General features: G+C 50.6%; 49 protein-coding genes and 1 tRNA gene (2 of these 50 cut by a window edge). 29 read left to right on the top strand and 21 right to left on the bottom strand.

Features of this window, described 5'->3' with window-relative positions; genetic code table 11:
- Together GS398_RS17120 and GS398_RS17115 are read right to left on the bottom strand one after the other, a co-directional pair.
- On the bottom strand, positions 1-2 hold a 2-nt sliver of the coding sequence (locus tag GS398_RS17120; protein ID WP_160908037.1) for a cupin domain-containing protein. 328 nt of this gene lie to the left of the window's left edge; only 2 of the gene's 330 nt are visible here; the start codon is cut by the window's left edge — 2 of its three bases fall inside, at positions 1-2; its stop codon lies off the left edge, out of view.
- Between the two features lie 203 nt (positions 3-205).
- Complete coding sequence (locus tag GS398_RS17115) at positions 206-1,213, bottom strand: glutamine synthetase beta-grasp domain-containing protein (protein ID WP_160908036.1); 1,008 nt, start codon at positions 1,211-1,213, stop codon at positions 206-208.
- A 265-nt stretch (positions 1,214-1,478) separates the two neighbouring features.
- On the opposite strand from GS398_RS17115, the gene GS398_RS17110 reads away from it, so the two are divergent.
- Positions 1,479-1,880 carry a gamma-glutamylcyclotransferase family protein gene (locus tag GS398_RS17110; protein WP_160908035.1) on the top strand — a complete coding sequence of 134 codons (402 nt, stop codon included), beginning with the start codon at positions 1,479-1,481 and terminating at the stop codon, positions 1,878-1,880.
- A gap of 132 nt (positions 1,881-2,012) precedes the next feature.
- Here GS398_RS17110 and araA read toward each other — a convergent pair whose 3' ends face one another.
- The 5 genes from araA to GS398_RS17085 form a co-directional block, all read right to left on the bottom strand.
- Positions 2,013-3,506 (bottom strand): L-arabinose isomerase, encoded by a 1,494-nt coding sequence (gene araA / locus GS398_RS17105; protein WP_160908034.1) that lies wholly within the window; start codon positions 3,504-3,506, stop codon positions 2,013-2,015.
- Positions 3,507-3,663: 157 nt separating this feature from the next.
- Positions 3,664-4,362 carry an L-ribulose-5-phosphate 4-epimerase gene (locus GS398_RS17100; protein ID WP_160908033.1) on the bottom strand — a complete coding sequence of 233 codons (699 nt, stop codon included), beginning with the start codon at positions 4,360-4,362 and terminating at the stop codon, positions 3,664-3,666.
- A complete protein-coding gene (locus GS398_RS17095; protein WP_160908032.1) occupies positions 4,359-6,032 on the bottom strand; it encodes a ribulokinase in 1,674 nt (557 codons plus the stop codon). Before GS398_RS17095 ends, GS398_RS17100 begins: the two co-directional genes overlap by 4 nt.
- A 59-nt stretch (positions 6,033-6,091) precedes the next feature.
- A complete protein-coding gene (locus GS398_RS17090) occupies positions 6,092-6,799 on the bottom strand; it encodes an NUDIX hydrolase (protein ID WP_160908031.1) in 708 nt (235 codons plus the stop codon).
- A 106-nt stretch (positions 6,800-6,905) separates the two neighbouring features.
- Positions 6,906-7,565, bottom strand: coding sequence for a hypothetical protein (locus tag GS398_RS17085; protein ID WP_160908030.1), 660 nt, complete (start codon positions 7,563-7,565; stop codon positions 6,906-6,908).
- 229 nt (positions 7,566-7,794) lie between these two features.
- On the opposite strand from GS398_RS17085, the gene GS398_RS17080 reads away from it, so the two are divergent.
- From GS398_RS17080 to GS398_RS17040, 9 genes are all read left to right on the top strand, one after another.
- Positions 7,795-10,962, top strand: coding sequence for a SusC/RagA family TonB-linked outer membrane protein (locus tag GS398_RS17080; RefSeq protein ID WP_160908029.1), 3,168 nt, complete (start codon positions 7,795-7,797; stop codon positions 10,960-10,962).
- Between the two features lie 12 nt (positions 10,963-10,974).
- The gene (locus tag GS398_RS17075) at positions 10,975-12,855 is read left to right on the top strand and encodes a RagB/SusD family nutrient uptake outer membrane protein (protein WP_160908028.1); all 1,881 of its coding nucleotides are present in this window, start codon (positions 10,975-10,977) and stop codon (positions 12,853-12,855) included.
- Positions 12,856-12,863: 8 nt separating this feature from the next.
- Positions 12,864-13,589: a DUF3823 domain-containing protein gene (locus GS398_RS17070; protein WP_160908027.1), complete on the top strand. Its 726-nt coding sequence runs from the start codon at positions 12,864-12,866 to the stop codon at positions 13,587-13,589.
- Positions 13,590-13,729: 140 nt separating this feature from the next.
- Complete coding sequence (locus GS398_RS17065; protein ID WP_160908026.1) at positions 13,730-15,718, top strand: alpha-L-arabinofuranosidase family protein; 1,989 nt, start codon at positions 13,730-13,732, stop codon at positions 15,716-15,718.
- A 9-nt stretch (positions 15,719-15,727) separates the two neighbouring features.
- Positions 15,728-16,783: an arabinan endo-1,5-alpha-L-arabinosidase gene (locus tag GS398_RS17060; protein WP_160908025.1), complete on the top strand. Its 1,056-nt coding sequence runs from the start codon at positions 15,728-15,730 to the stop codon at positions 16,781-16,783.
- Positions 16,784-16,795: 12 nt separating this feature from the next.
- Positions 16,796-18,799: a glycoside hydrolase family 127 protein gene (locus tag GS398_RS17055; protein ID WP_160908024.1), complete on the top strand. Its 2,004-nt coding sequence runs from the start codon at positions 16,796-16,798 to the stop codon at positions 18,797-18,799.
- Positions 18,800-18,851: 52 nt separating this feature from the next.
- Positions 18,852-20,012 carry an aldose epimerase family protein gene (locus GS398_RS17050; protein WP_160908023.1) on the top strand — a complete coding sequence of 387 codons (1,161 nt, stop codon included), beginning with the start codon at positions 18,852-18,854 and terminating at the stop codon, positions 20,010-20,012.
- Positions 20,013-20,031: 19 nt separating this feature from the next.
- A complete protein-coding gene (locus tag GS398_RS17045; RefSeq protein WP_160908022.1) occupies positions 20,032-21,576 on the top strand; it encodes an alpha-N-arabinofuranosidase in 1,545 nt (514 codons plus the stop codon).
- A 27-nt stretch (positions 21,577-21,603) separates the two neighbouring features.
- Positions 21,604-22,803 carry a glycoside hydrolase family 88 protein gene (locus tag GS398_RS17040; protein ID WP_160908021.1) on the top strand — a complete coding sequence of 400 codons (1,200 nt, stop codon included), beginning with the start codon at positions 21,604-21,606 and terminating at the stop codon, positions 22,801-22,803.
- 148 nt (positions 22,804-22,951) lie between these two features.
- Here GS398_RS17040 and GS398_RS17035 read toward each other — a convergent pair whose 3' ends face one another.
- A complete protein-coding gene (locus tag GS398_RS17035; RefSeq protein WP_202406113.1) occupies positions 22,952-24,295 on the bottom strand; it encodes a deoxyguanosinetriphosphate triphosphohydrolase in 1,344 nt (447 codons plus the stop codon).
- A 94-nt stretch (positions 24,296-24,389) separates the two neighbouring features.
- Here GS398_RS17035 and GS398_RS17030 point away from each other — a divergent pair, with 94 nt between their 5' ends.
- Both GS398_RS17030 and GS398_RS17025 read left to right on the top strand, forming a co-directional pair.
- Entirely contained in the window at positions 24,390-25,877 is a 1,488-nt protein-coding gene (locus GS398_RS17030; RefSeq protein ID WP_160908020.1) for an aldehyde dehydrogenase (NADP(+)), read from the top strand.
- A 10-nt stretch (positions 25,878-25,887) separates the two neighbouring features.
- The gene (locus GS398_RS17025; protein WP_160908019.1) at positions 25,888-26,814 is read left to right on the top strand and encodes a cobalamin-binding protein; all 927 of its coding nucleotides are present in this window, start codon (positions 25,888-25,890) and stop codon (positions 26,812-26,814) included.
- On the opposite strand, the gene GS398_RS17020 is transcribed toward GS398_RS17025, so the two are convergent.
- Positions 26,811-27,332: an NADPH-dependent FMN reductase gene (locus tag GS398_RS17020; protein ID WP_160908018.1), complete on the bottom strand. Its 522-nt coding sequence runs from the start codon at positions 27,330-27,332 to the stop codon at positions 26,811-26,813. The two genes, GS398_RS17025 and GS398_RS17020, sit on opposite strands and share 4 nt — an antisense overlap.
- 172 nt (positions 27,333-27,504) lie before the next feature.
- Between GS398_RS17020 and GS398_RS17015 the strand changes: the two genes are divergently transcribed.
- From GS398_RS17015 to lepB, 5 genes are all read left to right on the top strand, one after another.
- The gene (locus tag GS398_RS17015; RefSeq protein WP_160908017.1) at positions 27,505-28,308 is read left to right on the top strand and encodes a ParA family protein; all 804 of its coding nucleotides are present in this window, start codon (positions 27,505-27,507) and stop codon (positions 28,306-28,308) included.
- Positions 28,309-28,311: 3 nt separating this feature from the next.
- The gene (locus GS398_RS17010) at positions 28,312-29,214 is read left to right on the top strand and encodes a ParB/RepB/Spo0J family partition protein (RefSeq protein ID WP_160908016.1); all 903 of its coding nucleotides are present in this window, start codon (positions 28,312-28,314) and stop codon (positions 29,212-29,214) included.
- A gap of 68 nt (positions 29,215-29,282) precedes the next feature.
- The gene (locus GS398_RS17005; protein WP_160908015.1) at positions 29,283-29,921 is read left to right on the top strand and encodes a DUF5683 domain-containing protein; all 639 of its coding nucleotides are present in this window, start codon (positions 29,283-29,285) and stop codon (positions 29,919-29,921) included.
- Positions 29,922-30,055: 134 nt separating this feature from the next.
- Positions 30,056-30,799, top strand: coding sequence for a 4-hydroxy-tetrahydrodipicolinate reductase (gene dapB / locus GS398_RS17000; protein ID WP_160908014.1), 744 nt, complete (start codon positions 30,056-30,058; stop codon positions 30,797-30,799).
- A 141-nt stretch (positions 30,800-30,940) separates the two neighbouring features.
- Positions 30,941-32,137 carry a signal peptidase I gene (gene lepB, locus GS398_RS16995; RefSeq protein WP_160908013.1) on the top strand — a complete coding sequence of 399 codons (1,197 nt, stop codon included), beginning with the start codon at positions 30,941-30,943 and terminating at the stop codon, positions 32,135-32,137.
- Positions 32,138-32,164: 27 nt separating this feature from the next.
- Here lepB and GS398_RS16990 read toward each other — a convergent pair whose 3' ends face one another.
- The 7 genes from GS398_RS16990 to rpmB all read right to left on the bottom strand — a co-directional run bounded on the left by GS398_RS16990 (position 32,165) and on the right by rpmB (position 37,998).
- The gene (locus tag GS398_RS16990) at positions 32,165-33,259 is read right to left on the bottom strand and encodes an Ldh family oxidoreductase (RefSeq protein WP_160908012.1); all 1,095 of its coding nucleotides are present in this window, start codon (positions 33,257-33,259) and stop codon (positions 32,165-32,167) included.
- A gap of 3 nt (positions 33,260-33,262) precedes the next feature.
- Positions 33,263-34,861, bottom strand: coding sequence for a bacillithiol biosynthesis cysteine-adding enzyme BshC (gene bshC / locus GS398_RS16985; protein WP_160908011.1), 1,599 nt, complete (start codon positions 34,859-34,861; stop codon positions 33,263-33,265).
- Between the two features lie 48 nt (positions 34,862-34,909).
- Complete coding sequence (gene rimO, locus GS398_RS16980; RefSeq protein ID WP_160908010.1) at positions 34,910-36,241, bottom strand: 30S ribosomal protein S12 methylthiotransferase RimO; 1,332 nt, start codon at positions 36,239-36,241, stop codon at positions 34,910-34,912.
- A 6-nt stretch (positions 36,242-36,247) separates the two neighbouring features.
- Positions 36,248-37,210, bottom strand: coding sequence for a signal recognition particle-docking protein FtsY (gene ftsY, locus GS398_RS16975; RefSeq protein ID WP_160908009.1), 963 nt, complete (start codon positions 37,208-37,210; stop codon positions 36,248-36,250).
- A 79-nt stretch (positions 37,211-37,289) separates the two neighbouring features.
- On the bottom strand, positions 37,290-37,448 hold the full coding sequence (locus GS398_RS16970; protein ID WP_160908008.1) for a DUF4295 domain-containing protein: 159 nt from the start codon (positions 37,446-37,448) through the stop codon (positions 37,290-37,292).
- Between the two features lie 40 nt (positions 37,449-37,488).
- Entirely contained in the window at positions 37,489-37,671 is a 183-nt protein-coding gene (rpmG, locus tag GS398_RS16965) for a 50S ribosomal protein L33 (protein WP_160908007.1), read from the bottom strand.
- Between the two features lie 93 nt (positions 37,672-37,764).
- Positions 37,765-37,998, bottom strand: coding sequence for a 50S ribosomal protein L28 (gene rpmB / locus GS398_RS16960; RefSeq protein WP_160908006.1), 234 nt, complete (start codon positions 37,996-37,998; stop codon positions 37,765-37,767).
- 253 nt (positions 37,999-38,251) lie between these two features.
- Between rpmB and GS398_RS16955 the strand changes: the two genes are divergently transcribed.
- From GS398_RS16955 to GS398_RS16905, 11 genes are all read left to right on the top strand, one after another.
- The gene (locus GS398_RS16955; protein WP_160908005.1) at positions 38,252-38,536 is read left to right on the top strand and encodes a DUF485 domain-containing protein; all 285 of its coding nucleotides are present in this window, start codon (positions 38,252-38,254) and stop codon (positions 38,534-38,536) included.
- Entirely contained in the window at positions 38,533-40,446 is a 1,914-nt protein-coding gene (locus GS398_RS16950) for a solute symporter family protein (RefSeq protein WP_160908004.1), read from the top strand. The genes GS398_RS16955 and GS398_RS16950 overlap by 4 nt, the downstream gene beginning before the upstream one ends.
- 37 nt (positions 40,447-40,483) lie before the next feature.
- Complete coding sequence (gene acs / locus GS398_RS16945) at positions 40,484-42,409, top strand: acetate--CoA ligase (protein ID WP_160908003.1); 1,926 nt, start codon at positions 40,484-40,486, stop codon at positions 42,407-42,409.
- A gap of 219 nt (positions 42,410-42,628) precedes the next feature.
- The gene (locus tag GS398_RS16940) at positions 42,629-45,202 is read left to right on the top strand and encodes a zinc-dependent metalloprotease (RefSeq protein WP_160908002.1); all 2,574 of its coding nucleotides are present in this window, start codon (positions 42,629-42,631) and stop codon (positions 45,200-45,202) included.
- A gap of 53 nt (positions 45,203-45,255) precedes the next feature.
- Positions 45,256-45,441, top strand: a complete 186-nt coding sequence (locus GS398_RS16935; RefSeq protein WP_160908001.1) for a CsbD family protein — start codon at positions 45,256-45,258, stop codon at positions 45,439-45,441.
- A gap of 123 nt (positions 45,442-45,564) precedes the next feature.
- Entirely contained in the window at positions 45,565-46,335 is a 771-nt protein-coding gene (surE, locus tag GS398_RS16930; RefSeq protein ID WP_160908000.1) for a 5'/3'-nucleotidase SurE, read from the top strand.
- 2 nt (positions 46,336-46,337) lie between these two features.
- Positions 46,338-47,447 (top strand): lipid-A-disaccharide synthase, encoded by a 1,110-nt coding sequence (gene lpxB, locus GS398_RS16925; RefSeq protein ID WP_160907999.1) that lies wholly within the window; start codon positions 46,338-46,340, stop codon positions 47,445-47,447.
- A 297-nt stretch (positions 47,448-47,744) separates the two neighbouring features.
- On the top strand, positions 47,745-47,972 hold the full coding sequence (locus GS398_RS16920) for a hypothetical protein (RefSeq protein WP_160907998.1): 228 nt from the start codon (positions 47,745-47,747) through the stop codon (positions 47,970-47,972).
- Positions 47,973-48,270: 298 nt separating this feature from the next.
- Positions 48,271-48,344 (top strand) — tRNA-Ala (locus GS398_RS16915).
- Positions 48,345-48,865: 521 nt separating this feature from the next.
- Positions 48,866-49,870 carry an aldo/keto reductase gene (locus GS398_RS16910; protein WP_160907997.1) on the top strand — a complete coding sequence of 335 codons (1,005 nt, stop codon included), beginning with the start codon at positions 48,866-48,868 and terminating at the stop codon, positions 49,868-49,870.
- A gap of 62 nt (positions 49,871-49,932) precedes the next feature.
- Positions 49,933-50,829 (top strand): helix-turn-helix domain-containing protein, encoded by an 897-nt coding sequence (locus tag GS398_RS16905; protein ID WP_160907996.1) that lies wholly within the window; start codon positions 49,933-49,935, stop codon positions 50,827-50,829.
- Positions 50,830-50,877: 48 nt separating this feature from the next.
- Here GS398_RS16905 and GS398_RS16900 read toward each other — a convergent pair whose 3' ends face one another.
- Together GS398_RS16900 and GS398_RS16895 are read right to left on the bottom strand one after the other, a co-directional pair.
- A complete protein-coding gene (locus tag GS398_RS16900; protein WP_160907995.1) occupies positions 50,878-51,648 on the bottom strand; it encodes an SDR family oxidoreductase in 771 nt (256 codons plus the stop codon).
- A gap of 31 nt (positions 51,649-51,679) precedes the next feature.
- Complete coding sequence (locus GS398_RS16895; protein ID WP_160907994.1) at positions 51,680-52,435, bottom strand: SDR family NAD(P)-dependent oxidoreductase; 756 nt, start codon at positions 52,433-52,435, stop codon at positions 51,680-51,682.
- Between the two features lie 128 nt (positions 52,436-52,563).
- On the opposite strand from GS398_RS16895, the gene GS398_RS16890 reads away from it, so the two are divergent.
- A complete protein-coding gene (locus GS398_RS16890; RefSeq protein ID WP_237488235.1) occupies positions 52,564-52,896 on the top strand; it encodes a winged helix-turn-helix transcriptional regulator in 333 nt (110 codons plus the stop codon).
- A gap of 44 nt (positions 52,897-52,940) precedes the next feature.
- Here the strand turns inward: GS398_RS16890 and GS398_RS16885 are convergent, their stop codons facing one another.
- The 3 genes from GS398_RS16885 to GS398_RS16875 all read right to left on the bottom strand — a co-directional run.
- Complete coding sequence (locus tag GS398_RS16885; RefSeq protein ID WP_160907992.1) at positions 52,941-53,315, bottom strand: response regulator; 375 nt, start codon at positions 53,313-53,315, stop codon at positions 52,941-52,943.
- A gap of 24 nt (positions 53,316-53,339) precedes the next feature.
- Positions 53,340-55,493 carry an ATP-binding protein gene (locus GS398_RS22535; protein ID WP_237488234.1) on the bottom strand — a complete coding sequence of 718 codons (2,154 nt, stop codon included), beginning with the start codon at positions 55,491-55,493 and terminating at the stop codon, positions 53,340-53,342.
- Positions 55,494-55,576: 83 nt separating this feature from the next.
- Positions 55,577-57,671 carry the 3' portion of a sensor histidine kinase gene (locus GS398_RS16875; RefSeq protein WP_160907991.1) on the bottom strand. The gene runs 1,463 nt beyond the window's last position, so 2,095 of the gene's 3,558 nt are visible here — the last part of the coding sequence; its start codon lies off the right edge, out of view — the gene reads right to left on this strand; it ends in the stop codon at positions 55,577-55,579.

Below are 57,671 nucleotides of genomic sequence, written 5' to 3'. Positions count from 1 at the left end.
ATGTACAAGTATACGAAAAAGGCTGGTGGCTATAGGGTCGGAAACCATCTTAAATTACAGGTTACAAGCTATCGGTTATCGGCAGCTATCAGTCATCAGTCATCAGCTATCAGCTATCAGCTATTAGCTATCAGCCATCAGCTCCCTACAACAGGAAGAGGCCGTCTTTTTAGGACGACCTCTTGTATTTGACAGCTTTCGTTAATTAAAGCGCGGCGGATTTAACGGTTTTGATGATACGTGCGGCAACTTTGTACGGATCTGCGGCCGAGTTCGGACGACGATCTTCCAGGTAACCTTTCCAGCCCCATTTAGGAACCTGAACGGGGATACGGATCGAAGCGCCACGGTCAGAAACACCGAAGCTAAAGTCGTGGATACTTGCAGTTTCGTGCTTACCGGTTAAGCGCAGGTGGTTGTCTGCACCATAAACTTCAATGTGCTCTTTTACTACCGGGCGGAAAGATTCGCAGATCTTATCGAAGATCTCTTTGCTTCCCGCGGTGCGCAGGGTAGTGTTAGAGAAGTTGGCGTGCATGCCTGAACCGTTCCAGTCGAGCGCTCCAAGCGGTTTGCAATGCCAGTTGATGGATACGCCGTATTTTTCACCGATTCTTTCGAGCAGGTAGCGGGCAACCCAGATCTGGTCGCCGCAATCCGCAGCACCTTTTGAGAAGATCTGGAACTCCCACTGACCGGCGGCAACTTCGGCGTTGATGCCTTCTACGTTCAGGCCTGCCTCTAAACAAACATCGAGGTGTTCTTCAACGATCTCTCTGCCGTAAGCATTTTGTGCACCTACAGAACAGTAGTAAGGGCCTTGCGGACCGGGATAGCCTCCTGCGGGGAACCCAAGAGGTTTATTGGTGGCAGGATCCCACAGGAAGTACTCTTGCTCGAAACCAAACCAGAAGTCGTTATCGTCATCCTCTATCTCGGCACGACCATTCGATTCGTGCGGGGTCCCGTCTGCCGACAATACTTCACACATCACCAGGTAGCCATCTTTACGTTGCGGGTCAGGGCAAACAAACACTGGTTTTAACAAGCAGTCCGACGATCCGCCAGGTGCCTGCTCGGTAGAAGAACCGTCGAAACTCCACATCGGAAGGTCCTCTAATTTGCCGCTAAAATCTTTTTCAATTTTAGTTTTACTACGTAGGCTCTGGGTGGGTTTGTATCCATCGAGCCAGATGTACTCAAGTTTTGCCATTGTTTGATTGATTTATAAATTTTGGGGTGTAGGTTTGCAGTTCTGTTATTAAAACACCTATTTTAACGGCTAATGTACATTATTTTGATAAAAACAATGCGATTTTTTAAAGATTTTACATTTTTTTTTGTGAAAACATCATCGGCCGGATTTATTGCCTTTCAACCGCCGGATTTCGTTGTAAAATATAATTTTTGGTAAAAAAGATTATGAAGAATCGGTGAAGAACGCGATATTATGATACCATACACTTCATTAATCCCCGATGGCCAAGAATCTGTTATTTATTTATGGAACATTGCTGCAAACCGGGAATAAATATGCAGAATATTTGAAAGAGCGGAGTGTCCGGATAGGATCAGGCTGTTTTAAAGGGTATTTGTACGACATCGGGAACTATCCCGGCGCGGTACATGACCCGGCTGCCGAAAGCGTGGTTTGTGGCACCGTGGTAGCTATCAGCGACCCGGAGGTATGGCCGGTGCTGGATCAATATGAAATGATAAGCGAAATTCCCGATCCGTCCGACGAATACGTCCGCAAAATAGTGAACATCTGCACCGCCACCGGTGATATGGAATGCTGGGTTTACCTGTATAACTGGCCGGTGGACAAGCATGTGTTTATTTCGGATGGCGATTACTTAAGTTATAAGGCCTCGAATTAACTGCCTGGCTGCCGGGGTTTCCCGTCTCGCGGGTTCTGCCGCGTCTGCTGGCTGCTTGTAATACGAAGAACGCCGGAAGGTGACGTGATTTTGTCAGCTCCCGGCGTTTTGATCGGTTTATCGTGCGAAATGTTATTTACTCCAGTACGCTTCACTCCACCTGAGCTCGTTCCTCAGCTGGTCGAGCTTCGTGTCCTTATCGATCCTCACGCACTCGATCCCGGCGATAGCCGCGAAATCCGCCATCTGCCCGGCGTCCAGGTTTTGGCTGTAAGCGGTGTGATGCGCTCCACCGGCGTAGATCCAGGCGGCGCAGCCGGTTTTCATATCCGGTAACGGTTTCCAGAGCACGCGGGCTACGGGTAATTTAGGAAGATCGTGGAGCGGTTCGATGGCTTCCACCTCGTTTACGAGCATCCGGAAGCGGTTGCCCATATCGACGATAGAGGCGTTGATGGCCGGCCCGCCTGCTACGTTAAATACGAGGCGCGCCGGGTCGCTTTTGCCGCCGATGCCGAGCGGGTGTACCTCCAGCGACGCCCTGCCCCTGGCGATGGACTCGTCGATCTCCAGCATATGCGAACCTAGCACCAGCTGATTGGCGGGGTCGAAGTGATAGGTGTAGTCTTCCATAAAGGCGTTGCCTCCCGGGAGGCCTGTACCCATCACTTTACAGGCGCGAACAAGGGCTGCGGTTTTCCAGTCGCCCTCTCCGGCGAAGCCGTACCCTTCGTTCATTAAGCGCTGTGCCGCGATACCGGGCAACTGGAGCATGCCGTGGAGGTCTTCGAAAGTGTCGGTGAACCCTTTAAAACCGCCTTGCTGTAAGAAGGCACGCAGGCCGATCTCGATCCGGGCCGCCTCTCTCACGGACGTATGGCGGTCGCCGCCTTTGCGGAGATCGGCCGACATGGTGTAACGGTCTTCATATTCGGTGATGAGGTGGTCGAGCGACTGGTCGCTTACTTCGCCTACCAGTTTCACGAGGTCGCCGATGCCGTAGGAATTTACGGAGTAACCGAATTTCAGCTCGGCTTCCACCTTATCGCCGTCGGTAACGGCTACGTAACGCATATTATCGCCAAAGCGGGCGAATTTAGCGCCCTGCCAGTCGTACCAGCCGGCGGCTACGCGGGTCCAGCCGCCAATCTGTGCGAGCGCTTCAGGGTCTTGCCAATGCCCAACCACCACCTTCCGTTCCAGGCGCATGCGCGATACCATAAAGCCGAACTCCCGGTCGCCATGGGCGCTCTGCGTGAGGTTCATGAAGTCCATGTCGATGGTGCTCCATGGCAGGTCGCGGTTATACTGGGTATGCAGGTGCAGCAGGGGCTTCTTTAAAATGCCCAGGCCGCGGATCCACATTTTCGCGGGAGAGAAAGTGTGCATCCACGCAATCAGGCCGATACAGTTTTCGGCTACGTTGGCTTGCTGGATCACCTGGTAAATTTCTTCCGTCGATTTAACCGTCGGCTTAAATACCACCCTCACCGGGATCTGTGATGCCGCATCGAGCCCCAGGGCAATTTCCCGTGAGTGTTCGGCTACCTGTTTGAGTGTTTCCTCACCATATAAGTCCTGGCTACCGGTGATGAACCAGACTTCGAAACTTTTGAGATCTATCATTTGGGTTTGACGTTAGGTGTTATGCGTTTGACGTTCCGGCGTAATGCCTGTAGTGAAGACAAACGAAAACGAGGTGTTGATTTAATTGCTTTTTATTAATCCGTTTATAGTGATCTTCCGGAACGTCGAACGTCCCACGTTAAACTTCCAGCCATTGCTACTGGCCGTAGTACGAGTCGGGGCCGTGTTTCCGTTCGTAGTGTTTTTTAATCAATGAGTCTTGTAAGCGCGGCGTATCTTTTCTTACCTGCTCTGTGAGCAGCGCCATTTTGGCTACCGTTTCGAGCACCGCGCTGTTGTAAACGGCTTTTTCGGGAGTTTTCCCCCAGGTAAACGGGGCATGGTTTCCTACCAGTACCATTTCAACTTCCTGGTAGTCCAGGCCTTTTTCTGTAAAGTGGTCCATGATCTGGAAACCGGTCTGGTATTCATAGTCACCCACGATCATCGCATCGCTCATCGGCGGAGCACAGGGAATATCCACGGTGTTATGATCTGCGTGGGTGGTGCCAAATATCGGGATATCGCGTTGCGCCTGCGCCCATGCCGTAGCATAGGTGGAATGCGTGTGTACGATGCCGTTAATTTGTTCCCAGTGTTTGTAGAGCACGGCGTGTGTTTTGGTGTCGGAAGAGGGGCGTAGATCGCCCTGTACGGTTTTTCCGTCGAAGTCTACGATCACCATCATGTCCGGTGTCAGGTTTTCGTAGGGCACGCCGCTCGGCTTAATGGCGAATACACCCAGTGAGCGGTCGGCGGCGCTTACGTTTCCAAAAGTAAATAATACGAGACCGAGCTTCGGGAGCTCCATGTTGGCGTCGTAGGCCGATTGTTTGATATGCTGATAGATACTCATCGGGTAATTGTTTCAACGAGATTTCCTGCGGTGGTATATTGTTCGTAGCGTTTTGCGTAAATGGCCGCCTTTTCAGCGTCCGGCTCATAAATGGCATCGAAACCCTGGCCCATGGCTTCCATGGCGTCTTCTACACGGGGATAGATACCGGCTGCCGTCGCGGCGAACATGGCGGCACCGATGGCGCAGGTTTGTTCTGAACGGTGGATCTTAATGGGCATATTCATCACATCGGCCATCATCTGCATAATGTACGGCGACTTCCGGGCTACGCCGCCCAGGCCGATCAGCCCTTTTACGGGGATGCCCTGTTCGATGAAGCGGTCTACGATCTTGCGGGCGCCGAAACAGGTCGCTTCCGCCAGTGCGCGGAATAATTTGACGGCATCGCTGCCCAGGCCTAAGCCTAAAAACGCACCTTTTAGCGCCTGGTTGGCATCCGGCGTGCGCCGTCCGTTCATCCAGTCGATCGCCAGCTCTCCATATTCCTCTACGGGAAGCTGTTCTGCGAGCCTGCTCAGCTCGGGAATGATCCGCGCTTCGACGTCGTTAACGAGTACCTGTGCCAGTTCAGCGGTAAGCACGCTGCTTTCGGTAACGAGGTGCTTCAGCGGCCACATGAGCAGGTTCCTGAACCAGGCATAGGCATCGCCGAAGGCAGACTGGCCCGCCTCCATGCCGATCATGCCGGGAATGATGGATCCGGGCACCTGGCCGCAGATCCCTTTTACGAGGGTATCGTTCACTTCCGTTGCGGGAGCTACCAACATGTCGCAGGTAGACGTTCCCATTACCTTACTCAGGAAGTAGGGCTCTATCTGGCCGCCCACGGCGCCCATGTGCGCATCGAATGCGCCGATGCCGATGATCACCGCCGTGGAAAGTCCCAGGCGGGCGGCCCATTCTTCGCCCAGGGTGCCTGCCGCCTGGTCGGCCGTGTAAGTTTCGGTAAACAGCCTTGACGTATAGCCGGCCAGCAACGGATCGAGCGAGCTGAAAAATTCTTCGGGCGGGAGCCCTCCAAATTCTGCCGCCCAGAGCGATTTATGCCCCGCGGAACATACGCCCCTGCGGATATCTGCCGACCGTTTGCCGCCTGCCAGCAGGAACGGGATCCAGTCGCAATGTTCTACCCAGGAGTAACAGGCGTTCCTGACGTCCTCGTCTGTGCGGAGAATATGGAGCAGTTTTGACCAGAACCACTCTGAAGAGTAGATACCGCCCACGAACTGCAGGTAATTTACCGGGAACCGGGTGGCGTGCTCGTTGATCTCTGCGGCTTCATTTACGGAAGTATGGTCCTTCCAAAGCACAAACATGGCATTGGGGTTGTGTTCAAACCCGGGAAGCAGGGCCAGGGGTATACCGCTGTGATCGACGGCCACGGGAGTAGATCCGGTGGTGTCTACGGAGATCGCTTTTACCTGCGCGGCTACTGCCGGCCCGGCCTGTTCGAGGCATGATTTAATGGTAAATTCAAGACCCTCGACGTAGTCTAGCGGGTGCTGCCTGAATTGGTTCCGAGAGGGATCACAATACAATCCTTTTTTCCAACGTGGATAATAATATATAGCAGAGGCGATTTCCTGGCCGGATTGCGTGTTAACAAGCACCGAACGGACGGAATCCGTGCCATAGTCTACGCCGATTACAAAGCTTTCAGTAGTCATCAGTTTATTTCGTGTCTAAGTAACACTTATTTTTTTGTTTTAAAAAAAATATTTAGGAATCACGCGATCAGCGCGTGCGGATTGGGTATGAAGTTGAGGAAGGCATCGAACTTGTCGTTATACTCCAGTTCGTGCAGGCTATAGTAAAAGGCGCCCTTTTTAGAACTGCGTTTGTCTTTATCGGGTTGTTTAACGAGCAGGCCGGTAGAGAGGATCTTCCTGCTGAAGTTGCGTTTGTCGAATTCCGTTTCGTAGATCGCCTCATAAAGCATCTGCAATTGGGGCAGTGTAAATTTGGGTGGCAGGAGCTCGAAAAGGATTGGATGCAGGGCTGCTTTGTACCGTAGTTTCTTTTTAGCGAGCTCGACTATTTTTTGGTGATCGAATATGAGGCTGGGCATATCTTTTAGCAGGAACCATTCGGCCCGGTATTGGTCGCTGATCTGTTTTTCGTATTTATGGATGTCGATCAATGCGAAGTAGGCCACGCAAACGGTGCGCTCGATGGGGTCGCGTTTGGGATCGCCCATGGCATGGAACTGCTCGAGATAAACGCCTTCGAGGCCGGTAAGCTCTTTAAGGATGCGGTTTGCGGCCTGGTCCAGGTCTTCTTCGGTACCGATAAAGCCCCCCATGAGGCTCCATTGTTCCTTTTCAGGCTCAAACCCGCGGTGTATAAGTAACAGCTTCAGGTGTTCGCCGTCGAACCCGAAGATTATGCAGTCCACTGCTACCAGAATGCGTGTTTGCCCTGAATACCTGATCATTTGGAGCGAAAATATTAATAATAATTTCAAGTTGCATCCTGCCCTGTTGCGTGCACGGATGACAAAACCCCGGCAAAGTGCCGGAGCGCTAAATTAATGATTATTCTCAGGAGGCCCTGTTGCAAAAATCGACCAGCTTCACGAGATCGGCAGGGTCCTTAAAGTTGGGGTCATTTTGTTTAACATAAGCCTTAATCGCGTCCGACTTCGCCGGAAAGGCGGTGATAAACTGTTTGACGCCCGTGATCTTCACATAGTCTTTGCCCTTTTTTAGCAGGAACTCGGTTTCGGGGATCAGTTTATAGTCGGCAGGAAGCTGGAGTTTGTAAAACAGGTTGGAGGAGATGCCGGAAAGCGTAGTAATACCGGAAGCCTGGGAAGTGGACCCATAGCCTGCCGGTTTGCCGGGCGGGATCACCGTACATTTATGACGGATGAGTAAGGGGGTGGCGCCTGTGGTAGCGACTTCGAAAAAGGCTTTCTCCGTGGGAATAAATTTCCGGCCCTGTATATATATGGTGTCGATGTTCTCTGTCTGGTCCAGCGCCAGCGGGGTGTCTTTATCCAGGAAGAGCATTTCCTGTGTGAGGGAATTGTAATTGAGCTGTGCCTCTTGCTGTGTAGCGTTTTTGAATTTAACGGTACCCTTAACAAAGCCGGGGAACAGGTAATGTGAAAGCGTTACGACTTGTGCTTGTACCGGCAGGTTGCCGGTAAACAGGAGCAATGCGATAAACACGCGGATAGTCCGGGTGGTATTTTTCATTGTACGATTGATTAGTTAATGCAAGGTAAGTACTGGTTTTTATTTTAAAAAATCACATATAAAAATTATTTGCTTGATAATCAATCAGTTGATTTTTAAAGTGTAATGTTGACAGTTTTTTTAAAGTGTTATATTGACAGTTAATTATTCTATCATTACCTTAGCGCAGGATAACCAATTATCACCACGGACCACATCCGTGGCCAACTAACTAACTAAAACCAATTTCATGAAAAGAATCAGACAAAAACTGCTGAGGGGTAGCGTCGTTGCCCTGTTTTTATTGGTCTCCGGGCTGCACCTGGCCGTTGCGCAAAGTGTGCAGGTAAAGGGGACCGTAAAAGATTCTAAAGGCGAGCCTTTGATCGGCACTACTATCAAGCTAAAGGGTACCACGGTTGGTGCCAGTACCAACGCAGATGGGGCATTTGTGCTGACGGTGCCTTCTTCCGGCGGTACGCTGGTGTTTTCGGCCCTTGGTTATCTTACGAAGGAGATTGCCATCCCTGCCGATCGTACCGTAAACGTCGTGCTTGAAAACGACACTAAGGCGCTGGAAGAAGTAGTAGTGGTAGGATACGGCACACAGCAGAAAGCCAGCGTTACCGGTGCAATCAGCCAGATCAATTCGGTTGATATTGTGCGTTCGCCGGCGGTCGCGGCTACCAACGCGCTGGTGGGGAAAATCCCCGGGATCACTTCCCGCTCGCAGGACTCGCGACCCGGTAACGGCACCAACCTGCAGATCAGGAACCTGGGTACTCCGTTGTACGTGATCGACGGCGTGCCTTACAGTACGAACGACAGCCAGTCGGCGTTTGGCTTTAACAGCAATAACTCCGGCGCTAACGTGTTTAATAACCTTGGGCTTGAAGATATCGAAAGCGTTACGATCCTGAAAGATGCTTCGGCCGCGGTTTACGGATTACGGGCATCGAACGGGGTGGTATTGGTAACCACCAAGAAAGGTAAACGGGAAACATCGATGATCAATGTTACCAGTTATTACGGGATGCAAAACTTTACCCGGTACCCTCACCCTGCCAATGCGGGCCAGTTCGTCAGGGCCCAATTGGAAGCCGAACAGAACAAATCGCTTGCTGCGGGGAATCCTTCGTTGCTTTTCACCCCCGATGTATTGGCGAAATGGGAGGCAGGAACTGAAAAAGGCTATAAAAGCTACGATTATTTCGACGCGGTGACACGTCCGAACGTACCCCAGTACTACCTGAGTGCAAACGCATCCGGAGGATCGCAACGGTCCAATTATTACTTCTCTGTAAGCCATATTAACCAGGACGCGCTGATCAAGGATTTTACTTATGGAAGGACTAACCTTCAGGCGAACCTGGATGCCAGTCTTGCCAAAGGATTGAAGATCGGCACCCAGATCAGCGGCCGGTTGCAAAAAGCGCATAACGTGGGCGTACCCGGACTCGACGATTACTTTAACCCGCTTTTGAGTATTTCGAGCATGTGGCCAACGGAGCCGATGTACGCCAATGATAACCCGGCCTACATTAACCAGGGCCACAGTGTGAATGTTAACCCGGCTACTTACAAAAACGACGTAACCGGATATATCGACGAGATCTACCGGAACGTAAACGTAAACCTGAATGTATCTTATGATTTCCCCTTTGGTTTAGTGGCGAAGGGAACCTATTCCCATAATTATACCAACGAGGATTTCGACGGGTTTGAATTTACCTACGACGCCTATAATTATAACGCAGCAACAGATACTTATACGCTTGCCAGCGGAAACCAGAATCCCTGGAGAGAAAAACACAAACGTAACATATTTTCCAATTTTGCCCAGTTTCAGTTGAACTACCAAAAATCGTTCGGTTTTCACTCGCTTTCCGCGGTAGCGGCTTACGAACGGTCTGAGCAGGAAAACGATTACCTGGCTATTCACTCGGTTCCCCCAAATAACTATATCCCGATCATGCAGTTCGCCAACCAGGATTTTCTGGCAGATGCATGGGAAGTAGAAGCGAGGGCTGGGTACACCGGCAGGATCAACTACAGCTACAAGCAAAAATACCTGCTGGAAGTGTTAGGCCGGTATGACGGTTCATACCTCTATGCGGCCGATAAGCGCTGGGGTTTCTTCCCGGGGATGTCTGTGGGCTGGAGGCTTTCCGAAGAACCGTTTATCAAGAATAAGATCGGTGGCGTTGTTAACGATTTAAAGATCAGGGCATCGTATGGCGAGACCGGCAGCGAATCGGGAATTAACCGTTTTGACTACCTCGCCGGGTATAATTTTAACAGCGGAAGCGCGGTGCTCGACGGAAACTACGTGATCGGTTTGAGACCCAGGGGCTTACCTATTACCAATCTGTCGTGGGTTAACAACAAGCTGCTGAATCTCGGGCTCGATTTTGGTATGCTGAACGGCCTTACCGGCCAGTTCGACATTTTTAAACGTAAAAGATCGGGCTTGCCGGCTTCTAAGTACGACGTGTTGCTGCCGAGCGAAGCAGGTTACACCCTGCCGAACGAGAACCTGAATTCTGATGAGACCCGGGGCGTGGAAGGTTTACTAAGCTTTGATAAACGGTTGGGAAAGATAGACTTCTCGATCTCCGCCAACGGAACGATCGGCAGGAGCCGGAATATTGCGCAATACAAACCCCGCCGGGGCAACTCCTGGGATTATTACCGGAACTCTGCTATAGATCGCTGGACCGGCATCAACTTCGGTTATGAGATTGTGGGCCGTTTCCAGTCGCAACAGGAAATCGATAACTATAAAGTTAATAACGACGGGCAGGGTAACCGCACCCAGCTCCCAGGCGATTTTATGTACAAGGATTCTAATGGCGATGGAATTATCACCACGGAAGACCAGCGCCCCATCGGCTATGCCACAGGTGCCACACCGTATATGAGCTATGGATCGAGCCTGAGTGTAGGCTTCAAAGGAATAAACCTGGCTGCTGATTTCTCGGGAGCGACCATGCAAAGCTTCTCCAGGGATGTGGAATTGAAATTCCCTTTCCAGAATAATGGTAACTCGCCAAAATATATGTTCACGGACCGCTGGCACCGCGAAAACCCCTACGACCTGAACAGCGCCTGGATCCCCGGAACTTACCCGGCGCTGCGGAGAAATGAAACAGGCCATGCAAACTTCCGCCAAAACCAGTTCTGGCTAACCAATGTAAGCTATTTCAGGCTGAGGAATCTCGAGGTGGGTTATACTTTTCCGCAAAAGCTGATGAAAAGGGTGGGTGTGTCCAAACTTCGCGTTTATGCGAACGGATCTAACCTGTTCTCTTTCGACTCCGTGAAGGATTTCGAGATCGACCCGGAGATCAGCTCTTCCGGCGGACTGATCTACCCGCAGCAACGCCTGTATAATTTTGGTTTCAACTTAACCTTGTAATTGATTTTGAATATGAAAACACTATATAAAGGGTTGATCCTGGGAATATTTATCATGACGGGCTCGTCCTGTAAAGAAGATTTCCTGGAACGAACTCCCAAAACGATCATACTTGAAGAACAGGTATGGAATGACAGCAAACAGATCCTTGGGTTATTGGCCAATTATTACGACCGGCTGCCGAGCGAGCAAAGCATGGATAACTGGACCAACATGGCAAATTATGACGATGCGATGTGGTCTGGATATACCGGTGAGGACGGCAGGAACAACATCACCAGTTATGGCAGCGGCAGCTGGTATTTATGGGATTATGGCCTGATCAGGGACATCAACCTGGCCCTCGAAAGTATCGACCTGTACAGTACTAAACTTTCTGCCGCGCAAAAGGCGCAATTTAAAGGCGAGCTGCGCTTTATCCGCGCCTTCGATTATTTCGAAATGGTAAAACGTATGGGAGGCGTACCGCTGGTAACCAAGCAGTTGATCTATGATTACAGCGGCGATCCTTCGCCCCTGCAAACGGCCCGTGCCAAAGAAGCGGAAGTGTATGATTTCATCGCTTCCGAGCTCGATGCCATCAAAAATGACCTGGGTAACGTAACCGGCTCAACCGCAAGCAATACCAAGGCCACCAAATACACCGCAATGGCCTTAAAAAGCAGGGCAATGCTGTATGCCGGTTCTATTGCCAAATACAATGCCCAGCTGGCTTCGCCGATCACCCTCCCCGGGGGAGAGGTGGGGATTCCATTAGCAAGAGCGAATGAATACTTCCAAAAGTCTCTCGATGCTTCGAAAGAAATTATCAACAGCGGCCTGTTTACGCTTTATAAAGGCAACCCGGGTAACCTGGGTGAAAACTTTTACGAAGCAGTGGTAAAGAAGATCGGTAATAAAGAGGCCATTTTTGTGAAAGATTACCTGAGTGCAAAAAGCAAGAAACACGGGTTCTCCTATAACAACATCCCGTTAGGGATCCGGGAGGATAACCTGGGATCTTCGGCAATCACGCCCTCTCTTAACCTGGTAGAAAGTTACGAATATCTCGACGGCTCCAATGGCGCCCTTAAGATCCGTAATGCCGCCAATACAGACTACATCTATTACGATAATCCACAGGACATTTTCGCCAACAAGGATGCCCGCTTATATGGAACGGTTATTTACCCGGGAAGCAGTTTTAAAGGGCTGCCGGTGCAAATGCAGGCTGGTGTGCTGGTATGGAACGCAGCTACGAGTACTTATAGTACGGTGGAAGGAAGCTCCCTCGGTGCCAGTTACACGGATGGTAAATTATTAACAGGAACATCCGGCCCGCATCGCACTATCCAGGAGGTTTCTAACAGCGGGTTTTATATCCGGAAATTCCTCGACGCCGGCGCAGGCACAAGCACCAGGGGTATTGGTACCGATGTTTGGTGGGTATGGTTCCGCCTCGGCGAAATGTACTTAAATGCAAGCGAAGCCGCTTTCGAGCTGGGCCAGACTACGGACGCGTTGACTTATGTAAACGCGATCAGGGAGCGTGCAGGCTTCCCGGCCAACAGCCTGAATGCCACTACGCTTACCATGGACAAGATCAGGAACGAACGCAAAGTGGAGCTGGCTTTTGAGGATCACCGCCTTTGGGACATGAAACGCTGGCGGATCGCCCACATCGTGTGGAACGGCAATCCGAATAATGCGGATGCAATGCTGTACGCGCTTTATCCGTACCGGGTGATCCGTCCCGGCGATGCTTCGAAAGACGGCAAATACGTGTTCGTGAAAATGATCGCTCCCCGTTTTAAAGCGCCGCGCAATTTCCAGCTGTTTAATTATTACACGTTCATAAACCAATCTGTAATTGACAATAGCGGCGGTAAAGTAATACGTAACCCATTCCAATAATAACTATTATGAAACTCAAGATCTCATTATACACCCTGTTTGCCCTGTCTGTCTTTTTATTGACGAACTGTGCGAAAGATAACTATGAACCCCCAAAATCGATGCTTTCGGGTAAGGTAACTTATAACGGTACGCCGGTTCCCGTTCGAACCAATGGCGTGCAGCTCGAATTATGGCAGCATGGTTACCAGTTGTTTACCAAGATCCCCGTTTACGTAGCACAGGACGGCAGCTATTCCGCTGCCCTGTTCGATGGCGATTACAAACTGGTCCGCCTAAGAGGTAATGGCCCATGGGCAGACGTTACCGACTCCATCGATGTGAAAGTAAAAGGAAATACCGTAGTGGACGTCCCCGTAACACCTTACTTCAATATCACGGCAGCTACTTTTACGTATGCTGCCGCGGATAAATCTGTTACCGCTACGTTTACTGTGAACCAGGTCGTTACCGGCAAGACGGTGGAGTTGTCGACATTGATGATCGGCGCCACCGAATTTGTAGATAACACTAACCTGATCATTTCTACGGAAGCTGCTAAAACGGTCGGATCGGCGGTTACCGTGAAAATCAGCCTCGACCCGGCAAATTATACGGCCGCAGGACAAGCCTTCGTAAAACAAACACTCGAAGGCATTCAATTTAAGAAATACGCTTTTGCGAGGATCGGGGTGAAAACCACCGGTACCGCAGAACGTATCTTCACCCAGGTACAGAAAATAACCATCCCCTAACCTTTAACCAGTAAAAGCCGGCCTTAAATGGCCGGCTTTTTTTAATTGTATCTTTGACGTTTATAAATCTTTCCTAATTTAGCTCATCTTTCTTTTCGATCATTCACCGGGTATTGGCTTGCCTGGAATTAAAAAGTAATATGTATAAGAGAAAATTTCTGAGCGCCGTCTTTGCAGCTTCATTAAGTTTAGCCGGCGCGAACGGGCAACCCGTTCGGAATATATTTACTATTCACGCCAACCAGGTGAAAGCAGAAGTAAAGCCAACCATGTGGGGCGTTTTTTTTGAAGATATAAACATGGGCGCCGACGGAGGCATCTATGCCGAGCTGGTGAAAAACCGTTCTTTCGAGTTCTATAAGCCGCTGATGGGTTGGACGGTGGTGCCGCGTCAGGTGCCGGAAGGCACGGTGGTGGTGCAAAACCGGCGGGAATCTAACGCCGCAAACCCGCGGTACCTGCATATTTCGCTGGTGAATGCTGCCCGGGGAAGCGTGGGGATCACCAATGAAGGGTTCCGCGGCATGGGTATTAAAAAGGGGATGAAATATGATTTTTCGGTAATGTACCGTGTTCCCGGAACGGACGTAAAATTGCATGCCGAGCTGGTAAATCCCAAAGGTGAGAAGATCGGCTCCGCTACCCTCAACCTCCCCGGCAACACCGGGACATGGAAGAAACAACGCATCAGCTTTGAAGCTACCACAACGGAACAGAAGGCTAAACTGAGCATTTGGTTTGAAGGTAACGGAGGCGTCGACCTGGACATGGTGTCCCTTTTCCCGCAGGATACCTGGAAGAACCGTCCCGGTGGTATGCGTGCGGATATGGTTCAGCTGCTTGCAGATATGAAGCCTGGTTTTATCCGTTTCCCGGGAGGATGTATCGTAGAGGGGCACGACCTTGCGACACGTTATCAATGGAAAAAAACGGTCGGGCCTGTTGAAGACCGCCAGCTGATAGTTAACCGCTGGAATACGGAGTTTGCGCATAAGCCGGCGCCGGATTATTTCCAGTCGTTCGGGTTGGGTTTTTTTGAATATTTCCAGATCGCGGAAGACATCGGCGCCGAACCGCTGCCGATCCTCAACTGCGGCATGGCCTGCCAGTTTAATACCGCCGAAGTAGTGCCGATGGACGAGCTTCAGCCGTATGTACAGGATGCGCTCGATCTCGTTGAATTCGCCAACGGCGATGTAAAAACCAAATGGGGAAAGATCCGCGCCGATATGGGGCACCCCGCGCCGTTTAACCTGAAGATGATGGGCATCGGCAACGAGAACTGGGGACCGCAATACGTGGAACGCCTTAAGATATTTACAAAAGCGATCAAGGATAAATACCCTTTCATGCAGCTGGTAAACAGCTCGGGCACGGATCCTAACGGCGACCGGTTCGACTACCTGAACGGTGAGCTTAGGAAAATGAATGCCGATATTATTGACGAGCATTATTACCGCCGCCCGGAATGGTTCCTGCAAAATGCGTCGCGCTACGATAATTACCCGAGAACCGGCTCGAAGATTTTCGCCGGAGAGTATGCTGCGCAAAGCGATAGAACCGTAAGCGTGAACAATAAGAACAACTGGCAGACCGCACTTTCTGAGGCCGCCTTTATGACCGGCCTCGAGCGGAATGCCGATGTGGTGGCCATGGCTTCGTATGCACCCTTGTTCGCACATGCGGAAGGTTGGCAATGGACGCCCGACCTGATTTGGGTAGATAACCTCCGCTCGTACGGTACACCGGATTACCAGGTGCAAAAACTCTTCTCTTTGTACAAGGGGACGGACGTGATCGCCATGCTGCAAAATAACGAAGTGGTCGCCGGAAAGGACGGGCTGTACGGCTCGGCGGTGATCGACAAAAAAACCAAAGAGATCATAGTTAAGATCGTGAACAGCTCTGACAAGCCGCAGGAAGCCAGTTTCGCGTTCGAGGGGGTTAGCAAATTGGCGCCCAAGGCCACCGTAACCACCATCGCCAGCAGGGACCTGGAGCAGCTGAACTCGTTCGATAACCCTTTGGCGGTAAGCCCTTCGGATAAGCAGGCGGAGGTGAAAAATAAGAAGATCGGTCTTGTTATCAGTCCTTATTCATTCAGCGTGGTGCGTGTGAAAATGCTTTAATTAACGTTTATGAGAATCAAGCTTATTTTCCTGGCGGGCTTAGCGGTGCTGCTTACCGCCGGAACCGCCTCGGGACAGCAACCCGCGCCGGCGTATGGGGTGCTGCGTACCAATATTTCGGTGCATGACCCGGTGATGATCCGCCAGGATAGCCTGTTTTACATTTTCTGTACAGGTAACGGGGTTTCGATGTTTTCGTCGAAGGACATGATAAACTGGAAACAGGAGAAGCCGGTGTTTGCCGAAGCGCCGCAATGGGCAAGGGATTTTATCAAAACATTTAGGGGCAACAGTTTGTGGGCGCCGGATATTTCGTACCACAACGGGTTGTATTATCTCTATTATTCGGCATCGGCTTTTGGCAAAAACACCTCGTGTATCGGGGTAGCCACCAATAAAACGCTTCATACGGACGACCCGGCTTACGCGTGGACGGATCACGGCAAGGTCGTTCAGTCGATCCCCGGTAAAACCAATTGGAATGCCATCGACCCTAACCTGGTTACTGATATAAAAGGACGCCCGTACCTCGCTTTCGGCTCGTTCTGGAACGGGCTGCAGCTGGCAAAACTTACCGGCGACCGCCTTCACCTCGCCCAGCCGGTAGAAAGCATCGTGACAATCGCCAGCCGCAAAAAGGACCCGGGAGTGAAAGAGAACCTTCCTTCGGTCGACAATAACCCGGTTGATGCCGGCGGAAATGCGATCGAAGCGCCGTTCATTTTTAAAAGGGGCAAGTATTATTACCTTTTCGCATCCATCGATTATTGCTGCAAAGGGATTAATAGCACCTACAAGATGATCGTTGGCCGTTCCAAAGAGATCAGCGGGCCTTACCTGGACAAAACCGGCGTTTCCATGGCCAAAGGCGGTGGCACCCTGGTGCTCGAAGGCGACAAAAACTGGTATGGGGTAGGACATAACGGCGTAAGCAGTTTCGATAAAACGGATTACCTGGTATTCCATGGCTACAGTGCCGCTGACAATGGGCGCTCAAAGCTTCGCATCGAAAAAATTACCTGGGAAAAAGGCTGGCCGGCGGTACAGCCACGCACGGCAAACTAGTATATTCATTCTATGAAACGCATATTGTTATTTCTGATGTTTTCGGGCGCCGCCGCAACGGCGCAGGTAAAGGATTACCCTTACCGGCCGGTGGCTTTTACGAGTGTCAAGCTTTCGGATAATTTCTGGACACCCCGGATCGAAACCAACCGTACCGTTACCATCCCGGCATCGTTTGAGCGTTGCGAAAATACCGGCCGTGTGAAGAACTTCCAGATGGCCGCGCAACATAGCGGCAAGTTTGGTACCACCTTCCCGTTTGACGATACCGACATTTATAAAACGATCGAAGGCGCCTCTTTTTCGCTGGCGGTACACCCGGATAAGAAACTCGATGCGTATGTGGATTCCATGATCGTGATCATCGCCGGCGCACAGGAACCAGATGGGTACCTGTATACTGCCAGGACCATCGATCCGGCACATCCGCATGCCTGGTCGGGTACCAGGCGCTGGGAAAATGAGCACGATAACAGCCACGAACTTTATAATTCCGGGCATTTGTTCGAAGCGGCAAGCGCACATTTTCTCGCCACCGGCAAGCGGAACCTGTTGAATATTGCCCTTAAAAATGCCGACCTCCTGGTAAATACCTTTGGCCCGGATAAAATGCATGTGGCGCCGGGGCACGAAGTGGTGGAAATGGGACTGGTAAGATTGTACCGCATCACTTCGAAAAAAGAATACCTCGACCTGGCAAAGTTCTTCCTCGATGAGCGCGGCAAGCGGCAATATAATAAACGAAGCAAAAATCCTTTCCAGAACGGGGAATACTGGCAAAATGCCAAACCTGTTATAGACCAGGATGAGGCGGTAGGGCATGCCGTGCGCGCCATGTACCTGTATTCGGCAATGGCCGATGTAGCGGCACTTACCGGCGACCGGCAATACCTGAATGCCATAGACCACATATGGGACAACATGGTAGGCAAAAAGTTATATGTACAGGGCGGCATCGGGGCGGTGCCGGATGGCGAGCGCTTCGGCGATAATTACGACCTTCCCAATGGCACCGCTTACAACGAAACTTGCGCCGCAATTGGCAACGTGATGTGGAACCAGCGCATGTTCCAATTACATGGCGAGGCGAAATACGTCGACGTGCTGGAGAAAACACTTTACAACGGGCTGATCTCCGGCGTGGGAATGGATGGCAAATCGTTCTTTTATACCAACGCAATGCAGATCAAACACATCTTCGCACACAAGGATATGGAGGGAGGCCGGTCGGGGTGGTTTGAATGCTCCTGCTGCCCAACCAATATCGTGCGGCTCATTCCATCCATCCCGGGTTATGTATATGCCCAGAATGGCGATGCTGTTTTCGTCAACCTGTTCATTCCCGGCACGGCCGATATCGTGGTTAACAACAAACCTGTACAGCTTATCCAGCAGAATAATTATCCATGGGACGGCAGGCTGCAGTTCACGCTGTCGCCAAAGTCGCCATTGACGTTTACCATGAAACTGCGGATCCCGGGATGGGCGCAAAACAAAGCCGTTCCATCAGACCTGTACACCTTTTCGCAGGCGGCCGATACACCGGTAACCATCAGGGTGAATGGCGAGCCGGTAAATTACGCGGTAGAGAACGGGTACGCCGTACTAAAAAGAACGTGGAAAAAGAACGACCGTATTGAAATGAACCTGCCGATGGAAGTGAGATCGGTGGTTGCCAATCCCCTCGTCCGCGAAGACCTGGGTAAGGTAGCCCTGCAGCGCGGTCCGATCATCTACTGTGCGGAGTGGGCCGATAACGACGGTTCGACCAGTAACTTCCTGATGCCCAAAACGGCATCGCTTTCAGCGGAGTTCGATAAAGGCCTGTTTAACGGTGTGACCGTACTGCGGGGAAGTGTTCCTAAGGTAATGGTAGACGCGTCGGGCGAGAAGATCGATACCGGCAGCAAGCCGTTTACTGCCATCCCTTACTACGCCTGGGCTCATCGCGGGAAGGGTGAAATGACGGTATGGTTCCCTCAAAAAGTAACGAACGTAGACCTGATATCGAAGTAGAATCTTACCTTAGCCATTTCAATAATCCTGCTAACCAACCATACTAATGATCATGAAAAAACAGTTTATCTTGCTGGCCTGCTGTGGAATACTTTCCGTCGCGGCCTGTAATAATCCCCAAAAAATGAACTCGAGCAATGCAGATTCGGTTTCTACCGCAGCGTACGATACCGCAGATTTTCACAAAGATGTTGATGGCAAGCCTGTTAACCTGTATACGTTAAAGAACAAAAACGGCTTAGAGGCCGTGATCACCAATTATGGCGGCAGGATCGTGAGCCTGATGGTGCCCGACAAAGCCGGGAAATTGACCGATGTAGTGTTAGGTTACCAGAAACTTTCCGGTTACCAGAAAGATAACGATCCTTATTTCGGCGCATTGATCGGCCGCTACGGGAACCGCATCGCGAAAGGCAAGTTCAAGCTCGACGGGAAAGAGTATTCCCTGGCGATAAATAATGGCCTGAATTCGCTTCACGGCGGCCCGACCGGTTTTCACAAACGGGTTTGGGAGGTGGTGTCTTCCTCCGCTGATAAGCTGGAACTGAAATATGTATCCGCCGACGGCGAAGAAGGCTACCCCGGTAACCTTACCGTGAAAGTGACCTACACCTTAACCGATGAGAACGGCCTGCGGATAGATTACGCGGTAACAACTGATGCGCCTACCGTTCAAAATATTACCAACCACGCTTACTTCAACCTGAATGGCGAGGGCAGTGGTACCATTAACGATCACCTGATGATGATCAATGCCGATAAATTCACCCCGGTAGATACTACCCTTATCCCGACAGGAGAATTGAAAGACGTAACCGGCACGCCGTTCGATTTCAGGAAACCGACCGCTATCGGCTCGCGTGTGGATGCAGATGACGCGCAGATCAAAGCCGGCCTGGGTTACGACCACAACTTTGTGCTTAACAAAAAGGATAATTCGCTAACGCTGGCAGCTTCCGTAACCGGCCCCGCGACGGGCATTACCATGGATGTGTTGACCACCGAGCCAGGCATACAGTTTTACGGAGGTAATTTCCTTGACGGGAAAGACAGTGATGGCAAGAGCGCGAAGCCTTACCCGCACCGTACCGCGTTCTGCCTGGAAACACAGCATTTTCCTGATTCTCCCAACCAGCCGGCGTTCCCGTCGACAGTGCTCAAGCCAAGTGTAACATACACTTCTACAACAGTTTATAAATTCTCTGCCAAATAGCAGAACAAACAGGTAAACCATGAAACGGACCTTGTCTTTAATGATCGCTTTGGCGATCACAGGCGTAGCCCTTGCCCAGTCTGACGCGAAAATCACCATCAAGCCTAATGTTAATAACCAGGTGATCAGCAGGCATATTTACGGTCATTTTGCCGAGCATCTCGGGCGCTGTATTTACGACGGCTTTTGGGTGAGCGAAGGGTCGAAAGTGCCCAATAAAGGCAGGATCCGTCTCGATATTGTGGAGGCGCTTAAAAAGATCAGGATCCCGAACCTGCGCTGGCCGGGTGGTTGTTTCGCAGATGAGTATCACTGGCGTGACGGCGTTGGGCCTAGGAACCTCCGGCCCAAAATGGTGAACACCAACTGGGGTGGAGTTACCGAGGACAACAGTTTCGGCACACACGAATTCATGGAGCTCTGCTCGATGCTGAACACGGAGCCGTACATCGCGGGGAATGTCGGCAGCGGAACGGTAGAAGAGATGGCCAAATGGGTGGAATATTTTAATTTCGATGGCGAAAGCCCGATGGCCAACCTACGTAAACAGAATGGCCATGCCGCTCCCTGGAAGGTCTCATTCTGGGGAGTAGGCAACGAGAGCTGGGGCTGCGGCGGCAATATGACCGCGCAGTTTTACTCTGATCAATACAAACGGTACGCCACCTACGCACGTAATTACCCGGGCGCGCCACTCAAAAAGATCGCCAGCGGCTCTAACGGCGAGGATTATAACTGGACGGAGACCTGCATGAAGAACATAGGTACCCAGATGTGGGGCCTTACGCTGCATTATTATACGCTGCCTTCCGGGAGTTGGCGGGGCAGCAAAGGCTCGGCCACCAATTTTGACGAAAAGGAATACTTTAACACCATCAGGAACACCCTGAAAATGGATGAGATCGTGTCGAAACATTCCGCCATTATGGATAAATATGATCCGCGGAAACGCGTGGCGCTGGTGGTGGATGAATGGGGGATCTGGACCGATGTGGAACCCGGTACAAACCCGGGCTTCCTGTACCAGCAGAATAGCATGCGCGACGCGCTGATCGCCGGTATTAACCTGAATATCTTTAATAACCACAGCGACCGGGTAAAAATGGCTAACCTGGCGCAAACCGTTAACGTGCTCCAGGCACTGGTATTAACCGAAAAAGATAAAATGATCCTGACACCTACCTACCATGTCTTCGACCTGTACAAGGTGCATCACGATGCAAAATACCTGCCGATGGAACTGAATACTCCCGACTATGTAAGCGGCGATAGCAAGATTCCCGCGGTAAATGCCTCCGCTTCACAGGATTCTACGGGCACTATCCATATTTCGCTGGTGAATGTAGACCTGTCGAAAACGATCAACCTGACCACGTCGCTGCCCGGCGTTAACTGGAAGACAGTGACCGGCCAAATTATTTCTTCCGGGAAGATCACAGATATCAACACCTTTACCGAGCCTGATAAAATCCACATCAGGCCGTTTACCGGCGCCAAAAAAATGAATAATGACCTGGTTGTCGCGCTTCCCCCGCAATCTGTAGTGATTTTGAAGGTGCAGTAATAAGAGATTTTTTGGTAATATCGTGCCATGAATAAGTACTTTATCCTGGCTTGCATGGCGATGCTGTGCATGTCGTGCGCCGTCCGGCGGACCGCAAAATTTGCCCCCCGCAAGAACCTACTAACTACCATTGACAAGAACTTTGCCGACGCTGCCGCGCAGTACAAGGTGATGATGAAGAACCTGCCGGAGAACCGTTTTCCAAAATCGTTTGATGCGGCAGCCAATAAATTGGTAACCAGCGATTCCCAATGGTGGTGCAGCGGTTTTTACCCCGGAACGATGTTGTACCTTTACGAGCAAACGAAAGATCCTGCGCTGTATGCTGAAACAAACAGGATCCTGAAAGTGCTGGAAAAGGAAAAGCTGAATACCAGCACACACGATCTTGGCTTCATGATGTTTTGCAGCTTTGGCAACGCGAACAGGATCGCGCCAAGCGAGGCGTATAAAGATATCCTGGTAACGAGCGCCAGGTCCCTGTCGACACGGTTTAGCCCGAAAGTAAACGCAATTAAATCGTGGGACTCTAAAATTGAGTCTGATTTCCTGGTGATCATCGATAACATGATGAACCTGGAGCTGTTGTTCTGGGCCACTAAAGTGACCGGCGATTCGTCTTATTACAAGATCGCGGTTACCCATGCCAATACCACGATCAAAAACCATTTCCGTCCCGATTACAGCTCCTACCATGTTATTAACTACAATAAGAACGACGGCTCGGTAAAAGAGAAGAAAACGGCACAAGGCTATGCAAACGAATCTGCCTGGGCGCGCGGGCAGGCCTGGGGGCTTTACGGGTTCACCGTGATGTACCGGGAGACCAAAGATAAGAAGTATCTTGACCAGGCACAGCATATCGCCGAATATATACTCAATCACCCGAATCTTCCGTCGGATAAGGTACCGTATTGGGATTTTAACGCGCCGGGTATGCCGAATGTGCTTCGCGATGCTTCCGCAGCTTCCGTTGCAGCTTCCGCGTTGCTCGAGTTGTGTAAATACACGGGCGGCGAAGCCGGTCAGAAGTACTTTACCGCTGCCGAAACCATGATCACGTCGCTCTCCTCCGATACCTATAAGGCCGCCGCAGGAACCAACGGCGGATTTATTTTAAAGCACGGCGTTGGCCACCTCCCCGCAAAATCAGAAGTAGATGTACCGCTAACATACGGCGATTACTACTTTGTGGAAGCGATGGAAAGGTATAAGGCATTTAAATAAGCCATTAATTTATTCATTTCATAGCGTTTCCAGATCAAGCTGAATTTTTGGGGAGTATATTGGCTGTTTACTATCAGCATTCAACCTGTAAAGTAGTATGCCTGGTAGATAGGTAATTTGATGTTGATCTATACCAAAAAGAGGTCCGCTACCCGATCGAAGGGAATGAGATCCCTTTGATCTTCCTGAAAAGTTCCACCGCGTACAAGTCTGTCATTCCCGATACGAAATCCAATACCGATTGGATCTTTGAATAAGTATCGGTGTTTTTAGTGAGGAACTGTTTAGGAATCAGTGCAATGAGCTTTTCGTGGTATTTCGATTCATTGTTGAGGTAGGCCGGAACGAACTCTTCCAATATTCCGCCCATTACTTTATAACCTGCAATTTCGATCTGTACCACCGATGAATAGTTATAAATTTTCTTCACGGAAACCTCCGCGATCTTTTTCATCGCTGCCTGGTAAGGTTCGTCGATGCCATCGATCAGGCTGCGGTTCATTTCGCCGGCAAGGATGGCTTCCTGTTCGTTAAAAAACAGCACCGAGCATAGCTGAATCAGCGTGTTGATCGATCGTGCACGAAGGAGGCTGATGCGTGCGTCATCGTCGTCGATATCCGCCAGCCGCGATTTAATCTTAGCATCGCCGCAAAGCGGGAGCAGCAGCTCTTCTACTTCCTGGTAAGAGAGGATCTTGAGCCGGTGAGCGTCCTCGAGGTCGATGATGTTGTAACAGATATCATCCGCCGCCTCTACCAGGTAAACCAGTGGATGGCGTTTATAACTGAGCGGGTCGTCTGTCACTTTTTTCATACCTAACTCTGTAGCGACACGTTCAAACCCGGCCTGTTCCGACTGGAAGAACCCGTACTTTTTCCGGTGAAGTAACTTTTTGTCATGACCAGCCTGCGATGCACACGGGTATTTCGCGATCGACGCAAGTGTGGAATAAGTTAACGCAAAGCTGCCATATCCTTTTCCCGCATAGGGATGTGTTAGGATCCGGAAAGCATTGGCATTCCCTTCGAAATGCGTCAGGTCAGACCACTGTGCCCCGGTTACCTGGTCACGGTAGACCTTCCCTTCTGATTTATTGAAGTAATAAGAGATCGCCGCTTCGCCTGAATGACCGAAGGCCGGGTTCCCAAGATCATGCGCCAGGCAGCCGGCAGCTACGATATTCCCGATCTCGCTGATCAGCGGGAGGCGCCGGTCTAACGATGGATTATTTTCGCGCAGCTTATTGTAAAAGATGCGGCCCAATGACCGGCCGACGCTGGCTACTTCCAGGCTGTGTGTTAGCCGGTTGTGTACGAATATGCTGCCGGGTAACGGAAAAACCTGCGTTTTGTTCTGTAATCTCCGGAAAGGGGAGGAGAAGATCAGCCGGTCATAATCGCGCTGAAATTCAGACCGGGCGTCGGTTGTGTTTCCCTGGTATTTTTCCTCGCTTCCCCATCGCTTTGCAGACAGCAGCATTTCCCACTTCATAATGGACCTGATTTAATTGAAGGCCAAAAGTAAGGATAGTTATGAGTGGTCAGGTATCAAAGCTTTATCTTTGACCAATTATTTGAAATTTAACATGCACCAGGAAACATCAGCGGAAGCACTCGAAGTGATCCTCCATAAAGCAAAAACCGCCGCTACGGAGTTAAAGAAAATGTCGGCACGGCAACGTGGCTCCTTTATGCGAACTATCGGCAAAGAGATAGAGCTGCTCGGTGATAAATTGATCCACACCGCTATGGCAGAGTCGCACTTACCGGAGGCGAGGCTGACTGGCGAGCGCGCGCGTACCATCTTTCAGTGGCAGAGTTATGCCAATGCCGCAGAACTGGGCACCTGTCTCGATTTGCGGATCGATACCGCCAATCCCTCGCGCACGCCTCCCAAACCAGATCTCCGCAAAATGCAGGTGCCTATCGGGCCGGTAGCGGTGTTCGGCGCGAGTAATTTTCCTTTCGCATTTTCCACGGCCGGCGGCGATACGGCGTGCGCCGTTGCGGCGGGTTGCCCGGTGATCGTTAAAGCTCATCCCGCGCATCCTAAAACGGCCGCGCTCATGGAACAGGCTATTCTCCGTGCGGTAGAAAAATGCCGTTTCCCGGAAGGGACTTTTGCACAGATATGGGATCCGGGCATCGAAGTCGCCCAGGCCCTGGTATCGCATCCTGTTATTAAAGCGGTGGCTTTTACCGGGTCCTTCACCGGCGGCAAAGCGCTTTTCGACCTCGCCAACCGGCGAAAGGACCCTATTCCTGTATTCGCGGAAATGGGTAGCGTGAACCCTGTATTTATCCTCCCGGGAAAGCTGGGTGCCGATCCTGCAGCACTTGCCCAGCAATTTGCCGCATCGGTAACATTGGGTGTGGGGCAATTTTGCACGAATCCCGGACTGGCTATCGGCATTGAGGGACCGGATCTCGACCAGTTCATCGCTGCGTTAACGCAGCAGGTAAAGGCCGTGGCTCCCGCCAACATGCTTCACGCGGGTATTGCCAGCAACTATCATGCACGAAGATCGCAGGCATTACAGCAACCCGGTGTTGCGGCGCCCGGGATCTCTGACATTACGCCGGCAGAGGGACAGGGGCTTGCAACGGTTGCCGTTACCGATGCCGCCACATTCCTATCGAACCCCGTCCTTCACGAAGAAGTGTTCGGGCCTTTCTCCCTGGTGGTTAAATGCGCCGGTGCGGCGGAAATGCTGGAGATAGCCGGCGCGCTGCAAGGCCAGTTAACGGCGACCTTGCTGGCTACCGCCGGCGACCTCGCCTCTAACGAAGAGCTTATCCACCATGTGCAGGACTTTTGCGGACGTATCATTGTGAATAACTTTCCAACCGGCGTAGACGTAAGCCTGGCCATGCATCATGGCGGCCCTTTCCCTGCTTCTACTGATAGCCGCTTCACTTCGGTCGGCGCGGATGGCATCAGGCGGTTCTCCCGTCCGCTTTGCTTCCAGAACTGGCCCGACGAGTTTTTGCCTGATGAATTAAAGAACGAGAATCCGCTGGATCTCTGGCGGGTGATCAACAATGAAACTACCTTAGAACCGGTCAAATCTTAATTACTTCCGAATGCCAGAAAAGAAGATCGTTTCGCTCCTTGCCGCAGGCACCGAGATCGTTTATGCACTGGGTAAAGGAGACGCCCTGGTAGGACGGTCCCATGAATGCGATTTCCCGTCCGAAGCGCTTGTATTGCCCGCCTGCTCTTCCGTTAAATTTGCACCGGATCTCAGCAGCACGGAGATTGACCGCAAAGTAAAAGAGATCCTAACAGAAGCGTTATCGATCTATACCGTGGATAAAGAGATGATCAGGCAACTATCGCCTGATGTGATCATCACCCAAACGCAATGCGAAGTATGTGCCGTAAGCCTTAAGGATGTGGAAGATGCGCTTGGTTCCCTGCTGGATAAAAACGCGGAGATCATTTCGCTTTCCCCCAATTTGCTTGGCGATATATTTGCCGACATCAGGAATATTGCCCGTCAGCTCAACGTGCCGGAAAAGGGCGAAGAAGTGATCGAATCATTAGAAGAGCGGATCGATCTTATCCGTCATAAATTGAAGTTCATTACAGAGAGACCTGACGTGTTCGTGGTGGAATGGTTGTCGCCCCTAATGGTCGCCGGCAACTGGACCCCGGAATTGGTGGAGATCGCAGGTGGCGTGCCCATCATGGCGGAGAAGGGCAGGCACTCGCCGTTTATCGATTATGAATCGCTGCGCGCCGCGGATCCCGATATCATCGTGGTATCGCCTTGCGGGTTCTCCATCGAACGGACGATGTCAGAGATCAGCCTGCTGCTGGAGCTCCCCGGTTGGAACGCGCTGAAGGCGATTAAAAACAATCGCTTTTACATTGCGGACGGGAATCATTATTTCAACCGCTCGGGACCACGGATCGTGGATACCATCGAGATCCTGGCCGAGATCATTAACCCGAAACAATTCATTTTTGGGTACGAGGGCGCAGGCTGGCTCAAGTTTGAAGTTTAAAAAGTAATAAACTGGTTGATCTGCTGGTTAGTGAACCGGAGAGTATCTTCCATAAAGAGGTTGCCGTGTTCATCCAGTTCTTTATGTATGGCAGGTATGTGAATGCGAAGCGGCATCACATGCATGCCTACGTAATGACAAACTCCTGTGAAGTGATCGATCCCCCTGATATTGCCATATTTCCCCGAGGAAATGCCGGTAAGTGCGGCCTTTTTCCCGTAAAAACTTTCGGGAAACTTACAGGCGTCTATGAAGGTTTTTAATATGCCGGGGAAGCTTCCGTTATATTCCGGTATCACGAACAGGAACTTGGTGGTAGCGGTTACCTGGTCCTGGACCGGCTGAAATTCCGCGCTTCTTTTGCCATATAAATCGCTGCTGATCAGGTTATGGGGAAGTGAAGTAAGCGAGAGCACGTTCGTTTCTATACCCAGCTCCGCCAGCCTCTTTTGGTAGTATCGGGTGAGCTTAAGCGTAAAGCTTTCTTCTCTATTGGTAGCAGCCAATAATGTGATCATTGTGGATAATATGTGTAAAACGAGCTAACAGCCCCCCCGGTTAATTGTTTAAAGTTCGTATCTTAGCGATTGGTAAAAAGCGCCTTGAACGCTGTAAAAGTAGCGGCTTTCTTTTGCCCGGAAGTGCCTGTTTTGCGCTTTTATATCACACGTTTGTAATTATATCCAAAGAATGAGTAAGATCATCGCAATAGCTAATCAGAAGGGTGGTGTTGGTAAAACGACGTCGTCAATTAATCTTGCCGCCAGTCTCGCCGTACTTGAATTCAGAACTTTGCTGGTCGACGCGGATCCGCAGGCTAATTCGACCTCCGGTATTGGCTTCGATCCGCGGAACATACAGGCAAGTATCTATGAATGTATCATCAACGGGATCGACCCGCGCGAAGCGATTCAAAAAACAGATACTCCGAACCTCGACCTGTTGCCTGCACACATCGACCTGGTGGGCGCGGAGATCGAAATGATCAACCTGGACACCAGGGAATATAAAATGAAGGCGGTGCTTGACAAGGTACGTGACGATTATGACTTTATCATTATCGATTGCTCCCCGTCGCTGGGCCTTATTACCATCAACGCGCTTACGTCCGCTAATTCGGTGATCATCCCGGTACAGTGTGAGTACTTCGCTTTAGAAGGATTGGGCAAGCTGCTCAATACCATCAAGATCGTGCAAAACCGCCTTAATCCTGAACTGGAGATCGAGGGCATCCTGCTTACTATGTACGATGTGCGTTTGCGCCTTTCCAACCAGGTAGTGGAAGAGGTGAAAACTCATTTCCAGGACCTGGTATTCGATACCATCATCCAGCGAAACACCCGCCTGAGCGAAGCGCCGAGTTACGGCGTTTCCGTGATCATGCACGACGCCAATTGCAAAGGAGCCATCAATTACCTGAACCTCGCGAGGGAGATCATCCGTAACAACGGAATGACCAGGGAAGAAGAGGCCGTAACTCAAGCTACCGTTTAATAAATGACGTATCAGAAGAAAACAGGGTTAGGCAGGGGATTAGGAGCGTTGCTCGATGATACCGACAAGCAAAATACCCGTCCGGGAGCCCTCGCAGCGAACGAAGGCCCAGCGCCCGGCTCCATCAGCCATGTGCTGGTAAGCCAGGTGGAGGTAAACCCGTTCCAGCCGCGTACCGCATTTGACCAACTGGCACTGCAGGAACTTTCTGACTCGATAAAACTGCAGGGACTGATCCAGCCGATCACCGTGCGTAAAACCGGCCCCTCGGCTTTCCAGATCATTTCCGGCGAAAGAAGGTTCCGTGCCTCCAGGATGGCAGGGCTCACCGAGGTGCCGGCCTATATCCGTACGGCCAATGACCAGCAGATGCTGGAAATGGCGCTTATCGAAAACATCCAGCGCGAAAACCTTAACGCCATCGAAGTGGCGCTCAGCTTTCAGCGAATGATTGACGAGTGTAAGCTGAAACAGGAGGAGCTCGGGGATCGCGTAAGCAAAAACCGCTCAACCGTAACCAATTATCTCAGGTTACTTAAGCTGCCGCCTGCGATACAGGTTTCTGTACGCGATAATAATATCTCCATGGGGCACGCCAAGGCACTGCTCGGTCTCGAGGGATCAGACAAACAGTTGTATGTACACCGCGAGATCCTGTCCAGGAACCTTTCCGTCCGCAAAGCGGAAGAACTGGTGCGCGCGCTCCAGCAATCCGGAAAAGTACCATCCGAAAGTAAGAAAACGCCCGCGATGACGTTTCAGTACCAAAAGGTTCAGGATGACCTTGCCTCTAAATTTGCCACAAGGGTAAAGCTGAAGATGCAAAGCCAGGGGAAAGGAGCGATTGAGATTCCTTTCGTTTCCGACGACGACCTGAACCGCATCCTTGAATTGCTGGACTGGTAATGCGCATTTTTTTTTTCATAGCGATCCTGCTGTTTGCCTCGCACGGATATTCACAAACAAACCCAACTATGGTGAAGGGAGATTCGTCGATGCGCAATCCCGGAACCAAACCTAATATCCCCGACAGCTCGGCGGCGAGTAGAAAGGCGACGGCAAAGAAATCGTCCGGGGTCGTGAAAGATTCCGCCCGGCTTGCCATAGAAAAAATGCCTTCTACCGCTTTGAAAAGGTCGCTGATGATTCCTGGCTGGGGGCAGCTTTATAACATCCAGATCCGCAAAGGAAAAAAACAGCCGTTCAGGTATATCAAGATCCCCGCAATTTATGGCGGGTACGTGGCCCTTGGACTAATCTATAATTACGACCAGTACTGGTATCGCAAAACATTGCACGAGCTCCAGTACAGGCTGGCGAACTCGGATCAGAAACGGGACCCCGACCTGTTCGTAATTACCCAGCGATCGTCGCTGATCTCGGTTAAAGACAATTTTCGGCGCGATCGCGACCTTTGTATCCTGGGCTTCCTGTTCTTTCATACGATACAGTCCATCGAAGCTTATACTGACGCCAAGCTCTTTCGTTATGATATCGGCGACAACCTGTCGATGAAGATCGCGCCTTCTGTTATACAAAATGGCCCGCCCACCCAGGGCTTTTCGTTAAATACGCCCGCTCCGGCAATGAAGCTCAGCTTATCCTTTAAATGACGTTGCCCAATCGTTGAAAAACGCTAATTTAGCGGGATGGTGAGTGGTTATCAGGGATCAGTACCTATCCCTTTTATACCCCGGGCCTGATACTAAACCAGCAATCAAACTGATCACTGAAAACTGAAAACTATATGAACATCGTCCTCCTCGGCTACGGAAAAATGGGCCGCATTATCGAGCAGTTTGCCGTTGACCGTGGACACCAGGTGATATTAAAGATCGACGCTTTTAACCAGGACCAGCTTACCCGCGAAAATCTCGCGAAGGCGGATGTGGCGATCGAATTCAGTACGCCCGATTCTGTCCTGCCGAATATCGACGCCTGTTTTAATGCGGGTTTGCCTGTTGTGGTGGGTACCACCGGCTGGTATGGGCGTTTGCAGGAGGTAAAAAACAATTGCGGGAGGAGTAACAGCGCGTTACTCTACGCATCTAACTTCAGTGTTGGCGTAAATATTCTCTTTTTTGTGAATAAAGTACTCGCAAAACTGATGAACAGGTATGGCCAGTATGATGTGCAGGTGGAAGAGATCCACCATACGCAAAAGCTGGATGCGCCGAGCGGGACCGCGATTACGCTGGCGGAAGGGATCGTTGACGAACTGGAACGTAAAACCGAATGGATAAACGAAGTGGCGGGTACGCAGAGCGATATGGTAAGCACGCCAAACCAGTTGCTGATCGAGTCGCATCGCCTTGAGGATGTACCCGGAACGCATACCATTATTTACAGTTCGGAAGTGGACGATATCGAGCTTAAACACACCGCACACAGCCGCGCCGGTTTTGCGTTGGGCGCTGTGCTTGCAGCCGAGTGGCTCGCGGGTAAAAAGGGTTTTTACTCCGTAAAAGATATGTTTGATTTTAAAGTGTAATAAGTTAACGGTTGTTGGTTTGAAGTTCAGCGTCGGGCCCGTAACGATTAATGGGAATTATGGCGATTTGATTATGCGGTTAGACATCAAACCTTTAACTTTCAACCTTTAACCTGAGCAAGCAATAAATAAAAGAAGATCATGAGTTGGAAATTCTGGAAAAAGAATTCAGATAAAAAGAAGCCCGCTAAAAAGAAAAGCGCAGCAAGAGAGTGGGTAGACGCCATCGTTTTCGCGGTGGTAGCGGCAACGCTTATTCGGGGCCTGTTCATCGAAGCCTATACGATTCCTACAGGTTCCATGGAGAAATCGTTACTGATAGGCGATTTTCTTTTTGTAAGCAAAGTAAATTATGGTGCACGTATGCCCATTACACCGGTGGCGTTTCCTTTCGCACATCATACTATGCCTTTAACCGGTACCAAGGCCTATTGGGACGGCATTCAGTGGAAATACCGCCGCCTGCCTGGCTTGAGCGAGATTAAAAGAGGAGACGTAGTGGTGTTTAACTACCCGGAGGGCGATACGGTGGTAGTGGAAACCCAGGAGTCGGCCAGCTATTATCAGTTGGTGCGGCAGATGGGCAGGGCCGTTACCCGCGGCAACCCCGGTTATACCTTTGTAGAGCGCCCGGTTGATAAGCGGGAAAATTACATCAAACGCTGTGTGGGAATTGCTGGCGATACCCTGAGGATCATTAATGCACAGATCTATTTGAACGGACAGGCGTTCGAAGATTCCAAAACAAGCCAGAACGAGTACCTGGTTACTACAGATGGTACCGATTTTAACCGGGTTACCCTGGAGGAAATGGGCATCGTAGCCACGGCAATATCAACTACCGAGTATGGTATGAAGCTCACCCGGGAACAAAGCGAACTGATTAAAACCTGGGGCAATGTGAAGTCGGTGACTAAGCAGAACAAACAACCCGGTCAATATGAAAGCGCGGTTTTCCCGCATAACGCGAAATATAACTGGAACGAGGATAACTTCGGCCCGCTGATCATTCCTAAAAAGGGCTGGACGGTGAAACTTGACAGTACCACCCTGCCGATTTATAAGCGTGCCATACAGGTTTACGAGGGTAATAAGTGGGAAGAGCGGGGTACGGACGTGTACATTAACGGCGTAAAGGCCACGTCCTACACCTTTAAGATGAATTATTACTGGATGATGGGCGATAACCGCGACGACTCCCTGGATTCCCGTTTCTGGGGTTTTGTGCCCGAAGATCACGTGGTTGGAAAGGCCTTGTTCGTATGGATGAGCTGGAACGAAAGCGGATCTTTCTTTAGCAAGATCAGGTGGAACCGGATCTTTATGGGCATACACTAGTGAGTTAAAGGCCCGAAGCTTTTAGCTTTACCCTTCCAGCTTTTGAATGTTGAATTTTTCAGCAAGGGTATTAAGATCAGATACGACGGCGTCCACCAGCGGGATGCCGTTTTTTTTGCGGTCATGTGCTGCCTGGAGTTCAGGTTCGCCGGGTATGATCAGCGGTTGAAGCGGGTCGATGGGTTTTGCCGCTTTAAACCGGTCGATCCACTGATCGATGTGGTGGTGAAATTCTGCTACCGGCCTGAAGCCATCTACACGCATGGCGCCCAGGAAATGCCCGATTCCCTTTCCCGGGAGGTCGGGTAGGGGATCGATAAAAGAAACAAAGGGGGGAACCCAAGGGCCATAATTCGCACCGGAGAGCACGGCCGATAAAATATCGACCGTAGCGCCAAGCCCGAATCCTTTATGGCTGCCGTGCTCGCGGTCGCTGCCAAGCGGTAGTAACGAGCCCCCCGATTTTAGCGCGTGGGCGTCTGTACTGCTTTCGCCGCCGGCAGTTTGTACCCAGCCCCCCGGCAAGGGATCGTTCTTCCGCTGTGCGATCTCCAGTTTGCCGTTTGCGGCAGCCGAAGTTGCCATATCTACTACCACCGGCGGATGATTGCCGGCAGGGAAAGCATAGCAGATGGGATTGGTACCCAACAACCGTTCGGTGGTAAAGGTAGGAGCCACCAGCGGGCTTGCATTTGTCATGGCCATGCCGATCATTTGCCGCTCCGCAGCCATCAGCGCATGATAACCGGCGATACCGAAGTGGTTGGAGTTCCTGACCGCCACCCAGCCGGAACCATAAACCGACGCTTTTTCAATGGCCAGGTTCATAGCGAAGGGAGCTATTACCAGTCCTAACCCGCTATCTCCGTCGACCGTGGCCGTGGTCGGGGTTTCATGTACTATCGTGATGTCGGGCGTGGCATTGATCCGGCCTTTTTCCCATAGCCGGACGTATCCGGCCAGGCGCGCCACCCCGTGTGAATCGATTCCGCGAAGATCTGCGCGCAGCAGCACATCGGCGGCAAGCGAAGCATGCGCCTCACTGCAGCCAATTTGAAGGAATATGCTGGTGGTAAAGCTACGGAGATTATTTTCGCTGAAAAGGGCAGATCCTGCAGGCATGTGTCAGCTTAAGATAGTAAACTTGAAGTCTAACGGCTCTAAGTGTTTCACCAGTTCGCTGATCAGTTCGGGGCCATGCTTCACGTAGAACGGTGCGAAATTCGCTTTACGTTCCTGCAATCCCCCTTGGGGAAAGAGTTTTTCGCGGATAGCGGCAATTTGAGATAAGGCCGTATGGTTATTTCTTTTCTCTGCCTTTACCAGTTTTTTTTCCAGGTTTTGTATGGCGCGACCAAGACGGGCCTTTACCGCCTGCGCACTGGGCGCCAGGGTCGGGTCTACTTTCGCAGCGCGGAAACTGATCTTTTCAAAAACCGCTTCCAATTCAGCCCATTCGCCGGTAAGGCTCAAGTCGTTTTTAGTGTGTTTTCGCACCCACTCTTTTTCAAGCAATACAGGATTAGTAAACAGGTCTTCGAAACAAAGGTCGAGCCGTGTAAGCTTTATGGCCATTTCCTCATCAGCCAGCATGGCTGAATTCCTGAGGATAAGTACGGGGAAGCGTGTGTCGTAAAAATCGAAGTTCTTTTTCAGCTGCAGCCAGTAAACTATTTCCGCACCGCCGCCCACGTAAGCGATATTTGGCAGGATCATTTCCTGGTAGAGCGGTCGCAGGATCACGTTCGGGCTGAAACGTTCCGGATGCGCGCTTATTTCGTGTCGAAGCTCTTCGGGGGTAAAACGAACGTCGGAGTTAAGTACATAGTAGGTGCCGTTCTCGAGTACCAGCCGTTCGCGCAAACCATCAGCCAGGTAGAAGAAATTGATTTCGCGTGCGTTTACCTGGGTTTGGAATCCCGTTTGCTGCAATGCCTCGCTGCTTGCGGTGATCTGCCGGTAACTATTTTGTTCGAATATGTCCTGCGCGATAACCGGAGCGAACCGTTTCTTGAGCCTGGTATCGTCGGCATCGATCACCACCAGCCCATAATCCCCGAACAATGCGTTTACGAGATAACGGGTGGCATCGGCCAGGTTTTCGTTCCGCGTGTAGGCGTCGGTTACCAGTTTCGCCAGGTCGGCTGCATGTCCCGAGAGGCCGAGCATCCCGGTGTATGACTTTAGCGTGCCTGCCATCGTAGCCGTATTCATGCGCCCCGTAGCGCCTTTTGCGCCGGTCTCCCATGATAACAGCTGGCCGTCCACGTAAGTATGGTTGATTTCCGCGAAATCGTGATCTTCCGTAGCCATCCAATAAACAGGCACGAAATGTTTCCCGGGGTCGGCCTTCTTCAGCTGGTTGGCAAGGTTAATTGCCGTAACGATCTTGAAGATGAAATAAAGCGGACCGGTAAATATATTCAGCTGGTGGCCGGTGGTAACGGTGAAGGTGTTTTCATTGGCCAGCGAGCGGATATTTGCCAATACCTTTTCCCCTGCGGGACGACCGGCGGCGGCCACTTTTTCATACTGTTCCAACAATACTTTTGCCAGCAGTTCCCGGTCCCCGGTGAAATTTCTGTTTTCGGCGGCGGCTTTCAAGCCGGCCAGGGTAGGCGGGTATGCCTGGAAAGGTTCGAGTTTTTCATCCCGGTTAAGATAACGGATCACGGCGGGGGAGAAGGAGCCGGTCGAGCGATAATCTATACAGCTGGATTTCATTCGGGAACGAAAATAGGCGAAATAACTTAATTCAGACGGGGAGCTATTTTATTTGACAATTTGTCCATAAAGGTCAAAATCCTCGGCGCGCCCGATCTGTACCTGTACAAAAGTTCCTGGTGTGGCGTATTGTTTGCTGGCGTCGATCAAAACTTCATTATCAACCTCCGGTGAGTCGAATTCCGTTCTCCCGGCGAGAAAACCACCTTCCTGGCGATCGATAAGTACCTTTACGATCTGGCCGATCTTCTCCTGGTTGATCTCGTACGAAATTTCTTGCTGTACCTGCATGATCTCTTCCACGCGCTTTTCTTTTACTTCTTCGGGTACGTCGTCTACCAGCTGGTGCGCATGCGTTTTCTCTTCATGCGAATAAGTGAAACAGCCGAGCCGGTCGAAACGTGACATTTCAACCCAGTCGCGCATCTCGTTAAAATCCTGTTCCGTTTCGCCGGGATACCCGCAGATCAGGGTGGTCCGCAGGGCGATGCCGGGCACCTTGTCACGGATCGTATTTACGAGGTCGATGGTTTTTTGTTTGGTGATACCCCGGCGCATCGATTTCAGCATCGGGTCGCTGATATGCTGCAGCGGCATATCGAGGTACTTGCAGATATTCTCGCGTTCGTTCATTACGTCGAGGATCTCCAGGGGAAAACCGGACGGGTACGCATACTGCAGCCTTATCCAATCGATCCCGGCAACGTCCGAAAGGCGTCGCAGTAATTCGTCGAGGTTACGTTTTCCATAGGTATCGAGCCCGTAGTAGGTAAGGTCCTGTGCAATCAGGATAAGCTCTTTGGTGCCACTCGCGGCTAACAAGGAAGCTTGTTTTACGAGATCCTCCATCGGTGTGGACACGTGTTTCCCGCGCATGAGCGGAATAGCGCAAAAAGAACAGGGCCGGTTACAGCCTTCGGCGATCTTAAAATACGCATAATGCGAAGGAGTAGTAAGCATGCGTTCGCCAACCAGTTCGTGCCGGTAGTTCACGCCTACCGATGCGAGCAGGTTTTGAAGATCATTGGTGCCGAAATAGGCATCCACATTGGTGATCTCCGCTTCCAATTCCGGTTTATATCTTTCAGAAAGGCAGCCGGTTACGATCACTTTACCCACTTTTCCCCGCTCTTTCAGCTCACTGTACTGCAGGATGGTGTCTATGGATTCCTGTTTGGCATTATCGATAAACCCGCAAGTATTGATCACTACGATATCGTTCTTTCCAACTTGCCCCGATTCATGGACCACATCCATGTTCCCGCTGCGCAATTGTCCCATCAGCACCTCCGAATCGTAGATGTTTTTTGAGCAGCCCAGGGTGATCACATTCACCTTTGGCTTTGCCGGCGCTTCGTTAAATATCGTTTTCGTCTTCAATGTCAATTATTTAAATAGCGATTCCACAAAAGCTTTCCTGTCAAACAGCTGCAGGTGGTCCATGGCTTCTCCCACGCCGATATACTTTACGGGGATCTTAAATTCGTCGGAGATGCCGATCACCACGCCGCCCTTGGCCGTTCCGTCCAGTTTAGTAAGGGCCAGGGCGTTCACATCTGTCGCCTGGGTAAATTGCCGGCATTGCTCTACCGCATTTTGGCCGGTAGAGGCGTCGAGGACCAACAATATCTCGTGCGGCGCTCCCGGAACTACTTTTTGCATTACATTTTTGATCTTAGTGAGCTCATTCATCAGCGCCACCTTGTTATGTAAGCGCCCCGCGGTATCTATAATGGCTACATCATCGCCGTTGGCGACGGCAGACTGAAGCGTATCGAACGCTACCGAGGCAGGATCAGACCCCATGGCTTGCGCCACCACCCGTACCTTTACGCGTTCTCCCCAGAGTTTCAGCTGGTCGACCGCCGCGGCACGGAAGGTATCCGCTGCGCCAAGCACCACATTGCTCCCCGCCTGCTTTAGCTTATGAGCCAGTTTCCCGATGGTGGTGGTTTTCCCTACTCCGTTTACGCCCACTACCATGATCACGTAAGGTTTATAGTTGCCGTACTCGAAGGTCTGGAAGTCGTTGCTGTTGTTCTCCGCGAGCAGCTCCCGGATCTCGTCGCGCAGGATGCCGTTCAGCTCAGAGGTGTTCAGGTATTTGTCGCGGGCAACACGCTCTTCGATTCGTTTAATGATCTTTAGCGTGGTATTTACGCCTACATCCGACGTTACCAGGATCTCCTCCAGCTCGTCGAGCACTTCATCGTCAACCGTCGATTTTCCCGCTACCGCTTTCGTGATCCTGGAAAACAGGCCTTCACGGGTTTTTTCCGTGCCCTTATCAAGGGCTTCCTGCTCCTGTACGGTGTTCTCTTTTCTTTTGAAAAAATCAAATAGACCCATGATGGTAATGATGGAGGTTTAACAAAAAAAGCCCTCCAGAATACTCAGGACGGCTCTTATCTTTTTCGGAAAAACCGGGTTACATGTTACCGGCAATCGCGTCTTTTACGTGATCGTTGTGTACGATAACTTCTTTGAAAGAGTAAGCACCGGTTTTAGGTGACTTGTTCATCGTGATCACTTTCGAATATTCTTTGCCTTTACCTGTTTTCAGGGTTGCAACTACTTTCTTAGCCATATCTCAAAAATTTGAATGTTGTAATAAACCAGCTATTCGCTTATTTAATCTCTTTGTGAACAGTTACCCGTTTTAGCACAGGGTTAAATTTCTTTAACTCCAGGCGGTTGGTGGTGTTTTTCTTGTTCTTCTTGGTGATGTAGCGTGACATTCCGGGCATGCCGCTTTCTTTATGCTCAGTGCATTCCAAAATAACCTGTACCCTGTTACCTTTCTTTGCCATTTCTTTTATGTTTTACGTCGTACGTTTTACGTTTACGTTCCTGCGCAGCGCTTAGCTAACGTCCCAGCGTCCAACGTTTAACGTATAACTGATTTATACGGTTCCTTTTTTAACGAATTTATTGATCACAGCAGTAATGCCGTTTTTGTTGATGGTTTTAATGGCTGAAGTGGAAACTTTCAGTGTGATCCATTTTCCCTCTTCAGGAATATAAAATCTTTTAACCTTCAGGTTAGGATAGAATTTCCGTTTGGTCTTTACGTTTGAATTAGAAACGTTGAAACCGTTCATCGGCCCTTTTCCTGTTAAATCACAAATTCTCGACATGACTGTACTGTGTTTCGTTTATATATACTTCAGATTCTCAAAAAGAGTGTGCAAATATCCGAATTAAAAACTAAAACTGCAACAGGGTAGTGAATAATTTTTCATCGGGGCTGGGAGTTATTCCCTGGCCGGCCGCCGGCTCATCTATCAAGTATTTTACCACCGGTTCCGTTCCTGCTGTAATTTTTTATTTATATGTTTGACAGTAGCCTTATACGCCATTATAAACCTAATTCACAAAAACAGTTAAGATATGCATCACGGACCCGCTGCCGAACTGGGAGTCGACAATGCCTCCGCGAAGAAATCCAGGCTTGGCGTTTGGTTTTTCTTCGTTTACCTTTTTTTTTATGCCGGATTTGTCGTAATCGGTGTGCTGAACTATGAATTGCTGAGCCATGAGGTATGGGGAGGGTTGAACCTTGCCATCGTTTACGGCATAGGGCTGATCGTTTTTGCGGTATTACTCGGTGTGATCTACAATTATCTCTGCTCACAGTATGAAGACAGCCTGAACAGGGAGGAACAGAAGCCATGATCTATGATATTTCTGTTCCTGCACTGCTGATCTTTATCGTATTTGTTGGATTCGTACTCGGGCTATCGTTCTATTTTGCCCGTAAAACGCGGTCGGCCAGTTCTTATTACGCGGCGGGCGGACAGATCCATTGGGCCATAAACGGGATCGCATTTGCGGGCGATTACCTTTCGGCCGCTTCTTTCCTGGGTATTTGCGGGATGATCGCTACCGTTGGTTTCGACGGGTTCTTATACTCCATCGGCTTTCTGGCGGGCTGGATCGTTGCACTGTTCCTCATCGCCGAGCCGCTTAAGCGGCTCGGGAAATACACGTTCACGGATGCGCTTAACGCTACGTTCAAATCGCGGGCCATTACGCTTACGGCAGCGGTCAGTACGCTTATCGTTTCTATTTTCTACCTCATCCCGCAGATGGTGGGTGCCGGCGACCTGGTAACTCCCTTGCTGGGTTTACCGCATTGGGCGGGCGTAGTGCTTGTAGGGCTGGTGGTGATCGTGATCGTGGCCAGTGCGGGGATGACCTCTACCACGTATGTGCAGTTCATTAAAGGCAGTTTGTTGATAATTTTATCAACCGTGTTGACCGTTTATATCCTCAAACACGGCTTTACGCTGCATCCCGACAATGAAAATCGTACCTATCACCAGTTCTTAACACTTTCGCCGGAGGTGACCGGTGGAAAGGTGACCAATGTGGAAAACTGGAAAGTAGTTTCTCAACAGGAAGTAAAGGGCAAGAATTTTGTAAAACTGGAAAAGGACGGCGTGCCGCGGTGGTTCAGCCTGTCTGAGAAAGACAGTGTATACACACTTAAAGAGGCCCTTTCCATCGCCGAAGGGAATGGAGTGATCTTATATAACGGCGAGCCAAAAAGTAACCAAAAGTTCTTCCCCGTAGGCCACCTGGACAAGATCGTGATAGATGGGCAGGAAATGGAAAGCTCGGGCCCGGTTGGACCGGCCAGGTTCCTTTCTGTGCTGGGCAAAAGCGAGCTGGTACGGTTTTCGGAAGCTAAGTTCACCGACGAGGGAAAAAAGGTAACCGTATATTACCAAAACGTAACTGCGGGAAGCGACTTCATGCTTCCCGGGCTTAAATATAAGATCGGTAAAGGCGCCAGCGCCTGGAGCAGGCTCGATTTCATTTCACTGATGCTGGCGCTGTTCCTCGGAACCGCCGCCCTGCCGCATATCCTGATCCGTTACTACACGGTAAAATCGCAGCGCGATGCCCGCAAATCGACCATCCTGGCTATCGCTGCCATCGGGACGTTTTATATACTGACCATGTTTATGGGCCTCGGCGCAGCCGTGAACGGCGTACTGGATGTAGAATCGAGCAATATGGCTGCGCCGCTGCTGGCAAAAGCATTTGGGGTGTTCCTGTTTTCGGTGATCTCTGCCGTGGCATTTGCCACCATCCTGGGAACAGTGGCCGGGCTCATTATCGCGTCTTCGGGCGCTATTGCACATGACCTGATCGATAACTACCTCGGCTGGAAACAGGATGATAAGAAAAAAGTGCGTGCCGGTAAAATATCCGCTTTTGTAGTCGGGATCTTCGCCATATGCCTGGGCATTGCTTTTAAAGGGATGAATGTATCGTTCCTGGTAGGCTGGGCATTTTCTATCGCTGCTTCCGCCAACCTCCCGGCGATATTGTTCCTGCTTTTCTGGAAAAAGACGACGTCGCAGGGGATCGCCACTTCTATCGTAACCGGTATCGTTGTTTCACTGGCAATTATCCTCACCTCTCCAACCATGTGGGACCGTTACGGACTGGATCCCGCCAATGCCTTACATAAACTGGATAACCCGGCGATCATCTCGTTCCCGCTGGCGGTTTTAATGGTATGGATCGTGTCGCTGATGACACAAAAAACAAAACCGGCGGCCGCTATTAATTGATTCCCGGTTAAATAATATATTTGGCTTTTTACTTAGCATGAACCTACGGACTACATCCTTTGAAGATTACAAAGAGAAATACAATTACAGTGTTACGCAGCCCGAAAAATTCTGGGAGGAGATAGCGGGTAATTTCCAGTGGCGTAAGCCCTGGGACCGGGTGCTTAATTGGAATTTCACTGACCCGGAGATCCGCTGGTTTGAAGGCGCTAAGCTAAATATTACCGAGAACTGCCTCGACCGCCACCTGGAAACGCTGGGCGATAAGCCCGCGATCATCTGGGAGCCCAACGACCCGGAGGAAGACCATCGCGTGTTAACGTACCGCCAGCTTTACGACAAGGTTTGCCAGTTCTCTAATGTGCTGAAAAATAATGGCGTTCAGAAAGGCGACCGCGTCTGTATTTATATGCCGATGATCCCCGAACTGGCGATCGCCGTGCTGGCCTGTGCCCGGATCGGCGCCATTCACTCGGTGGTGTTCGGCGGCTTTTCGGCCCAATCCATCGCCGACAGGATCCAGGATGCCTCCTGCTCGCTGGTGATTACGGCTGATGGCGGTTTCCGCGGACCGAAAGATATCCCGTTAAAATCGGTGATCGACGATGCGCTGGTTCAATGTGCTACAGTGAAAAGAGTGATCGTGCTTACCCGCAGCCGTACGCCGGTATCGATGCTTAAGGGCCGCGATGTATGGTGGGAAGACGAGATCCGGAAAGTGGAAACCAAGGGCAATCCCGTATGTACGCCCGAGGAGATGGATGCCGAAGATATGTTATTCATCCTGTACACCTCCGGTTCCACCGGCAAGCCGAAGGGGGTGGTGCACACCTGCGGCGGGTACATGGTATATGCAGGCTATACCTTCGCCAATGTGTTTGATTATAACCCGGGTGAAATTTATTTCTGCACCGCAGATATCGGCTGGATCACGGGGCATACCTATATATTGTACGGCCCCCTGTCACAGGGCGCTACTACGCTGATGTTCGAAGGTGTGCCCACCTGGCCCGATGCCGGAAGACTCTGGAATATTGTAGCACAGTACAAAGTGAATATCCTGTACACAGCGCCCACGGCCATCCGGTCGCTTATGGGCTTTGGTACCGGCCCCGTAATGGGGAAGGACCTCAGTTCCCTTAAAAAGCTTGGGTCGGTAGGTGAGCCTATCAACGAGGAAGCATGGCACTGGTTTGATGAGCAGATCGGCGGCGGCAAATGCCCCATTGTAGACACCTGGTGGCAAACAGAGACGGGCGGGATCATGATCTCCCCGATTGCCGGCGTTACCACCACAAAACCGGGATTCGCTACGTTGCCGCTACCTGGCATTCAACCGATACTGGTCGATGAAAACGGCGTGGAGATCGCCGGCAACGGTGTTAACGGTAACCTTTGCATTAAGTTCCCGTGGCCGGGAATGATCCGCACTACCTACGGCGACCACGAACGCTGCAAGAAAACGTATTTCTCCACTTACGAGAACCTGTACTTTACCGGCGACGGCTGCCTGCGCGACGACGATGGCTATTACCGGATCACCGGAAGAGTTGACGATGTGCTCAACGTTTCGGGACACCGCATCGGCACTGCCGAAGTGGAGAACGCGATTAATATGCATTCCAGCGTAGTCGAATCGGCGGTGGTAGGCTACCCGCACGACATTAAGGGGCAGGGCGTATATGCGTACGTGGTTTGCCCGGATAAACACGAGAACGAAGAGGTAACCCGCAAAGATATCGTGATGACCGTTTCCAGGATCATCGGCCCGATTGCCAAACCGGACAAGATCCAGTTCGTGTCTGGCCTTCCCAAAACGCGCTCCGGTAAGATCATGCGCCGCATTCTCCGTAAAATAGCCGAGGGCGATACCGGTAACCTGGGCGATACCTCCACGCTGCTCGATCCGGCCGTGGTGGAGGAGATCATGACCGGCGCTACGAAACTGAAAGCGCAATCGTGATCAGGTATCAGTCATTAGCTATCAGCTATCAGCCGTTAGCTATCAGCTTTCAGCTCCTGTCCCTTGTGTTAAAACATTTACCAAGGATAAGACTGGCCACTAATAACTGACAACTGATAACTGACAACTCATTGTAATTTCTTAGTTATTCTTTCCCTCCTCCGTCCATAAACCCTATCTTGGACTTCCTATTATTAAAAAATCATTAAAATAATCAGAATGAACAAACTTTTACTTTCATCCCTGTTGCTTTTGGCAGTGGCGGGTACTGCCAGCGCGCAGAATCGCCGGCAGCCGGCTTCAACGGATTCCGTGGGCAGACCTGCAATTCCGGGCGGGTTCCCTGGAGCGGCAGCCCAGCGTGCACAGCCAAGACCTTACAAATCGGTGATCACCGACAAGGCGCTGACCCGCAAAGGCCTTTTTACCACCCATAAGGTAGACGATAAGTATTATTTCGAGATCGCCGACAGTGTGTTAGGCCGTGAGATCCTGGTAGTAAGCAGGATCTCCAAAGCTGGCGCTGAGGTGCGGGCGGCTTCAGGATATGCCGGCGACCAGATCGGGAGTTCCGTGATCCGGTTCGAAAAGGGCCCGGCTAACCGGATTTTCATGCGTAAGGTATCTTACCGCACATACAGTCCTGATAGCACCAAGTCGATGTACCAGGCGGTACAGCGCTCGAATATCCAGGCGATATCTGCGGCATTTAACGTGGCTGCCTATGCAGAGGGCGGTAAAGGCAGCGTGATCGACGTAACGGATTATATCAATGGCGACAGCGAAGTTTTCTTCTTCGGCTCGGCCCAGGCGAAATCAGGCTTCCGCCTGGGTAACCTGCTGGCCGACCGCAGCTACATCGAAAATGTGCGCAGCTTTCCAACCAATATCGAGATCACCACGGTTAAAACTTACACGTTAACAGCTGCGCAAACAGGCTTCGGCGGTGGTGCGCCGGCTGGCGGCGGCGGTGGTGGCAACAACGGATCTGCTACGGTCGAGCTGAACACCTCGCTCGTGGTCCTGCCTAAAAAGCCAATGCAGCCGCGTTATTTCGATCAGCGTGTAGGATTTTTCGCGGTCGGCTATACCGATTTCGATCTTAACCCGCAGGGGATCAAAGAAGTACAGATCATTAAAAGATGGAGATTGGAGCCAAAACCTGCCGACATGGCCAAATATCGCAGGGGAGAGCTGGTGGAGCCGATGAAACCGATCGTGTTTTATATCGATCCTGCCACCCCGAAAAAATGGGTGCCATACCTCATCGCCGGTGTGAACGACTGGCAGAAAGCCTTCGAGAAAGCCGGCTTTAAAAATGCCATTATCGGCAAGATGGCACCTACCGCGAAAGAGGATTCTACCTGGAGCCTTGACGATGCAGGTCACTCGGCCATCGTGTACAAGCCTTCGGAGATAGCCAATGCAAGCGGTCCGAGTATCGCAGATCCGCGCAGCGGCGAGATCATGGAAAGCCATATCAACTGGTTCCATAACGTGCAAAAACTGGTACACGACTGGTACTTTACCCAAGCTGCGGCCATAGACCCGCGTGCCCGGAAAATGGAATTCAGCGACGAACTGATGGGCGACCTGATCCGTTTCGTGTCTTCGCACGAGGTGGGCCATACCCTTGGGCTACGTCACAACTACGGTTCCAGCTCTACGGTACCTACCGAAAACCTCCGCAACAAGGCATGGGTTGAAGCTAATGGCCATACTCCGTCAATTATGGATTATGCCCGCTTTAACTACGTAGCGCAGCCTGAAGATAACATTACGCCTAAAGGGATCTACCCGCGCATCGGCGATTATGATAAATGGGCCATCGAATGGGGATATAGGCTGTTGCCTGAATATAAAAGCGCAGATGCCGAAATTTCTGCCCTAAACAAGCTTGCCGTTGAGCGTTTGAAAGACCGCCGGTTATTCTTTGGCACCGAAAGCAATCCTGACGACCCGCACTCGCAGAACGAAGATTTGTCTGACAATGCCATGAAGGCCAGCGAATACGGCATCAGGAACCTGAAGCGCATCCTGGCCAGTTTGCCTGAATGGACAAAAAATGCCAACGAGGGGTACGATGACCTCGAGAACATGTACGGACAGATCACTACGCAGTTTGGCCGTTACCTGGGACACGTATCCAAAAATATCGGCGGCATTTACGAAAACCCGAAAACGGTAGAACAAACAGGCCCGGTCTATGAGCGCACACCTGCCGCCACCCAGAAAGAAGCGCTGGCGTTTCTTGAGGCGAACCTGTTCACTACGCCGACCTGGCTGATCAATCAGCCTATCCTGGACAACACCGGGGGCAATTCCCTCCAGGTGATCGGAAGAATGCAGGAAACTACCCTGAACCGCCTGTTCAGCAGCAATACCCTGTCGAAACTGATTGCCGGCGAAGCACAGGATGGCGACAAAGCATTTAAGATCACAGACTTTTTTACTGATATCCAAGGGTCTGTATTCAGCGAACTGAAAGCGAATAAGCCGGTTGACGTGTATCGCCGAAACCTGCAGAAAATCTATGTGGAGCAGCTGATCGAATTGGTGAAACCCCCGGCAGCACCTGCAGCGGCGGCGGTGATCCCGGCTGGCGCCGGACGTCGCGGTGGTGGTGCGGAACAAGCGTCCCTGCCAAATGACGTGAAATCTGTGGCTAAGGCACAGTTAAGATCAGTGAATGCGCTGGTAAAATCGGCGCTGCCTGCAACAACCGACTCAATGACCAGCTATCATCTCCAGGATCTTTCAGACAGGATCACAGAGACGCTGGATCCGAAATAATGATAAAATAAACCTTTCACCAGCCCATGCGTTTGGTATTAAAACAGAAAACCATGGATAAGTTAGAATTGAAAGGCAAATGGAACGAGCTGAAAGGCAAAGTTAAACAGGCATACGGTGATTTCACGGACGACGATCTGCAGCACGAAGAAGGGAAGGATGACGAATTATACGGACGGCTGCAGCAGAAGACCGGTAAGACCCGGGACGAAGTGATCGACTGGCTGAAAAGCCTGTAACTTAAGCTCCAGGCAGAAAGCTCAAAGTATAAAGCATTGTAAAGTGCGCTATACTTTGGGCTTTCTGCTTTCTATGCCGTTACCTATTTCCCTCTTTCATCTTTAACCTGTATTTTCGTCCCGATGAAAAAGGAAAAACCCAACATACTGGTAGTGAATGACGATGGCATCGACGCACCAGGTATCCGCGCACTCATCGGGGTGATGAAAACCCTCGGCAAGGTAGTGGTAGTGGCGCCAGACGGACCACAATCGGGCATGGGGCACGCCATCACCATTGCCAAACCGCTTCGCCTGGATAAGGTGAATATCTACCCCGACGTAGAAATGTATAAAACCTCCGGTACCCCTGCCGATTGTGTAAAGCTTGCGGTTAACCAGGTGTTTAAAGGTCGTAAGCCTGACCTGTGCGTATCGGGCATCAACCACGGTCTGAACCATTCCATTAACGTGATCTACTCCGGCACCATGTCTGCCGCGGTAGAAGGCGCTATCGAAAGCATTCCTTCCATCGGGTATTCCTACGATGATTTTACCTATGATGCCGATTTTTCGCAGTGCCTGCCCTGGGTGAAGAAAACCGCTGAGTTGGTACTCGAACATGGCCTGCCCATCGGGACACTGCTCAACGTGAATTTTCCCAAGGTGACCACGATCAAAGGGATCAAGATCTGCCGGCAGGCAAATGCCAAATACGCGGAAGAATTTGATGAGCGCCAGGACCCGCACAACCGGAACTACTACTGGCTTACCGGTAAGTTCCAGGCCAATGACAACGGAGAGGATACCGACGTGTGGGCACTCGACCATCATTTCGCATCGGTCGTCCCGGTGCAGTTTGACCTCACGGCACACCACGCCATCACCATACTAAACTCCTGGAAGTTTAACTGATCATGAAATACTATCTCATCGCTGGTGAAGCGTCAGGTGACCTGCACGGTGCAAACCTGATGGCCGCCCTGAAGAAAGAGGACCCCGGGGCTTCTTTCAGGTATTTCGGCGGTGATAAGATGAAGGCAGAAGGCGGCGAATTGGTGCTGCATATCTCAGGTATGGCGTTTATGGGATTTGTAGAGGTAATAACGAACCTGAATACGATCGCCAAAAATCTGAAACTGGCTAAGAAAGACCTCCTGGCATACCAGCCGGATGTGCTTATCCTGGTGGATTTCCCGGGCTTTAACCTGCAGGTGGCAGGGTTCGCAAAAGCACATAAGATCCCGGTGTTCTATTATATTTCACCTAAAGTATGGGCCTGGAACCAAAAACGCGTGCTGAGGATCAAACGCTTAGTCGACCGCATGTTCTGCATTCTTCCGTTTGAAGTGGACTTTTACCGTAAATGGGGAATGGAGGTCGATTATATCGGTAATCCGCTGCTCGACGCCATCGCATCACATGTGCCGCAGCAAAATTTCAGGGAAGAAAATAAGCTGGAAGGCCATCCCGTTATCGCGCTCCTCCCGGGAAGCAGGAAGCAGGAGATCAGCCGGATCCTGCCGGATATGATCGGGGCTGCCAGGCAATTTCCCGGGTACCGGCCAGTGATAGCCGGGGCACCAAATTTTAACCGGGAATATTACCTTCAATACATGGGTGACGCCAGCATCCCCGTGGTTTTCGATCATACCTACGACCTGCTCAGCCATGCCGAATGTGCCCTGGTAACTTCAGGGACAGCCACGCTGGAAACCGCCCTGCTAAAAGTTCCGCAGGTAGTGGTCTATAAAGGCAACAGCCTGACCATTGGAATTGCCCGTTTTTTGATACGCACACGATTTATTTCCCTGGTTAATCTCATTATGGACCGCGAAGTTGTAAAAGAACTGATCCAGGGAGACTGTAACCCGTCAGCAATTGCCGCAGAGATGAAGAAACTATTAAAAAATGAGCCTTCACGCATAAAAATGTTAGCGGAATACAAGGAACTGGCAAATTTGATGGGAAAACCGGGCGCTTCTGCCCACGCGGCCACACTTATGGCGCAATACTTGGCTAAATAAGATAAAATACGCGCTTAATTGCACCGGCTTTTGAATTTTTATTTGGCTAAAACGATTATTAAATTTCGATTTCGCTTGATTTTGGCATGTGTATTGATATTATTTTAATAATATTACATTTAGCTGAAAGAAATGTGATCGTTTTAGCTACATTTGTATATCTTTTTAAATATATAGTAAGAAATTCCCTTAATTAGGTTTATAATTGGTTAGTTTGATTAGCTCCTGCCCATCAGGAGCTTTTCTTTTTAAAACAATCAGTACTTTTTATTGTTCACAGTCATAAACCTAAAACTTATGGGGCAGATCTTTACCGTCACATTTAACCAGTCACGTTACCAATACCGCATCGTACAGGCCAACTTAACAGGAGACGTCCCTGAACTGCAGGTGCTTGTACCTGAAGGAACAGTGACGCTTTGTAAAGAAAAACACGGCTGGATCCAAAAGGATGGTGCAGCTTCGATACTAGGGGAGGCGATCAAAGCTATCGGTAACTCTATATCACTGAGATACAGAGTGTAAGGAAAAACCTACAAGGAGTATAATATTTGATACACCACTGTTCCCACCAATACCAGCGTTAACAGCAGCACAGTTACAAGGCGATCTGATTTTACCCGCTCTTCGGCAGACAAAGGCGCCTTTTCTACCTCAATTTGATGAGTTTTTGGCCTGCTAAGAGCGTTGAAGGGATTTTGTAAACGAATAATCATAGGATGTGCTTTATGCTTGTACTTTTATAAAGCAAATTACGGGCCGCTACTAAATTTTCAATCTTTTTTGCGGGTATCAGAAGTTTTGGTAGTTTTGCACCCCAACCGGGGGATTAGCTCAGCTGGCTAGAGCGCTTGCATGGCATGCAAGAGGTCATCGGTTCGACTCCGATATTCTCCACACTGGTAATTAGGCACTTACATATACTGGTAAGTGCCTTTTTTTAGTAACTCCAAAAGTGATTCAAAACGGGGATCAGGCTTAAAAGTTTGGGAGCTATTAGCTTTCAGCGATCAGCTTTAATTACACTGTCAAACCTGGAATACTACTCAGAAATAGGTCAACGTCAATTACTTATCTTATGAGGTATACTTACAGGCTGAATGCTCATAGCTGACAGCCAAATCTACTCCCAGAAATTCACCTTGATCCCAAAACGGTTTAAAAATGCGATCCATAGAACGCTATTTATGTTCTGACAGATACAACGATCAATACCTTTCGAAATATTCACTTACAACGTAGGTTGGCTTCTGTTAAAACAATGGCTGCCTGCCAGCAATCCTGCCATGATCACGGCTAACGGGGAGGAATTATCCACCATCGCGTTAACATACCCTCGATTTGCATACATGCTTCCGGGCTTTGCATACAGCCATCTTGCTCGTGTTACCGAACTTTGATGTGATAAAAACAGTAATATGGAAATAAGGAAAGTAACATTAGGCAGTCAAGGCCTGATCGTTCCGAACATAGGTTTGGGTTGCATGGGTATGACCGGCTTTGAAGAAGGCGACATGTATGGAAAGGCAGATGAGCAGGAAGCCATTGCCACGATTCACCGATCGCTTGAATCAGGCGGTAACTTTTTGGACACGGCAGACCTCTATGGCCCTGTAAAAAATGAGCAGCTTATTGCAAAAGCTATTGCGGGCAATCGCAATAAATACATTATCGCCACTAAATTCGGTTGGGAAATAGACGATAATAATAAGGTGACCTGGGCCATTAATGGAAAAAAGGACTATGTGAAAAAAGCGGCGGAGCGCTCGCTAAAGAATCTTAACACCGATTATATCGATTTGTATTACCTGCACCGCCTTGATAAAACTACCCCCATCGAAGAAACGGTTGATGCGATGAGCGAGCTGGTGAGGGAAGGCAAAGTCGGCTATCTCGGTTTATCAGAAGTATCTTCAGATACCATAAAAAGAGCGCATGCGGTACATCCGATTACGGCAGTTCAAAGCGAATACTCTTTATTTGAGCGCACCGTAGAAGAACGGGGTGTACTGCAAACCTTACATGAGCTTGGTGTCGGGTTCGTGGCTTACTCGCCGCTGGGCCGCGGATTTTTATCCGGCCAGATCCGCTCCATTGATGATTTACCCGAGAATGATTTTCGCCGGGCGATCCCTCGCTTCCAGGAAGCTCATTTCTATAAAAATTTAGAATTAGTTAAAGCCATTGAAACTTTAGCCGAAGAGAAAACCATCACTCCTTCTCAGTTGGCATTAGCATGGATCATGAGCAAGGGTATTCTGCCTATTCCCGGTACCAAACGGAGAAAATATTTGGAGCAAAACATAGCTGCCACCGCTATTCAATTAAGCGAAGCAGACCTTTCCAAACTGGAAAGCATTGTGCCGTTAGGTATGGATACCGGTAAGCCATATGATGATTTTAGTATGGAACTCATTGATTAACTATCTTTGGACGGCTGCATTTTTTAAAAATGCAGCCACTTAGTTTACCAACCATAAGGTTTATGAATGCCATCAGGTCTGTTTCAGAATTTCACCGGTTATTGTCTTTGCCCGAACCCCGTCATCCGCTGGTGAGCGTTATTAACCTGGCCGAAAGCATTTTCCTGGAGGATGATGTGTGGAAAGGCTTCGTTAACCGGTTCTATTGTATAGCCTTAAAAAGAGAAGCAAAGGGCAAAATAAAATATGGCCAGCAACACTATGATTACGATAAGGGCGTATTAAGCTTCACCGCGCCCAACCAGGTGCAGTACCTGGATCTGCAGAATTTGGAATGCGGATCAGGCTACCTGCTGATTTTTCATCCGGATTTTTTGCTCAGTCATGCATTAGCAAGCACTATTAACAATTATGGGTTTTTCTCTTACGCGGTCAACGAGGCCTTACATCTTTCCGCCGAAGAAGAACATGATCTTATCGGTATACTGAACAAGATCGACAAAGAATGCCTGCATATCGATAAACATACCCAGGAAATAATTCTATCGCAAGTTGAATTGCTGCTTAACTACTCCAAACGTTTTTATGAGCGGCAATTTATTACCAGGAAGAACAACAACCATCAATTGCTTGCTAAATTTGAGCAGATCGTAGAGAACTATTTTGATACGAATAATGACGCGCCGCGCCGCCTCCTAACGGTCCATCACGTTGCCGGCCTCATGAATCTTTCACCAAATTACCTGAGCGATATGCTGCGCGTGCACACCGGGCAAAACACACAGCAACATATCCACGAAAAGCTGATTGAAAAAGCCAAGGAAAAGCTTTCTGCCACCAGCTTGTCCGTTAGTGAAATTGCTTACGCACTCGGTTTCGAATATGCCCAGTCATTCAGTACACTTTTTAAAAAGAAAACAAAAATGTCGCCCTTTGAATTTCGGCAAACTTTTAACTGAACGGTACCAAACGGTTAATAGCCTTCGTCTTCTAACTTTCACCCTTTACTATTTCATCAGGCTGATAGCTGTCATACCCCCGTCTGAAAGGATTTCCGTGCCCACAATAAAGGAAGAGTCGTCAGAAGCAAGGAGAACCGCTGCTTTACCCATATCAGAGGGCAGCCCCATCCGGCCTATAGGTATGAGGTCTTTCCAAACTTGTTTAACCTGTTCTACCTGATCCTGCGGTACTATTTTACCGAATACCGGTGTATCAATAGACCCGGGCGACAGTGTGTTCACCCTGATCTTCCTTTCTAACAGATCAAGCGATAATCCTTTAGCCAATGATATGACCGCAGCTTTAGCGGCCCCATATATCGTCATTCCCGGTGCGGCACGGTGCGCAGCACTCGATCCAATAAGAATAATAGAGGCTCCATCGTTCAGATAGGGAAGCGCTTTCTGAACGGTGAAGTAGGCGCTTTTTAAATTCAGGTCCATATACCGGTCATAATTTTCTTCCGTAACACCAGCAATGGCAGCCATGGGAATACCATCCACGATGCCGCCCGCATTAACGACCAACGTATCGATCCTGCCAAACCTGTCAAAGGTGTCTTTGAAGATCCGTTCCAGGTCTTCCATCTTCGTTACGTCGCCGTTAATGCCTGTAAAGGCTGTTCCGAGCTCCTGAACGGACCGGTCCAGCGTTTCCTGGTTTCTTCCGGTGATCGTACCGATCGCACCCTCGTTTCGGAAGGCTTCTGCGATACCGAATCCAATACCGCTATTACCCCCCGTTATTAGGGCTACTTTGTTTTTTAACTTACTCATGTTTCTGTGCTTTACAAATCTTGTATATATCTTAAATTCCGTAAATACCGCCTGAAACGGATATCTTCTCTCCCGTGATCCAGGCTGCATCATCCGAAGCAAGAAATACCGCCACTTTCGCAATATCTTCTGGCTGACCAGTGCGGCCAAGCGGGGTATTGGCAACCAGTTTTGTTTCTGCATCGCTGCCGATAAAACCTGCACTATGCGAGCCCTCGGTTTCTACAACGCCTGGCAGGATAGAATTGATCCGAATATTTTTTCCGCTGAATTCCTTCGACAAGGAAATGGTAATGGCATCTAATGCCGCTTTAGTGGCAGAGTATACCGAGCCCGTCGGGAGAGGCGTTTTACCTGCCTCTGAACTGATATTAATGATAGTTCCGCCCTGATCACCAAACAGTGCTAAAGCCGCCTGGATGGCAAGTAAAGATCCCAAAACATTGATGTTGAATTGTTGGTGGAAAGATGCTTCCGTCACTTGCTCTACCGGCGCGTACTGGTAGATGCCCGCATTATTTACCAGGATATCCAGCGTACCGAAAGCATGCTTCGTTTCTTCGAACAGCCTGGTTACATCAGCTCCTTTCGACACATCACCCTGTACCGAAATAGCGGTGCCGCCGTTATCCGTTATGGCTTTCACCACTTTGTCTGCGCCTTCTTTGCTCGATGCGTAATTTACCACAACTTTTGCCCCTTCTGCCGCAAAATACCTGGCAATCGATGCGCCTATTCCTTTTGATGCCCCTGTTACTATGGCCACCTTGTTTTTTAGCTTACTCATTCTGTATATATTGAATTATTGAGCTGCAAAGGTAGACCAGGTAAATATATTTTAGTTACTTTGTGTCAAAAAGTAACAGTAACCCCGAAGTAACGAAGTAACCTATGGAGTGTGAAAAAGAATTTCAAATGGATCGCAAAAAAGAGATGATGGCTGTTCACGATGCAATGGACGTGCTGAACGGGAAATGGAAGATCTATATCATCTCTTCTATCTGTCATTATAACAAGAGAAGATTTTCTGATATTCTGAATGATGTGACCGGTATTTCGAACAAAATGCTGAGCAAGGAATTAAAGGAGCTGGAACTAAACAAGTTGGTAAAACGAACCGTTTTAGACACGCAACCTGTAACTGTTCAGTACGAGCTTACCAAACACGGCAAAACGTTACAGACCATCATTAACAATCTGACGGATTGGGGAATAGCGCACCGAAAGGAAATTACCGGGAAAAATTAGGACAGAAGGGGATCAGTCCGGGAAGTTGCGCATCAAGTAGAAATTCATATTGCTTGCAGCTTCTCCTTCAGCAAGTTAAAATCCAATGGCTTAGTAAGAAAATCATTGGCGCCATGCGAAATCGCATACTGCCGGTTATCGTCGTCGCCATAGGCGGTGATCATCATAATCAGGGGCGGCGGTACCGGGAATTTCTGTCGGATCCGGTCCAGCAGTTCGAGGCCGCTCATGCCGGGCATGTTGATATCCGACAAGATCAATACCATGCCGGAAGCATGATGGTCGAGGAATTTCAGGGCTTCCTCCCCTGAAAGCGCGAAAGAGAGGTCAATTTTATGCTCCCGGATCTCTCTCCGGAAACGTTGTAAAAAGAGCGGCTGTACGTCCGCTTCATCGTCGACAACTAGGATTTTTATCATATTTTATTAAATATAAATGGTTCGTCATTTTAATGGTAACTTGATAATGAATGTAGTTCCCGGTTCCGGGCCATCGGCCGGGGAAAGTACCTCCATTTTTCCGTTGTGGGCAGCTACAATGTCGTAACTCAGCGACAGGCCGAGTCCCGTTCCTTGGCCGGTAGGTTTGGTGGTGAAGAACGGCTGGAAGATTTTATGCCTGACCTGTTCCGGAATGCCGGGACCGTTGTCTGTGACCCGTATCTCAATCGCATCGGTCGTCCCGGATGTAACTACTGTCACCCTGGGCTTGAAATCCCTGTTCTCCCTCCCGGCCCGCTCCTGCACCGCTTGAAACGCGTTGTTGAACACGTTGAGGAGTACGCGGCCGATATCCTGCGGCACTACGTCAGCTTCCGGCAATGCCGGGTCGAAGTCGGTCACCAATTCCGTGTTGAATGATTGATCCTTCGACCTGAGGCCATGATAGCTTAGCAGAAGGTATTCATCCGTTAAAGCATTCATATCTGTCGCCTCTTTTTGACCGGAACTTGCCCGCGAATGCTGTAACATGCCTTTGACGATGTTATCGGCCCGTTTCCCGTGATGGGCGATCTTTTCCAGGTTCGTTCCGATGTCATCGGCGATCTCCGACACTATGTTCCATTCCGCCTTCTCTATTTCCTCTTTCAGCTCATCCACCAGTTCCCTGCTTACCTCCGAAAAATTATTCACGAAGTTCAGCGGGTTCTGTATCTCGTGGGCGATGCCGGCCGTCAGCTCACCGAGCGAAGCCATTTTCTCCGCCTGTATCAGCTGGTTTTGCGTGGCTTGCAGGTGCCCGAGCGAATAATTGAGTTGAGCGGTGCGTTCGGCGACTAGTTTTTCCAATGTTTCGTTTTGAGTGGCCAGTAACTGTTGTTTCTCCTGTTCCTGCCGAAGGCTTTGCGCCGAGAGCGATTCTACCTGGACCAGCTTTTCCTGGAGCAACTGGCTGTCGAGGGCGAATTCGCGCGCCAGGTACATGGAGATGCCCAACCCGGGCGCCAGGAAGGTGAGGAAGAGCAGGGTCATCTGGATAATGGAGGCACTGGAACCGGCTGCCTGCGACATAACGCCGAAGGCGGCCACTGCCGCCAGGATACATAATGCGAACCCGACCGCGATGATGCCTGCTCCGCGTTTCTTTTGTTTAAGCGCCTTGCCGGTGATCCATAGCTGAGTGACGGCGGGGCCTACCGTGCCGAGTATAAACCCCCATATACTGAGCCTCCCGGGAAGGAAAAGCCCCATGATAAGGCCGGTAAAGACAATAGTCCATAGGAGGATCACGATCATTTTATTTATCCGGAAATTAAACAGCACATACAGGGCGTAAACGATCCAGACGCCGCCGATCAACGTGAAGGAATTAGCCACTGTATATACCAGTATAGCCAGGGCGGCGTCCTGTACGTCGGCTATTAATTTTACCGCCAGGAAACCGACCATCATGAACATGGCATAAACGGCGAAAAACAAGTTGGCCCGTTGCGCCCGGTTATAGCCGTAAAACGCGATGTGCAGCAGACTTAGCAGGAGAAATACAAAAAACAGGGAGCCATACAAAAACGTCCGGGTCGTCTGGTAGACCAGGTAATCGTGATACTTCAACGTTCCCGTTATCCGGGCAAAAAGCACCTCATAGGTATTCGGATACCAGAACGCACGCGGATGCATCGCGAAGCGGATAGCCAGCAGATGCTCTTGCCCGGGCAACAGGCGAATTCCGTCCGGCGGCATATTCAGGCCGGTAGCGTCGAGCGTCGCGGGGCCGGTATTGAGCTTGCCGTGCCGTTGCAGCAAGCGGCCGTCCAGGTAGATCTCCGAGGCGCCGCAATGCTCAACAGTGAGCAACAGGGTTTGTGCAGCCAGCGTATCGCTGACCCTGAAGTGTAAGCGGAGCCAGCCGATCTTCAGGTTTTTGAGCCGGGGATAAGCAGATAAATAGTTGGTGGGGCGAATGGTATCCCAGGTCGCATCGTTAAAGCGGGGTAGGCGAAAAGCGGGGTTATCTGCGGAGCTGAACCGCCAGCCGGTATCGAGGGTGATGCCGTCTTTGGGCATGGCCCGGTAATCAATAACCTGCGCCCGGGACTGGGAGAAAGCCGCTGCAGCGAGGAGAAAGCTCCAAAAGCAGCGCAGTGAATTCTTTTTCATCCTGCTTTAGGTTAATTGGAATAAGGTTACTTGTTTGGTAAAGAGAGCGGCTGTGTGCGACCCGTTATCGGCAACAGTATCTTTCATACGGTTTGATTATTTCGGTTGCTTGAATTTACGGGTAACCGGACGATAAACGTCGTTCGGCGGTCCGGGTCTTCCCCGCCATCCGAAGCGAGAGCGCGCATTTCCATTTTCCCATGGTGAGCGGCCACTATATCGTAACTCAGGGATAAGCCGAGCCCGGTCCCCTCGCCGGTAGGCTTGGTAGTGAAAAACGGCTGGAAGATCTTCTGCCTGATCGGCTCAGGAATGCCCGGGCCGTTGTCGGAGATCTGTATTTCGATCTCATCGGCGCTGCCGCAGGTAACTACGGTTACTTTTGGTTTGAAATCAGCGCCTTCCTTTCTGCCCCGTTCCTGTACCGCCTGGAATGCGTTGTTCAGCAGGTTCAGCAGCACGCGGCCGATATCCTGCGGTACGATCCCGGCTTTGGGCAGCGCCTTATCGAAGTCCGTTACCAGTTCGGCGTTGAAACTCTTGTCCTTAGCGCGGATACCGTGGTATGCCAGCCGCAAATACTCATCGGTCAGCTTATTGATGTCGGTAAATTCTTTCTCGCCCGTAGAAGCGCGGCTGTGCTCCAGCATGCCTTTAACGATACCATCGGCCCGCTTGCCGTGGTGGACGATCTTTTCCAGGTTTGTTCCGATATCATCGGCTATTTCCGCCACCGTCTCCCATTCTCCATTTCTTATTTCTTCCTTTAGCTCCCCCACCAGCTCGTGGCTCACTTCGGAGAAGTTGTTTACGAAGTTGAGCGGGTTCTGTATCTCATGGGCGATACCGGCGGTAAGCTCACCCAGCGACGCCATCTTTTCGGATTGGATGAGCTGGGCCTGTGTGGATTTCAGCTTTTCGAGGGAGCGGTTCAGTTCCGCCGTACGCAAGTTCACGTTTTCTTCCAGTTCCCGGTTTCTCCTGCGAACGGAACGCGAGCGATGCTCGATGAACGCCCAAGTGGCGGCAATAAACAGGATCGTATACCCGCAATAAGCCCACCAGGTTCGCCACCAGGGAGGGGAGATTACCAGGGTGATGCTGGCATCGCCGGGGCTCCAAACACCATCTGCGTTCGCTGCCTTTACACGGAACACATACGTCCCGGGCGAAAGACTGGTATATACCGCCGATCGTTGCCCGCCTGCAGGGATCCACGAACGGTCGTACCCATCGAGCCGGTAAGCGTACTGGTTGAGCCGGGGATTCTTGAAATGCAGGGCCGTATAATGAAAGGTTAACCGGTTCTCATCGTATCTGAAGGCCAGCTGCTTGTTTCCGTAAGCCACGAGAGTCGACTCCCGGGTCGCTGTGCCTTTGGAAGACCCGGCATAGTAAGAAACCGACTCGAGCACTACCTGCGGCGGGACACGGTTCACCCGTAACTTGCCGGGGTTAAAGGTAATAAACCCGCTTGCGCTGCTGATCGCCATGCGCCCGTCGGGCAGGGATTCGGCAACATCGTGTGTGAGCACGTTTTCCGGCAACCCGTGGTCGCTGGTCACCGGACGGAATGTGAACGACTGCGGGTCCAGGCAGCACAGGCCGCGGTTTGTGGCGATCCACAATAAGCCCTTCGGGTCTTCGCGGATGTGGAGCACGCCGTTCGATAAAAGCCCGTCTTTTTCGGTGAACAGGCGCGATGTTCCTTTCGCCCGGTCGAACAGGTGCAGACCGTATAGCGCCGATCCCACCCAAAACCGCCCTTTAGAATCCTCGAGCATGGACGAAATTTTTTCCATTCCCCGGAAGTTATATGGCGTAAAACGACCCGACTTCTCGTCGAGCCTGCTCAGGCCCTGGTTATAACAACCGACCCAAAGCGTGCCCCGCCGGTCTTTATACAGGGAATAAACATGCTCGTCGTTCAGCATACTGGTGCCGGTTTCCTGCAGGACAGCGGTGGGGTACCGGATAAAGTGATCGCGGGCACGGTCGTACCGTACCAGGCCGTCGTTCGTAGTTCCTATCCAAACCTCGTTCTTCGGGTCGATGTAAACGAGAGACAGCCCGTGGTACGGGACGCTCCACGGATCACCGGGAGCGTTCCGGTAAATGCGGGGCCGGCCCCTGTAGGGCCTGAAGGCGATGATAACGTCTCCGTTCGAATTCGCTGAT

It is taken from the genome of Hufsiella ginkgonis (genome assembly GCF_009834915.1).
Classification (GTDB): domain Bacteria; phylum Bacteroidota; class Bacteroidia; order Sphingobacteriales; family Sphingobacteriaceae; genus Hufsiella; species Hufsiella ginkgonis.
This window is presented reverse-complemented; position numbering and strand designations above follow the sequence as displayed.

Bases quoted from the DNA above. Each gene is read 5' to 3' on its own strand.
- GS398_RS17115 (WP_160908036.1), bottom strand. From the start codon at position 1,213: ATGGCAAAACTTGAGTACATCTGGCTCGATGGATACAAACCCACCCAG.
- GS398_RS17110 (WP_160908035.1), top strand. From the start codon at position 1,479: ATGGCCAAGAATCTGTTATTTATTTATGGAACATTGCTGCAAACCGGG.
- araA (WP_160908034.1), bottom strand. From the start codon at position 3,506: ATGATAGATCTCAAAAGTTTCGAAGTCTGGTTCATCACCGGTAGCCAG.
- GS398_RS17100 (WP_160908033.1), bottom strand. From the start codon at position 4,362: ATGAGTATCTATCAGCATATCAAACAATCGGCCTACGACGCCAACATG.
- GS398_RS17095 (WP_160908032.1), bottom strand. From the start codon at position 6,032: ATGACTACTGAAAGCTTTGTAATCGGCGTAGACTATGGCACGGATTCC.
- GS398_RS17090 (WP_160908031.1), bottom strand. From the start codon at position 6,799: ATGATCAGGTATTCAGGGCAAACACGCATTCTGGTAGCAGTGGACTGC.
- GS398_RS17085 (WP_160908030.1), bottom strand. From the start codon at position 7,565: ATGAAAAATACCACCCGGACTATCCGCGTGTTTATCGCATTGCTCCTG.
- GS398_RS17080 (WP_160908029.1), top strand. From the start codon at position 7,795: ATGAAAAGAATCAGACAAAAACTGCTGAGGGGTAGCGTCGTTGCCCTG.
- GS398_RS17075 (WP_160908028.1), top strand. From the start codon at position 10,975: ATGAAAACACTATATAAAGGGTTGATCCTGGGAATATTTATCATGACG.
- GS398_RS17070 (WP_160908027.1), top strand. From the start codon at position 12,864: ATGAAACTCAAGATCTCATTATACACCCTGTTTGCCCTGTCTGTCTTT.
- GS398_RS17065 (WP_160908026.1), top strand. From the start codon at position 13,730: ATGTATAAGAGAAAATTTCTGAGCGCCGTCTTTGCAGCTTCATTAAGT.
- GS398_RS17060 (WP_160908025.1), top strand. From the start codon at position 15,728: ATGAGAATCAAGCTTATTTTCCTGGCGGGCTTAGCGGTGCTGCTTACC.
- GS398_RS17055 (WP_160908024.1), top strand. From the start codon at position 16,796: ATGAAACGCATATTGTTATTTCTGATGTTTTCGGGCGCCGCCGCAACG.
- GS398_RS17050 (WP_160908023.1), top strand. From the start codon at position 18,852: ATGAAAAAACAGTTTATCTTGCTGGCCTGCTGTGGAATACTTTCCGTC.
- GS398_RS17045 (WP_160908022.1), top strand. From the start codon at position 20,032: ATGAAACGGACCTTGTCTTTAATGATCGCTTTGGCGATCACAGGCGTA.
- GS398_RS17040 (WP_160908021.1), top strand. From the start codon at position 21,604: ATGAATAAGTACTTTATCCTGGCTTGCATGGCGATGCTGTGCATGTCG.
- GS398_RS17035 (WP_202406113.1), bottom strand. From the start codon at position 24,295: ATGAAGTGGGAAATGCTGCTGTCTGCAAAGCGATGGGGAAGCGAGGAA.
- GS398_RS17030 (WP_160908020.1), top strand. From the start codon at position 24,390: ATGCACCAGGAAACATCAGCGGAAGCACTCGAAGTGATCCTCCATAAA.
- GS398_RS17025 (WP_160908019.1), top strand. From the start codon at position 25,888: ATGCCAGAAAAGAAGATCGTTTCGCTCCTTGCCGCAGGCACCGAGATC.
- GS398_RS17020 (WP_160908018.1), bottom strand. From the start codon at position 27,332: ATGATCACATTATTGGCTGCTACCAATAGAGAAGAAAGCTTTACGCTT.
- GS398_RS17015 (WP_160908017.1), top strand. From the start codon at position 27,505: ATGAGTAAGATCATCGCAATAGCTAATCAGAAGGGTGGTGTTGGTAAA.
- GS398_RS17010 (WP_160908016.1), top strand. From the start codon at position 28,312: ATGACGTATCAGAAGAAAACAGGGTTAGGCAGGGGATTAGGAGCGTTG.
- GS398_RS17005 (WP_160908015.1), top strand. From the start codon at position 29,283: ATGGTGAAGGGAGATTCGTCGATGCGCAATCCCGGAACCAAACCTAAT.
- dapB (WP_160908014.1), top strand. From the start codon at position 30,056: ATGAACATCGTCCTCCTCGGCTACGGAAAAATGGGCCGCATTATCGAG.
- lepB (WP_160908013.1), top strand. From the start codon at position 30,941: ATGAGTTGGAAATTCTGGAAAAAGAATTCAGATAAAAAGAAGCCCGCT.
- GS398_RS16990 (WP_160908012.1), bottom strand. From the start codon at position 33,259: ATGCCTGCAGGATCTGCCCTTTTCAGCGAAAATAATCTCCGTAGCTTT.
- bshC (WP_160908011.1), bottom strand. From the start codon at position 34,861: ATGAAATCCAGCTGTATAGATTATCGCTCGACCGGCTCCTTCTCCCCC.
- ftsY (WP_160908009.1), bottom strand. From the start codon at position 37,210: ATGGGTCTATTTGATTTTTTCAAAAGAAAAGAGAACACCGTACAGGAG.
- GS398_RS16970 (WP_160908008.1), bottom strand. From the start codon at position 37,448: ATGGCTAAGAAAGTAGTTGCAACCCTGAAAACAGGTAAAGGCAAAGAA.
- rpmG (WP_160908007.1), bottom strand. From the start codon at position 37,671: ATGGCAAAGAAAGGTAACAGGGTACAGGTTATTTTGGAATGCACTGAG.
- rpmB (WP_160908006.1), bottom strand. From the start codon at position 37,998: ATGTCGAGAATTTGTGATTTAACAGGAAAAGGGCCGATGAACGGTTTC.
- GS398_RS16955 (WP_160908005.1), top strand. From the start codon at position 38,252: ATGCATCACGGACCCGCTGCCGAACTGGGAGTCGACAATGCCTCCGCG.
- GS398_RS16950 (WP_160908004.1), top strand. From the start codon at position 38,533: ATGATCTATGATATTTCTGTTCCTGCACTGCTGATCTTTATCGTATTT.
- acs (WP_160908003.1), top strand. From the start codon at position 40,484: ATGAACCTACGGACTACATCCTTTGAAGATTACAAAGAGAAATACAAT.
- GS398_RS16940 (WP_160908002.1), top strand. From the start codon at position 42,629: ATGAACAAACTTTTACTTTCATCCCTGTTGCTTTTGGCAGTGGCGGGT.
- GS398_RS16935 (WP_160908001.1), top strand. From the start codon at position 45,256: ATGGATAAGTTAGAATTGAAAGGCAAATGGAACGAGCTGAAAGGCAAA.
- surE (WP_160908000.1), top strand. From the start codon at position 45,565: ATGAAAAAGGAAAAACCCAACATACTGGTAGTGAATGACGATGGCATC.
- lpxB (WP_160907999.1), top strand. From the start codon at position 46,338: ATGAAATACTATCTCATCGCTGGTGAAGCGTCAGGTGACCTGCACGGT.
- GS398_RS16920 (WP_160907998.1), top strand. From the start codon at position 47,745: ATGGGGCAGATCTTTACCGTCACATTTAACCAGTCACGTTACCAATAC.
- GS398_RS16910 (WP_160907997.1), top strand. From the start codon at position 48,866: ATGGAAATAAGGAAAGTAACATTAGGCAGTCAAGGCCTGATCGTTCCG.
- GS398_RS16905 (WP_160907996.1), top strand. From the start codon at position 49,933: ATGAATGCCATCAGGTCTGTTTCAGAATTTCACCGGTTATTGTCTTTG.
- GS398_RS16900 (WP_160907995.1), bottom strand. From the start codon at position 51,648: ATGAGTAAGTTAAAAAACAAAGTAGCCCTAATAACGGGGGGTAATAGC.
- GS398_RS16895 (WP_160907994.1), bottom strand. From the start codon at position 52,435: ATGAGTAAGCTAAAAAACAAGGTGGCCATAGTAACAGGGGCATCAAAA.
- GS398_RS16890 (WP_237488235.1), top strand. From the start codon at position 52,564: ATGGATCGCAAAAAAGAGATGATGGCTGTTCACGATGCAATGGACGTG.
- GS398_RS16885 (WP_160907992.1), bottom strand. From the start codon at position 53,315: ATGATAAAAATCCTAGTTGTCGACGATGAAGCGGACGTACAGCCGCTC.
- GS398_RS22535 (WP_237488234.1), bottom strand. From the start codon at position 55,493: ATGAAAAAGAATTCACTGCGCTGCTTTTGGAGCTTTCTCCTCGCTGCA.